Here is a 55,701-nt window from a genome sequence, read left to right as displayed (position 1 = left end):
GAAAGCCGCTGCTCGGTGCGGAAGGGTTCGCCGGCCGCGATCTGCGCGATGCGCGAGGCGTACAGCGCGTCGAGCTCGCTCTCCGGAAAATTGCCGCGCGTCGCGCTGTGCGCGAGCACCTCGCGGTAGCTGGTCCCTTGCCGGACGACGTCTGCCGACAGGTCGAACAGCTCGAGATAACGGTGGTTGAGCAGCACGATCCGGTTGTCGGCGTCATAGACGCAGACGCCCTGCTCCATGCGGTCGAGCGCAAGCTGGCTCAGCACGAGCAGCGCCTCTGCGCCTTGCTCACGGCCTGCACCGGGCTCGATGTTGCGGGTCGACGTCATGGGATCGGCGGCTTCTGGGCGGGCAATACACTTAACGCGACGTAACTGGGACGCCGAGGGTAGCGAACACCCGGGAAAATTCCCTTAAGCGCGGTAGTTTACGGAGGGTGACCGGCGACGCGGAGAATGATCCGGTCGCCCCTGGCGCATCGGCCCGGATGCATCTCGGCCGTTCATCCTTCGAGGCTCGCTACGCGAGCACCTCAGGATGACGGGGCTCAGATGATGAGGCGAGGATATGATGACGTGGAGGCACAATGCTGCCCCAACGTCGTCCTGGCGAAAGCCGAGCCATTACGACCGGCCGATGTTGTTGGAATGATCTTTTGAGCCCAGCCGGCCTCAACAACTGCGCCCTGGGGTTATCGCGACGAGCGCAGGCGCTCGCGCGGAGGTCCTGGCTTTCGTCAGGACGACATTGTGGTGCTAGCGGTGCTAAGCTACGGGCTCCGCGCCCGTACGCCGACGAACGAGGGACCTACTCGTCCTTCTTCGACATGCGCTCGAGGCGCTCCTGCATTTCCTTCATCTGCTGGCGCAGATCGTCGATGTTGTTGTCCTTCGGCGCCTCGGCGCTCGCATCGGGCTCCGGCTCCGCCGCCGGCCGCGCCGACGGCGCGAAGGGCTTGAACATCGAGAAGGTCTGCTGGAACAGCTCCATGTTGCGGCGGACCTGCTCTTCCAACGGAGCAAAAGGAGTGCCGGAGAGGGTGCTGGCGATCTGCTTGCGGAACTTCTCCTGCTCCTGGGTCAGCGTCGCGATCGACTGCTCCAGATATTTCGGCACCACCATCTGCATGCTGTCGCCGTAGAAGCGGATGAGCTGGCGCAGGAAGGTGGTCGGCAGCAGGTTCTGGCCGGCCTTGTTCTCCTGTTCGAAGATGATCTGGGCGAGCACGGAGCGGGTGATGTCGTCGCCGGTCTTGGCGTCGTAGACCAGGAAATCTTCGCCCTCCTTCACCATCGCGGCGAGGTCTTCCAGCGTCACGTAGGTGCTCGTTCCGGTGTTATAGAGCCGGCGGTTCGCGTATTTCTTGATAGTGGTGGGTTGGTCTGATTTCGCCATGGGCTCTCACTTGCAAACGCTGAGAACGGGAACCCGACGGGCTATGCCGCAGGGCGGGAAGAGTACGCAACGCAACAAAATAAGCATTTTCAAAGGGCTCACGCTACCGTTTTGTGCGCCACGGTTAATTGCGGAGCAAAAAGCTGCTTGCGAAATCGCCAAGAACGCTATTTTGAATGCGGTGCGGCATGGATTCGGCGCGCTGCCGATTGACATGCCTCAACGACGTTAACAGGATGCCTAACGAGACTGGCGAGCCGTTTTCTCAAGGCCCCGCCTGCCCCCTTCAAGAACCTCAAGCCTCAGGAGATGCCCATGTCAGACGATGTCGTCATCGTCAGCGCCGCCCGCACCCCGGTCGGAAGCTTCAACGGAGCCTTCGCGACCCTTCCTGCCCATGACCTCGGCGCCGTTGCCATCAAGGCCGCGCTGGAGCGCGGCGGCATCGAGCCCGGCCGAGTCTCCGAAGTCATCATGGGTCAGATCCTGACCGCCGCACAGGGGCAGAACCCGGCTCGCCAGGCTGCGATCTCCGCCGGCATTCCGGTCGAGAGCCCGGCCTGGGGTGTCAACCAGCTCTGCGGCTCGGGCCTGCGCTCCGTCGCACTCGGTTACCAGGCGCTGCTCAACGGCGACTCCGACATCGTGGTCGCCGGCGGTCAGGAGTCCATGAGCATGGCCCCGCACGCCCAGTACCTGCGTGGCGGCGTCAAGATGGGCGCAGTCGAGTTCGTCGACACCATGATCAAGGATGGCCTGTGGGACGCCTTCAACGGCTACCACATGGGCAACACCGCGGAAAACGTCGCGCGCCAGTGGCAGATCACCCGCGCCCAGCAGGACGAGTTCGCGGTCGCCTCGCAGCAGAAGGCCGAGGCCGCGCAGAAGGCCGGCAAGTTCAACGACGAGATCGTCCCCGTCACCATCAAGACCCGCAAGGGCGACGTCGTCGTCAGCGCCGACGAATATCCACGTCACGGCGCAACGCTCGACTCGATGGCGAAGCTCAAGCCGGCCTTCGAGAAGGACGGCACGGTTACCGCCGGCTCGGCCTCCGGCATCAATGACGGCGCCGCCGCGGTGGTGCTGATGACGGCGAAGCAGGCCGCCAAGGAAGGCAAGAAGCCGATCGCGCGCATCGTGTCCTGGGCGCAGGCCGGCGTCGATCCGAAGATCATGGGCTCGGGGCCGATTCCGGCCTCGCGTCTCGCGCTGAAGAAGGCCGGCTGGAACGTCGGCGATCTCGACCTGATCGAGGCCAATGAGGCCTTCGCGGCGCAGGCCTGCGCCGTCAACAAGGACCTCGGCTGGGATACCTCCAAGGTCAACGTCAACGGCGGCGCGATCGCGATCGGCCATCCGATCGGTGCTTCCGGCGCGCGCGTGCTCGTCACGCTGCTGCACGAGATGCAGAAGCGCGATTCGAAGAAGGGCCTCGCCACGCTGTGCATCGGCGGCGGCATGGGCATCGCGATGTGCGTGGCACGCGACTGAAGCGGCCTTACGCGTAACTGACGCGTGCGCTGCACACGTCAGCCGCGTGCGTTGCACGCGATTAAAAAGGCAGCGGTTGCAAATCAAATATTCTTCGCAACCGCGTCCGCCTCGATTAAAGACAAACGCCCGGCTCGACGCCGGGCGTTTTGTTCTTGATGTCCGTCAAACCTACCGCATAATCCGCAGTTAAAAACGATCACTCAGAAAAGTCCAAGAAACCATCTTCAAGAAACCATCCGAGACGAGTCCAAGGGAAGGAAATCGACATGGCACGTGTTGCATTGGTGACGGGCGGAACGCGCGGTATCGGAGCTGCAATCAGCAAGGCCCTGAAGGCGGCCGGCTACAAGGTCGCAGCAAGCTATGCCGGTAATGATGCGGCCGCGGAGAAGTTCAAGGCGGAAACCGGCATTGCCGTCTACAAATGGGACGTCGCGTCGTTCGACGCCTGCGCCGACGGCGTGAAGAAGGTCGAAGCCGATCTCGGTCCGATCGACGTGCTCGTCAACAACGCCGGCATCACCCGCGACACCGCCTTCCACAAGATGACGCTCGAGCAGTGGACTGCCGTGATCAACACCAATCTCGGTTCGCTGTTCAACATGACGCGCCAGGTGATCGAAGGCATGCGCGCCCGCAAGTTCGGCCGCATCATCTCGATCTCCTCGATCAACGGCCAGAAGGGGCAGTTCGGCCAGGTCAATTACTCCGCTGCCAAGGCCGGCGACATCGGCTTCACCAAGGCGCTGGCGCTGGAGAACGCCAAGGGCGGCATCACCGTGAATGCGATCTGCCCGGGCTACATCAACACCGAGATGGTGCAGGCGGTGCCGAAGGACGTGCTGGAGAAGAGCGTCATCCCGCAGATCCCGGTCAACCGGCTCGGCGAGCCTGAGGAGATCGCGCGTGCCGTGGTGTTCCTTGCGGCCGAAGAGGCCGGCTTCATCACCGGCTCGACGCTGAGCATCAACGGCGGCCAGTATCAGGCCTGATATAGCGCGGCGCGCAACAAGAGGGTAATGAAGACGCTGTGCCCGGCCTCGTGCCGGGCATCCGCGTCCTCAGAGCCCTTTGATTGATGACATCACGCACCGCCACGCTGATCGGATTGACCGCGATCCTGATGTGGTCGCTGCTCGCGGTAATGACGGTGGCGACCGGAAAGATTCCCGCGTTCCAGCTCGCGGCGATGACCTTCGCGATCGGCGGTCTTGTTGGTCTCCTCACCTGGATCGGCCGCAGCGAGGCGGCGCTGAGCCTGCGCCAGCCGCCGGCCGTATGGGTGGTCGGCATCGGCGGGTTGTTCGGCTATCACGCGCTCTATTTCCTCGCGCTGCGTTTCGCGCCGCCGGCCGAAGCCGGCTTGCTCAATTATCTCTGGCCACTCCTGATCGTGCTGTTCTCGTCGTTCCTGCCGGGTGAACGCCTTGCCGTGCATCACGTCATCGGCGCCATGCTCGGCCTCGTCGGCACTGTGCTGCTGTTCGCCGGCAATACCTCTGGCTTCGCGCAGGGCCAGTTGCCGGGACTGATCGCCGCCTTCATCGCGGCGTTCGTCTGGGCGGCCTATTCGGTGATGTCGCGCCGGCTGAAAGCGGTGCCGACCGATGCGGTCTCCGGGTTCTGCCTTGCCACAGCCGTGCTGGCGGCGCTGATGCACCTCGCACTTGAAACCACGGTGTGGCCGGAGACCGCACTGCAATGGCTCTCAGTCCTTGCGCTCGGTATCGGGCCGGTCGGGGCCGCGTTCTACGCCTGGGACATCGGCATGAAGCGCGGCGACATTCGCGTGCTCGGGGCCGCGTCCTACGCGACGCCGCTACTGTCGACCGGATTTCTCATCGCCGCCGGCTTTGCGAAGGCCAGCACCAACATCGCCCTCGCAGCGATCCTGATCGCCGGCGGTGGGCTGATCGCGGCAAAGGACATGGTGCTCAGGAAGCGCTGACGTCATTCCGGGGCGCGCGAAGCGCGAGGCCCGGAATCCATTCATCCGCATCAATGGTGGCGAGATCGATTCTATGATGCGCAATTGCGCATCATAGTTCGCCGCTATGCGGCGCCCCGGAATGACGGTTTACCTACGGCTCCCAGCCTTTCGGCGCGAGCTCGAACTTCGCGAATTCGAATGCCGGGGCCACGCTGCAGCCGACCAGCGTCCATTCGCCGGAGCTCTCCGCCATCTGCCAGGCCTGCGCCGGCACGATCGCCTGCGGGCGCTCGCCGCCGACGAGATCCGTGCCGAGCCGCACTTCGTGCTGGGTGCAGCCCTCATGCGCAATGCGCAGCGTCAGCGGGCTGCCGGCGTAATAGTGCCAGACCTCGACCGCATCGATGCGATGCCAGTGCGAGCGCTCGCCGCGCGCGAGCAGGAAATAGATCGAGGTCGAGCGCGACCGTCCGTTGGCGTCCGTGCGCTGGTCGCGGAATGTCTCGCGATAGTGCCCGCCTTCGGGATGAGGTCGGAGTTCAAGGCGCGCGATGATCTCGGCTGCGGTCGGCATCGATCCCCGTCAGGACTTGTTCTTGCGCTCGCGCAATTCGCCGAACACTGCGGCGGCATCCGCGCCCTTCATGTGTAACTTGGCTGCGACCGACGGTTCATCAGCCCGCAGGAACACGTTTGCTCGCTTCTCATCACCAAGCAGTGAGGGAATGGTCGGCTTGTTTTCGGCGCGGAGCTTCGCAACCTCCGCCGCGCGCGCCTGGAGCGCCGGATTGTCGGGCTCGACGGTGAGCGCGAATCTGACGTTGGAGGCAGTGTATTCGTGGCCGCAATAGAGCTTGAAGTCGTCGGGCAGGGCGCGCAGCTTGAGCAGCGAGTCCCACATCATCGGATAGGTGCCTTCGAACACGCGGCCGCAGCCGATCGAGAACAGCGTGTCGGCGGCGAACACCGTCTTCTCGGTGTCGAACACGTAGGAGATGTGATCGAGCGTGTGGCCGGGGGTCTCTATGACGCGCGCCAGCAGGTTGCCGATCTTGACGACGTCGGAATTGGCGACGCGCAGGTCGACATCGGCGATTTTCGTCGTCTTGTCATGCGGCGCGACGACGCGGCAGTTGAATTTCTGCTTGAGTTCGGCGACCCCGCCGACATGATCGCCGTGGTGATGGGTGATCAGGATGTCGGTGAGCTGCCAACCCTCGCGCTCTAACGCTGTCAGGATGGGGCCAGCCTCCGGCGCGTCGATCGACGCCGTCGCCTTGGTTTCCACATCGTGGATCAGATAGCCGAAATTATCATTTAAACAGCTAAAGGTGCGAATTTCGGCGGCCATGATATCTCCATCGCGCTCAGCCCCGTCAGACAGATATGGCGTTAACGTTGCGCAGGCAATGCAATATTCGGCGCGCGCAGGTTGCCGGGCACATGTTACATTGCCGTCATGAGCATCGATGTCGTCGACCTCCGCGAATTCTATTCCCGTCGCCTCGGCATCGTGGCGCGGCAATTGATCAATCGCGGGATTAGGGAGCGCTGGCCGAACGCCGAGGGCCAGCGGGTGCTCGGCATCGGCTATCCGACGCCCTATCTCGGCCTGTTCCGCGAGGATGCCGAGCGCTGTATCGCCTTCATGCCGGCGGCCCAGGGCGTGCTGAAATGGCCGACCGGGCGGCCCGCGCTGGCCTCGCTGATCGATGAGTTCTCGCTGCCCTTACAGGACGCCGCGGTCGACCGCATCCTGCTCGTCCATGCGCTGGAAATGTCGGACGATCCGGCGGCGCTGCTGCGCGAGGTGTGGCGGGTGCTGTCGCCGTCCGGCCGCGTGATAGCGGTGATCCCGAATCGGCGCGGGGTGTGGACCCGTACCGACAACACCCCGTTCGGCCACGGCCGGCCCTATTCGCGCTCGCAGATCACCGACCTGCTGCGCCAGACCTGGTTCACGCCGACCGCCTGGGGCGAGGCGCTGTTCATGCCGCCCTACGCCGGCGGATGGGTGCTGAAATCGGCGCAGATGTGGGAGCGGGTCGGCGCGGCGCTGTCGCTGCCCTTTGCCGGCGTCCACATCGTCGAAGCCACCAAGCAGGTCTATCGCGCGATCCCTGCCACGCGCGAGCGGGCGCGGCTGATTCCGGCGCTGACGAAGCCCGTGCTGGTGCCGTCCTCGACAACGGTGACGCGCGGCTAGAAACAGGCAGCTCAAAAAAATGTCCCGGCGAGGCCGGGACATTGCACTTCAACAAATCCGAGAGAGATTGCGGCTTACTCGCCGGGGGCGAGATCGTCGCTCGATCCCGCTGGAGCGGCCTCGCGCTCGGGGCGCGGGCCATGCGGCCGGCGCCGCCGCCGCGGATAGCGCTCACCGCTGCCGCCCTCGAAGCTGCCACCCTGGCCACCATTCATCTGCGGCTGCGCGCCGGTGATGAAGGACGGCAGCCGATCGACACTGCCCGCATCGGCGACGACCGGCTGCGGCTGATTCTGCGGTTGCGGCTGGGGCTGATACTGCTGCTGCGGGCGATGTTCGCGCTCGCGGTGCTCGCGCGGCTGCTGCTGGTCGCGCTGATAGGGCTGCTGGTTGTCACGTTGATGGTCGCGCTGGCCGTCGCGGTCGCGCTGATAGTGCTGCTGCTGAGGCTGTGGCGCGAAGCCCGGCTCCTGGCCGAAATTCGAGAAATTCTCGCCGTCGTCCTCGCTGTCCTCGCTGACGGTCTCCTCGCCGCGCGGCTGCTGCTGGTTCTGGCGGAACTGCTCCTGGGCCGCCGCGATCATGCGGAAATAGTGCTCGGCATGCTGGTAGTAGTTCTCTGCCGCGACGGGGTCGCCGGAAGAGCGCGCATCGCGCGCGAGCTGAAGGTATTTTTCGGCGATATGCGAGGCCGTGCCGCGGATCTTGATATCGGGTCCGTTGGACTCGTAGACCCGGGTCATCGGGTTCTGGCCGCGCCGGTTGTTGTTATTGTTATTCCGGTTGCGCATCCGCTGCTTGTTCTGACCGTTTCTCATGTCCTGCCTTTAATTCCAGCCCTAAAAGTTGCACGCATTGACTGACTGCTGAGTGACCTGATGGCAGCGGCTCACTTCTCTTGCACGCACCGCGCGCAAGAGCGGCTCAAGCCCTGCCGATGTTCGTCGACCGTCGCGTTCAACAAAGACGCGTTCCCCACTCGCCAGCATCCATCGCCAGCGAACCCATTCATTTCGCCTGCCGAAACAAGCCCTGTTTTCTTGCGTAAGTCTTCAAGCGCAATATCAGGCTTTCGTTCACGTTGCGGTCGGAAAGCTGCGCAGCTCCACGGGCCATCGCGCTAACAGGACCTGCGGCTTGGAACCTTTGATCAGTAAAGCTCTCGCCCTGAGAGCCCGGTCTCGCCCGTAGATCTACGGGGCCGGTACCGATGTGTTGACCGGAACGTAGTCGTTCCCACGGGATATTCCAAGAGCTTTTTACAGTCCAATCGGGCTTTTATGGGGGCATTTTTCGGGCCGAAACGGCCCTCGGAATGCCCGCCAGATCGGCCCTCGCTGGCCTGTCCACCTTTAACGCGGCAGCAGCCATCAAGGTTTCAATGCCCTGGGCCTGGCCCTGTCCGGCCTCGACAATCAAGGCGCCGCCCGCTGCGAGACGCTCCGCCGCTTGCGGAATCAAGGCGCGATAGGCATCGAAGCCGTCATGCCCGCCGTCGAGGGCAAGATGCGGGTCGTGCTCGCGTACCTCCGCACTCAGATTCACGATGTCCGCCGAGGCGATGTAGGGCGGGTTCGACACGATCAGATCGAACGGGCCCGCAAGGGCCGCGGCATAGTAGCAGGCGACGAATCCGGAGCGGTCGGAAAGGCCAAGGGCAGCTGCATTGTCGCGCGCCGTGCCGAGCGCCGTCAGGCTGACGTCGGTGCCGACGCCGAAGGCGTCGGGAATCTCGTGCAGCAATGCGAGCAGGATGGCGCCCGACCCGACACCGATGTCGGCGATCCGCGGGGGGCGTCCCGTTCCCGGGAGCTCGCGAAAAATCTCCAGCGCCAGCTCGACTACGGTTTCGGTGTCCGGTCGCGGCACCAGCGTCGCCTCGGACAATCGAAATGGCAGGCCCCAGAATTCCCGCGTGCCGAGGATGCGTGCGACCGGCTCATGTGCGAGCCGGCGCTGCGCATATTGCTCGAGCCGCGCCGCCTCCTCGACCGTGAGCTGTCGCCCCGCCTGCGCGATCATGCCGGTCAAATCGAGGTCCAGCGCCGCGCCGACCAGCAGGCGCGCGTCCAGTGTGGCCTCCTCGATGCCGGCCGATTGCAGCCGCGCCGCCAGGATGCGCCGCGCGCTCTCGATGCTGTCGCCGAATTTGGAATTTGCCGCCAATGGAGCCACCTACCTAGCCTCGTGGATAGATCGGCGGCCGCGCTTGCGTCAACGGAAAGGAGCGCGTTTGATCGCGCCGGCAACGACGGTGAACCGCATGACGGCATATGACGATCAGAATGTCTTCGCAAAGGTCCTGCGCGGCGAGATTCCCTGCTTCGAGGTCTTCAGGGGCGACCGTACCTTCGCCTTCCTCGACATCATGCCGCGCTCGCCCGGACACACCCTGGTCATCCCCAGGGCGCCTGCGCGCGGCATCCTGGATATCGCCGAGGACGATCTCGCCGCGGTCGCCCGTACCGCCAAACGGATCGCGGTCGCGGCGACGACGGCCTTCGACGCCGAGGGCATCATCATCCAGCAGTTCAGCGAGCCGGCCAGCGGGCAGGTGGTGTTTCACTTGCACATGCATGTCATGCCGGTCAAAGCGGGTGTCGAGCTGCTGCCGCCGCAGACCCGCAAGGAGAATCCGGCCGTGCCGAGCACGCCAGGCGAATGATCGCGGCGATCGGCGGCTGACGAAGGCTAGACGCCGAGATAGCGCTGCAGCAGCTCCGGCTGCGCCTTGAGTTCCTGCGCCGGACCCTCATGCACGATGTGGCCGTTATTGATGATGTAGATCCGCTGCGCCAGCGCCAGCGTCGCCGCGAGGTTCTGCTCGACCAGAACGATGGTCTGGCCGGCGGCCGCAAGCTCCCGGCAGGCCCTGACGAGGTCGTGGACGATGACCGGCGCCAGTCCCTCGAACGGCTCGTCTAGCAGAATGATCTTGGGGTTGCGCACAAGGGCCCGCGCGATTGCCAGCATCTGCTGCTCGCCGCCGGAGAGCTCGGTGCCACGGTTGTTACGCCGCTCCTTCAACCGCGGAAACATCGCGTAGATGCGCTCGAGCGGCCACCGCTTCGGCGCGGTGAAACCGGCGAGCACGATGTTCTCCTCCACCGACAGGCTGCCGAAGATCCGACGCTCCTCGTGCACGAGCTGCATGCCGGCCTGCGCGATCCTGTGGCTCCTGCGGCCGGCGATGTCGATGCCGTCGAACCTTATGGTGCCACTGCGCGGCGTCACCACGCCCATCAGGCTCTTCAGCGTCGTGCTCTTGCCGGCGCCGTTGCGTCCGAGCAGCGCAACCACCTCGTGCCGCTCGACGCGCATGGCGACATCGAACAGGATGTGGGAATCCCCGTAATAGCTGTTCAGGCCGTTGACCTCGATCAGGCTCATGCGGCGATCTCTCCGTTCACGCCGCCGAGATAGGCCTCCTGCACCGCGGCGTTGGTCCTGATTTCCTCCGGCGTGCCGTCGAGCAGCACCCGGCCCTCCTGAAGCACCGTCACGCGCTGGACCAGCTCGAACAGCGAATCCATGTCGTGGTCGATGATGATCATGGTGCGGCCACGCGCGATCGATTTGAGCAGCTTGACGGTCTCGACGCGCTCGCGCGGGCTCATGCCGGCGAGCGGCTCGTCGAGCAGCAGCAGCCGCGGCGAGGTGGCGAGGGCGAGCCCGATCTCGAGCCTGCGCTTCTCGCCATAGGCGAGCTCGGCGACCTGCGTGTCGGCGCGCGCGGTCAGATTGACCAGCGCGAGCGTGTGCTCCACCTGCTCCGACAGGCCCTTCACGTTCGCGAGCTTGCGGAACAGGTCGAGCCGGAACTTTCCGCGCAGCTCGGCCAGCGCGGCGATGGTCAGGTTCTGCCGCACCGTCAGTCCGGTGAAGAGCTGGTTGACCTGGTAGCTCTTGGTGAGCCCGAGCTGACAGACTTCGGTGACCTTCAGTCCCGTGATGTCGCGCCCCTCGAACACGATCTGGCCGGAGGTCGGCGCGATCTCGCAGGTCAGCATCTTGAAGAAGGTCGATTTGCCGGCGCCGTTGGGACCGATGATGCCGCGCAGCTCGCCCTGATCGACGCTGAAATCGACATTGCTGTTGGCGACAAGGCCGCCGTAGCGTTTGGTGAGGCCGGTGGCTTTCAGGATCGGCCCGGAATAGGCGGGATGCGCGACCTCCCTCGCCTGCATCGGCGCAGGCAGGGGCCGCGCAGCCCCGATCTCAGTCTGTTGCTCCGCCTCCTTCCGCGCCCGTTTGCCGGACACGAGGCGATAAAGGTCTGCGAGACCGCCGACGATGCCGCCGCGCAGGAAGCAGACCAGCAGCACGAACACGACGCCGAGCACGAGCTTCCAGGCCGCTCCCAGGTCCAGCGCGGCCTGGAGGAAATCCTGAAGGAACAGCCAGACGGCGGCGCCGACCAGCGGCCCGAACAGCGTGCCCCTGCCGCCGATCGCGGTTTGCATCACGAGCTGGCCCGAAGTGTCGAAAGTGAAGGCGTCGGGCGGCATGAAGGCCTGGAGCACGCCGAGCAGGCCGCCGGCGAAGCCCGCATAAGCCGCGGCGATCACGAAGGCGGTCAGCTTGTAGCCGTGGATGTTGTGGCCGACCGCGGTGGCGCGCAGCGGGTTGTCGCGGATCGCGCTGAAGATGGCGCCGACCGGCGAGCGGACGATCCTGAGCGCGATGATGACGCCGATGAAATAGCACAGGGCAATGAACTGATAGAGCGACCAGCCGTCGGTGAAGTGGATGGTCGTGAAGCCGAGATTGAAGCTCGGCATCGGCACGCCGGGCAGGCCGTTCTCGCCGCCGGTGAAATCCGACAGCGGATTGAACTCGACGAAGTAGAACACCTCGGCGATCGCGACCGTGATCATGGCGAAGTAGATGCCGGTGCGGCGCAGCGCGATCAGGCCGATCACATAGCCGGTCGCGGCGGCCGCGATCATGCCGATGATCAGCGCGACCAGCACATTGCCGAAGCCGGCGCGGGTCAGGAGGTAGGCGGCGACGAAGCCGCCGGTGCCGTAGAAGGCGGACTGGCCGAACGACAACAGGCCGGTGAAGCCGAACAGGATGTCGAAGCCGAGCCCGAACAGGCCCCAGACCAGGATCCGGTTCACGGTGTTCGGTGCGAAGCCGAGATGGGGCAGCACGAAGGGGGCTGCGATCAACCCGATTGCGGTCAGCGTCTCGATCAGGAACGGGCGTTGCTTGAGCATTGCGAAATCACTTACTCGCGGCCCTGGACGCCGAGCAGGCCATGCGGTCGCACCACAAGTACGAGCGTCATGGCCGCAAACAGCATCACATAGGCGTAGCCGGGGTTGAACATGGAGGTGACGCTGATGATCTCGCCGGCGATCAGGCCGCCGAGTATCGCGCCCGGGAACGAGCCGACGCCGCCGATCACGACCACCACGAAGGTCTCGACCAGGATGTCGTCACCGACGCCCGGCGTCAGCGACACCACCGGTGCGTTGACGATGCCGGCAAAGCCGGCCGCCATCGCGCCGATGCCGAACACCACCATGAAGACGCGGTAGACGTTGATGCCGAGCGAATCCACCATCACCGAGTCCTCGATGCCGGCGCGCACGATCATGCCGAGCCGGGTACGGTAGAGCACGAGGAACAGCGCGCCGAGCGCGATCGCAACGATGCCGACCACGGCGAGGCGGTAGGTCGGGTAGTACATGAAGCCGAGATTGGTGATGCCCTGGAACAGCGGTGGCGGCGAAACCACCTGCGACTGGCTCGAGAAGATCAGGCGAACGATCTCGACGAAGCAGATGCCGAGCCCGAAGGTGACGAGCAGCTGATCCTCGTGCGGGCGGTGATAGAAATGGCGGATGATGACGCGTTCCATCAGAACGCCCAGCAGCATCACGAACAGGGAGCCGGCGATGACCGCGACAATGAACGAGCCGGTATACTGATAGGCGACGAAGCCGGCATAGCCGCCGATCATGAACATCGCGCCGTGCGCGAGGTTCAGGACGCCGAGCGTGCCGTAGATGATGGTCAGGCCGGAGCTGATCAGCGCGAGCAGCGCGCCGAGCGCGAGCCCGTTGAAAAGCTGTGAAACGAGGTTGGGCCAACTAATCATGCAACGATCAATGTTGTGGCGTGCAAACGGCGCGCGCAAAAAGGTGACGCCGCAGGAGCGCAAAGCGGCCCGCGGCGTCACAGGGGTTAACGCGGGCTCAGGTGTAGTCGCCGAGATGGCAGCCGAAGGCGTCCGGCTTCTGCATCAGGCCTTCGCCCGGAACGATCTCGACGACGTCGTACCAGTCCTCCTTGTTCTTCATGTCCTTCTGCATCTTGCCCTTGACGATGATAACGGGCCGGACGCACTGATGATCCTCGGCCCGGTAGTGCACGTCGCCGACAAGCGAAGGCAGGGTCTCGCCCTTCTCATAGGCCTTGATCACGTCGGGCGGATTGAAGCTGCCGGCTTCCTCGCACATGCGGGCCCAGTGCGCGAAGCTGACATAGGCGTTCTCCGCGCCCCATTCCGGCTTGTAGCCGTACTTCTTCTCGAAGGCCTCGTTGAACATCTTCGCCAGCGGGAACTTGTCCTCGATCGTCCACCAATAGTCGGTGGCGGCGTAGACACCCTGCATCAGGCCGCCGGTCTCGCGCGCGATGAAAGGCACCTGGTACGGAATGACCAGCTTCATCTTGTCGAGCACGCCGAACTGCTTGGCCTGCTGGGTCGAGAGCACGGCATCGTGCCCCCAATTCACGTTGATGAGCACGTCCGCGCCGGAGTTGGCGACGTTGAGCAGGTATGAGGAGTAATCCGGCGCGCCGAGCGGGGCGACCTGGTTGGTCGCGGTCGTCCAGCCTGCGGTGGCGAGGAAGTCCTGCATCGACTTGGTCACGGTGTGGCCGTAGGTGTAGTCCGGCGTGAGGTACGCCGCCTTCTTGTTCTTGCCGAACTCCCTGACCATCACGGGTCCGATCGCCGCAGCCGCGGTCTGGCCGAAGAAGTCCTGGCGGAAGCCGTAGCGGACGCAATCCTTGCCGGTGGTGTCGTTCGAGCCGGAGATGCCGCATACGAACAGCACGTGCTCGCGCTGGGCGAGCTTGTTGAGCGCGACCGCGACGGCGCTCGACGTGCCGCCGGTGATCATGATCGCCTTGTTCTCGCTGATGAAGCGCTGCTGCGCCTGCACCGCCTCGTTGGGCTTGGCCGCGGAGTCGGCGACGCCGAACTTCAGCTCCTTGCCGAGCACGCCCTTGCTGGTCTTCGGCGAGATCTTCTTGATCAGATCATGGCCGCTGTTGATGTGCTCGATCGCGAGCTGATAGCCCTTGAGCTCGTCCTCGCCCTGCACTGCATAGGTGCCGGTGCGCGGAACCGAGATGCCGATGAAGGCCGTGGAACCCGAGACGGCTGCAGGATAGGTGCCGATCGCCGGCTTGTCCTCGGCAAATGCCGGCATCGCGGGCAGCATCGAGCCGCCAATGAGACCTGCGGTCGTTTGAAGCAGGCTGCGGCGCGAGATGCCGCGGCCGAGGCCACGGCGGATGAGTTTGTCAGTCATATCGCTTCCTCCGAACAACACTCTTGTTTTGCAGGCGCAACGCAACCCGCCCGCTATCCGACCTCGATGGCCGGAACACCGGGCACGTCACATCCACGTGTAGCTCTTCCCGTAAGCATTGCTTGTGAAGACCTTCTGTCAATTTCGCCTTTGGTCGAACGACGAAAATTACCTCGTGAAAACATATCGGGTCACGATATATATTAGTCTTTGTGAGTACGAGACCGGCGAGTTCGGCGAACGAAATGACGCGGCAGACGAGACCGGCGAGTGCCGGGAAGCGGCAATCCTGGCCGCAAGAGGCGGAGCGGCCCGCGGGGGAGGGAATCGACCAGCGCACGCCGCCGCACTCCGGCGATGCATCGCGCACGTCCGAACCGCGCAGCCCGCCCATCGGTCGGAGCGGGCCGGTCGGCGCCGTTCAGGGTAAGCCCGCCCCCGGTCCCATGAAGACGCTGAGCGTGCGCGCTCAGAACGTTCTCAAGGAGCTCGCGGTCGAGCTCACGGGTGAACAGCCGCCGAAGGGGACGTGGTCGCCGTCGCGCGAGCTGCTGCTCGCGCTGACGGCCGAGCGCCTCGTCACCGCGCGCAACTGTGGTCCTCACACGATGCGCGAGATCATCGATTGGGCGCAGGGCTGCGGCGTGACGATCAAGCCGGCGATCAAGGCCGGCGGCTCGCTTTCGGAGATGTGGTCGGGATTGATCGCCAATGGGGCGGCCGGTGCCTTGACCAGCAGCGAGATCGTCAGCGCGCTCCAGCGTTCGATCAGACGGAAAAGTGTCCGCATCCCGATCGCCTTTCAGGTCATCCTGGTGAAGATCCTGCTCTCCAGCTTCGAATAGGCGGCGGGCTTCTCGACTTTCGTGACGCCGATAATTGTGCATCCGCGCTGCCTCGCAGTTGGTCCGGCTTGTCCTTCCTTGCTAATCTCGACCACTGGTCCACGGACGGGTCGAAGAAGGCTGGGATGGTTCAATCGAAGCGGGAAGCAGGCCGCGCGGCGTCTGTGCGACCCTCAAAGAGCGGCGCGATGCGCGAGTCCGACTACGCGGCGCTTGCGCAATTTCGCTATCAGCTGCGAACCTTCCTGGCGTTCAGCGAAGCCGCGGCCCAGCGCGCCGGGCTGACGCCGCAGCAGCACCAGGCACTGCTCGCGATCAAGGGATTTGGCGGCCGCGAGGCCGCGAGCGTCGGTGACGTCGCGCGCTTCCTCCTGATCCGGCACCACACCGCCGTGGAGCTGATGAATCGCATGGTGAAGCTGAAGTTGATCGTGCGGGAAGCCGACCCGCAGGACGCAAGGCGCGTCCTGGTCAAGCTGACAGCCAAGGGCGAGCAGAAGCTGCGATCGCTGTCGCGGATTCATCTGGACGAGCTGGGGGCCGCCACGCCGGCGCTGAGCAAGATCCTGCGATCGTTCCGCACCAAAGCGCGCTGAGGCACGGGACTTACGCCGCGGCGCCTTGCGCTGCGAGCTGGGCGGCCTGGTGCTCGGTGGTCAGCGCGTCGATCAATTCGCCGAGCGCTTCGCCCGCGATCACCTGCGGCAGCTTGTAGAGCGTCAGGTTGATGCGGTGGTCGGTGACGCGTCCTTGCGGGAAATTATAGGTGCGGATGCGCTCGCTGCGGTCGCCGGAGCCGACCTTCTCCTTGCGGTCGGCGGAGCGCGCCGCCTCGAGCCGCTGGCGCTCGGCGTCGTAGATGCGCGAGCGCAGGATGTTCATGGCGGAAGCGCGGTTCTTATGCTGCGAGCGGCTGTCCTGCATCATCACCACGATGCCGGTCGGGATATGGGTGATGCGGATCGCCGATTCGGTCTTGTTGACGTGCTGGCCACCGGCACCTTGCGCGCGCATGGTCTCGATCCGCAGATCCTCGTTCTTGACGTCGACGTCGACGTCCTCGACCTCCGGCAGCACCGCGACGGTGGCGGCAGAGGTGTGGATGCGGCCTTGCGTCTCGGTGTCGGGCACGCGCTGCACGCGGTGCACGCCCGATTCGAATTTCAGCTTCGAGAACGCGCCGCGGCCCTGCACCTCGGCGATGATTTCCTTGTAGCCGCCGACGGTGCCTTCGCTGGCCGAGATCACCTCGACCTTCCAGCCCTGCAGGCTCGCGAAGCGTTCGTACATCCGGAACAGGTCGCCGGCGAACAGCGAAGCCTCGTCGCCGCCGGTGCCGGCGCGAATTTCCAGCACCACGTTGCGGTCGTCCATGGCGTCCTTGGGCAGCAGCGCGACGCGGATTTTTTGGACGAGGTCTTCGATTTTCGGATTGAGCTCGTCGCGCTCGGCTTCCGCCATGCTGCGCATCTCGGAATCCATTGCCGGATCGGCGATCAGCGCCTCGGTGTCGGCGAGTTCTTTCACGGCAGACCGATAGGTCTTCACCGCGTCGATCAGCGGAGTGATCTCGGCGAGCTCGCGCGTGACCTGCACATAGCGATCGGACGCGAGCTGGCCGAGCGATTCGGCCTCGAGCGAGGCGTGGTGCGCGAGCAGGACGTCCAGTTTGGCTTCGGGGAGTGACGACATCGGTTCAGTCTCAAAGAGCGTGCGGAGGGAGGGCGAAAGCGAGGCGGACAGGCCCGCTACAACGCCAGCCCCTCGGCTTCGGCGAATTCCGTCAGCTTCTGCCGGATCGAGACGCTGCCAGTGGGCGCGTCCAGCAACGGGCCGAGCATTGCCTCGGCCTTCTTCGCATCGAGATCGATGACCATCGCCTTGACCGGGCCCAGCGCGGTCGCCGAGAGCGACAGCGAGCGATAGCCCATCGCGATCAGGGCCAGGGCGCCAATCGGCTTGGAGGCCATCTCGCCGCACAGCGAGAGCGACTTCTTCGCGGCATTGGACTTGCGCGCGATCTCGCGCAGCACGCGCAGGATCGGCGCCGACATGGTGTCGAAGCGCTCCGAGACCTTGGCATTGCCGCGATCGACCGCGAACAGGAATTGGAACAGATCGTTGGAGCCAACCGAGATGAAGTCGACTTTCTTAAGGAGCTCGTCGAGCTGGTAGAGCAGCGCCGGCACCTCGACCATGGTGCCGATATCGATGCGTTCCGGCAGCGTGTGGCCGTGCTGGCGCAAGTAAGTCAGCTCGCGCTCGACCAGCGCCTTGGCGGCATCGAATTCGGCGACCTCGGAAATCATCGGGAACATGATGCGCAGCGCGCGGCCGCCGCCGGCGCGAAGCAGCGCGCGGATCTGGCCGCGGAGCAGACCGGGCCGATCGAGCCCGAGCCGGATCGCGCGCCAGCCGAGCGCCGGGTTCTCCTCGATCACGGTCTCCATGTAGGGCAGCGCCTTGTCGCCGCCGATGTCGAGGGTGCGGAAGGTGACCGGTTTATTGCCTGCGGCATCGAGCACGGCGCGGTAGAGCGCGAGCTGGTCGCTGGTGCGCGGCAGGCTCTGGCCGACCATGAATTGCAACTCGGTACGGAACAGTCCGATTCCGGCGCTGCCGGTGTCGTCGATATGGGGCAAGTCGATGGCGAGGCCGGCATTGATCATCAGCTCGACCTTCTCGCCGTCCTTGGTGACGCAGGGCCGGTCGCGCAGCGCCAGATACTGCGCCTGGCGGCGGGCGCGGAAGCGCACACGCTCGGCAAAGGCGGCCTCGATCTCCTGCGAGGGGCGCACATAGATCGAGCCGGATGTACCGTCGACGATGATGGCGTCGCCGGGGTCGGCGATGCCCGGTGCGTTCGGCACCTCGCCGACCGCGGGAATGCCGAGCGCGCGCGCCACGATCGAGACGTGCGAGTTGGCGGTGCCTTCCTCCAGCACGATGCCGCGCAGGCGCTTGCGGTCGTAGTCGAGCAGTGCTGCCGGTCCCATCGCACGCGCGATGACGATGGCGTTGTCGGGCAGATGCTCGCGCGAGGGTGCGTGGTCCTGGCCGACGAGCTGCCGCATCAGGCGGTAGCCGAGGTCTTCCAGGTCGTGCAGACGGTCGCGCAGATAGGGATCGGTCGAGCGCAGCATGCGCGCGCGGGTGTCGGACTGCACGCGCTCGACGGCGGCCTCGGCGGTAAGGCCGGTCGCGACCGCCTCATGCAGCTTGTGCGACCAGCCCTGGTCGTTGGCGAACATGCGGTAGGCTTCGAGCACGTCGCGATGTTCGCCGCCCTCGGCGACGTCGCCGCGCTCCAGCATGCGGTCGAGGTCGGAGCGCAGCTTGGCAAGCGCGGTGTCGAGCCGCTTGATTTCCTTCGGCAGGTCCTCGGCGATGTAGTCCTTGATGACGACGCGCGGCTCGTGCAGCACGACATGGCCGAGCGCGATGCCGTCCGACAGGATGGCGCCGACCTTCTGCGCGGAATGGCGCGCGGCCGGCTCCAGGCCCGGCTGGGCGAGCGCGGACAGTTCGCCGGAGGCGATCAGCTCCGCCAGCACCATGGCGGTGGTCTGCAGCGCCTCGAGCTCCTCCTCGACATAGTTGCGCTTGGCGCGGTTCTGCACCACCAGCACGCCGAGCGTGTTGCCGGCGCGCAGGATCGGCACGCCGAGGAAGGAGTGGTAGATTTCTTCGCCGGTCTCCGGGCGGAACGAGAAGGCGGGATGGGTCTGCGCGTCGCTCAAATTGAGCGGCGTCGCCTCGCTGGCAACCAGGCCGACCAGGCCCTCATGGGCGCTCAGCACGGTATGGTGCACAGCCTCGCGGTTGAGGCCTTCGGTGGCGTAGAGCTCGAGGGTGTTGTCGATGCGCAGCACATAGACCGAGCACACCTCGGCCACCATGTTGGCGGCGATCAGTACCACGATCTTGTCCAGCCGCTCCTGGGCCGAGACCTGCTCCGCCATGGTTTCGCGGAGCCGTCTCAACAAGACGCGGGGACCTCCCGATGCGCTCCGCATGTGCCGTCAATCTCCCTCATCTACCAGGGGCCCGGAGGCCCTCGGCGGTTCGCCCGAAGAATCCAGAAAAACAACAAACTTGCTCATCCGGCGCCGGCCCCAGCATCGCTTGAGCCGAATCGGCACCGCCTAAACTGGGGCACAGTTTGTGGCAGCCCACCCTGTTCGCCGTATAGCGAATTAGGGCTTGTTTTGCCAAGCAAAACGCCTGCCAAACGCGAAGGTGTGTACACCTTCGCGTTTGCTGCGACCGCTAAGAGAAAATTCGTCTAGGCCTGATCGAGGCCGTAGAGCGTATGCAGGGTGCGCACCGCGAGCTCAGTATAGGCGGTGTCGATCAAAACCGAGAACTTGATCTCGGAGGTTGTGATGGCGCGGATGTTGATATTCCGCCCCGCGAGGGCCGAGAACGCCTGGGCGGCGACGCCGGCATGGCTGCGCATGCCGCTGCCGATGACCGATATCTTGGCGACGTCGGTAGCGCTGTCGAGCCGGGCATAGCCGATCTTGTCCTTGGCCGCGGTGATCGTGTCCTTGGCGCGGGCATAGTCGGCCGCCGGTACCGTGAAGGTGAGGTCGGTGGTCTTGCCGTCCTCGGAGACGTTCTGCACGATCATGTCGACGTTGATGTTGGCATCCGCGAGCGGGCCGAAGATCGATGCGGCCACGCCAGGCTTGTCCTCGATCTGGCGCACCGAGATCTGGGCCTCGTCCTTGGAAAAGGCGATTCCTGTGACGACGTGGCTTTCCATGATCTCCTCCTCGCTGCAGATCAGCGTGCCGGGCGGCTGGTTGGCATGCGGGTCGATATCCTCGGGCTTGTCGAAGCTCGAGCGGACGAAGATCGGCATGTTGTGGACCATGCCGAGTTCCACCGAGCGGACCTGGAGCACCTTGGCGCCCTGGGACGCCAGTTCCAGCATGTCTTCGAATGCGATCTTGTCGAGCCGGCGCGCCTTCGGCACGATTCGCGGGTCGGTGGTGTAGACGCCATCGACGTCGGTGTAGATGTCGCAGCGGTCCGCCTTGACGGCGGCGGCGATCGCCACCGCCGAGGTGTCGGAGCCGCCGCGGCCGAGCGTGGTGATGCGGCCCGTCTCCGGGTTGATGCCCTGGAAGCCGGCGATGACCGCGACCTCCTTGCGCTCCTTGAAGCGGGTGATGATCTCGGAGCCGTTAATGTCCTCGATCCGGGCCGAGGCATGGGCGTCGCTGGTCTTGATCGGGATCTGCCAGCCCTGCCAGGAGCGGGCCTGGATGCCCATGCCCTGGAGCACGATGGCCAGGAGGCCTGAGGTGACCTGCTCGCCGGAGGCGACCACGGCGTCGTATTCGCGCGCGTCGTGCATGGGCGAGGCCTCGGTGCACCAGGCCACGAGCTCGTTGGTCTTGCCGGACATCGCGGAGACGACCACGGCCACCTCGTGGCCGGCGTCGACCTCACGCTTCACATGGCGTGCGACGTTGCGGATACGTTCGATGTTGGCGACGGACGTGCCGCCGAATTTCATCACGAGGCGGCTCATGACGACGCGTGCATTCCCTCATAAGGATAAGTATGGTGACCCGCGCGAGGCGATGCTGCGGATGCCCGACCGCGCGTATACAGAGGGGCGGGGCCGGGGGCAAGCGGGTTCCTGCGGGGGCAGGGCGCGGGGACAGGCTGCGGGGGATGGGTTAACGGAGATCATGGCGCGTTATATCGACGAGATCCTCCAGCCCGGCGAGAAGGTGCTGTATTCGACCAATGCGCACTGGATCTTCTACTTCCCGGCCATCCTGGCCTGGATCGTGGCCCTCGTCCTGTTCGTCCTGTCCCGGCAGACCGCCGTCGAAGGCCTCGTGCTGCTCTGTCTCGGCGCGTCCGGCCTCGTGGCGCTGGCGGCCCTGTATTGGATGGTGAAGGGCTGGTTCCATCGCTTCACCACCGAGACCGACGTAACGAACCTGCGCGTCGTGCACAAAACCGGGTTCATCAAGCGCCGCACCTTCGAGATGGCGCTGGACAAGGTCGAGAGCGTCGACGTCGACCAGACTATTCTTGGACGAATTCTCAACTACGGCGACGTGACCATCAAAGGTGTCGGTGAGGGTCGCGAAACCATCAGGACCATCGACTCGCCGCTCGCCTTCCGTAGTTCGATCACCACGCGGTAGGACCGCGCGTTATCATGAGCATGCAGCAAAATACTTCCGAAACCGCATCTGGCCACCCGGGGTCCACCGTCGACGCCGCCGAGATCGCGAAATTCTCAAAGCTCTCGGCGGAGTGGTGGGACCCCAAGGGCAAGATGGCGCCCTTGCACAGGATCAATCCGCTGCGGCTCGGCTACATCCGCGATGCCGCCTGCCGGAAGTTCGAGCGCAACGTGCGCAGCCTCAATTGCCTCGGCGGCCTGCGCGTGCTCGACATCGGCTGCGGCGCCGGCCTGCTCTGCGAGCCGCTGTCGCGGCTGGGCGCCCAGGTCATCGGCATCGATCCCTCGGTGAGCAACATCGCCGCCGCGAGGCTCCACGCCGACAAGGGCCATCTCGCGATCGACTACCGCTGCACCACGGTGGAGGAGATCGATCCGCGCGAGCGCTTCGACGTCGTGCTGGCGATGGAAGTGGTCGAGCACGTCACCGACGTCGGCGTGTTCCTCAATCGCTGCGCCGCGATGCTGAAGCCGAACGGGTTGATGGTGGTCTCGACCTTGAACCGCAATTGGAAGAGCTTTGCGCTCGCCATCGTCGGCGCCGAATACGTCCTGCGTTGGCTGCCGCGTGGCACCCATGAGTGGAACAAGTTCGTCACCCCCGACGAGCTCGCCAAATACCTGCTCGACAACCGCCTCGTCATCACCGAGCAGACGGGCGTCGTCTACAGCCCCTTCGCCGACAAGTGGACCCTCTCCTCCGACATGGACGTGAATTACATGGTCGTTGCGGAAGGGATGGTGTGAGGGGGCGCGACGAGCGCAAGCGCTCGCGCGGGGGTCCTGGATCTGCGCTTCGCTTGTCCAGGACGATGGCGGAGTTTGTGGCGAAAGCATCGCTCCTATGACGTGGGCGTGATTGACCTGCCGGATCGTCAGCGGCAGGTTGGCCGTAAATCCTTTCCCGCCTCAACGCTCCTCACCCATGTTCACCGTCGCCAGCCTCTGGATTCCCTTCACCGTCATTGCCGCGCTCGGGCAGGTCGCGCGCAATGCGATGCAGCGGTCGCTGACGAAGCCGCTGGGCACCTGGGGCGCGACCAACATCCGCTTCCTGTTCGGCTTCCCGTTCTCGGTGCTGTTCTTAGGGCTGGTGCTGATCGCCTCCGGCGATCATCTCAGCATGCCGCCGCCCGTGTTCTGGCCATGGCTGCTGCTCGGCGCGCTCAGCCAGATCGTTGCCACCGGCTTGATGCTGCTCGCCATGAACGACCGCTCATTCGTGGTGACGACGGCGTACCTCAAGACCGAGGCGATCCAGACCGCGATCTTCGGCTTCGTCTTCCTCGGCGATCACCTGACCTGGCTGAAGGTGCTTGCGATCGTGATCGCGACCGTCGGCGTCGTCATTACCGCGCTCAGGCCCGGCGGCGAGAAGAGCTTTGCGGAACTGAAGCCGACCATCACCGGCCTCGTCGCCGCTGCGGCGTTCGCCTTGTCCGCGGTCGGCTTTCGCGGCGCGATCATTACGGTGCCGGACGTGTCCTTCGTGACGGCCTCGTCGTTCACGCTGGTGCTCGGCCTGTTCGTGCAGACGCTGGTGCTGACCATCTTCCTGCTCTGGCGCGCGCCGCACGTGCTGCAGGCGATCCTGGGATTGTGGAAGCCGTCCCTGCTCGCAGGCTTCACGGGCGCCTTCGCGTCGCAGTTCTGGTTCCTGTCCTTCGCGCTCACTGCTGCTGCCAACGTCCGCACGCTTGCGCTGATCGAGGTGCTGTTCGCGCAAGCCGTGGCGTACTACTCGTTCAAGCAGCCGGTCTCGCCGCGCGAGATCTTCGGCATCGTGCTGATCGTGGTCGGCGTGGCGCTGCTGGTGGGGGTGTAAGTCTCTCAGCCATCGTCATGCCCGGCCATGACGACGAGCGCGACCGTCAATTCCTGTCTTCCGGCAGCGTCGGCAACTGAGACACCTCGATGCCTTCGTCGATCAGCGACTTGGCCTCCTCGGGCGAGGCCTCGCCATAGATCGGGCGGTGCTCCTTGTCACCGTAATGCATCGCGCGGGCTTCGTTCGCGAAGCGCTCGCCGACATTGTCGGCGTTCTTCACGATGTGATCGCGCAGCTCCTTCAGCTTGGCGCGCAGCTCGCGCTCCTGCGCCATCATCAGCGAAGTCGGTCCGGACTGCGTCGCCTCAGGCGTTGTCGTCGGCGCGGTTGTCGCGGCCGCCTCCGGCGGCGGCGTCGCGCGTCCGCGGCCCTTCTTGCCGACGATGCGCGGCGCCATGATCGCCTTGTCCACCTTGGCCGAGCCGCAGATCGGGCAGGTCACGAGCTTGCGCCGAATTTGCGAATCATAGGCCGACGAGCTCTGGAACCAGCTCTCGAATGCGTGGTGCTGGTCGCAATGGAGCGCGTAGCGGATCATGCCGATCCCCGCACGAGATGTAGATGGTCCGGTCCCGCCTTGGGATCGGCGACGCCGAAGCGGCGGCCGTGCTGGAGCGAGGGAATCGCCCTGCGTGCCGTCTCGACCTTGGCCGGATCGATCCTCGCCATGATGATGCCGGGCTCGACATCGCCCTCGGCGAGGATTTCGCCCCAGGGATCGATGATCAGCGAATGGCCATAGGTCTCGCGCTTGTTCTCGTGCAGGCCGGCCTGCGCCGCGGCAAAGATGAAACAGCCTGTCTCGATCGCGCGAGCGCGCAGCAGGATGTGCCAGTGCGCCTCGCCGGTCTTGCGGGTGAAGGCGGAGGGCACGGTGATGAAATACGCACCGCTCTCGGCGAGCGCGCGATAGAGCGCGGGGAAGCGCACGTCGTAGCAGATCGTCAGCCCGATCCGGCCCCAGGGCAGGTCGGAGATCACCGCGGTCTCGCCCGGCTGATAGTTGGCGGATTCGCGATAGCTCTCGCCGTCCGGCAGCTCGATGTCGAACATATGGATCTTGTCGTAGCTCGCGATCACATTGCCCTCGGGCCCGATCAGGAACGAGCGATTGACCGCCTTCTCCGGCGAGAAGCGCAGCGCCAGCGAGCCGACATGCAGGTGGATCTTCAGTTCGGCCGCGAGCGCGCGATAGGCCCTCAGCGAAATGTCGTCCTCTTCGCTCTGGAGGTGCTCGAACAGCGCCTTGCGGTTCAGCTGCATCATGTTGCTGACTTCGGGCGTCTGCACGTAGTTGGCGCCGTTCGCCGCCGCCTGCCGGATCAGCTTGCTCGCCTGCGCCAGGCTCTGCTCGGGCAGAAGGCCGGTGCGCATCTGCACCATGGCAGCGGTGAAGCTTCGATCTTGAGCTTGAGCTTGATTCTGGCTCATGAGACGGCCTTGACGCTCTCGAGCATGGCGTCGAGCTTGCCCTCGCGGTCGAGCGCGTAGAGCTCGTCGCAGCCACCGACATGGGTGCCGCCGATCCAGATCTGCGGGAAAGTCGCGCCGTCGCCCGCGCGGTCGTACATCTCCCGACGCCACGACGCATCCCTGGCGATGTCGAACTCGGTGAAGGTCGCCTTCTTGCGGGTCAGCAGCGATTTGGCCGCGGAGCAATAGCCGCAGCCCGGCCTCGTGTAGATCTCGACAGCATCAGTCATGTCGTCTGGCGCTTTCATGTCATGAATTCATCGAATTATATGGGACGGGGCCCGCTCTCGACAACCCGGGCGAACACCAGCAGGTCGACCTGGGCGGCCTTGGCGCGGAGCAGGGCCCGCGCGCAGGCGTCGGCGGTCGCGCCGGAGGTCAAGACGTCATCTACGAGGACAATATGCCGGCCCTGGACCGCGGCCTGGAGGTCGGCAGATACCTGGAATGCGCCCTGCACATTTGTCGCGCGCTGGGCCCGCGACAGGCCGATCTGCTGCTCGGTCGCGCGCACCCGGCGCAGCACCTCGCTCCTGACCCTCACGCCGCTCTGCCGCGCGATGATTCGCGCCAGCGCTCCGGACTGATTGTAGCGGCGCCGCCAGGCTCGCCGCCAATGCAGGGGAACGGGCACCAGCATGTCGGCGCCGGTGAGCAGCTCGCTGCCCGCGCGTGCCATCCAGCGGCCCATGGCGGGGGCGAGATCGGTACGGTCCTGGTACTTCAGCGCGTGCACCAGCGTGCGGGCGACGTCGTCATAGCGCACGGCCGCGCGGGCCCGCTGATAGGCCGGCGGGCTCGCGATCGCCTCCATCGACAGCATGTCGGGGCCGGGATCGTAGACGAAGGGAATGCCGAGCCGCGGGCAATAGGGCGGGGCGATGAACGACAATTTTGCCCAACAGGCCGCGCACACGCCCTCACCATCGACCGGCTCGCGGCAGGACACGCACAGGGTCGGCAGCGCAATGTCGAGCGCGAGCCGCGCCGCACGCGACAGCGCGTGGCGGCCAGCCGACCATGCGGCCCGCAGCGGCGCGGCGATGGAACGGGAGGGGGCGCTTTCGGCTTCCATGGGGGAAGGCTAGCGCCGCACGCACCGGATTGCCAGAACCGTCGAGATCGGCGTAACCAGCGGCATGGTTCAGAACCCGCAGAATCCACCCGCCTTGTTCGATCGCGCATTGCTGCATGCCCGCCAACGTCGCGCGCAGGCGCAGGGGCCGGTGCGCTTCCTGCTCGATCGGGTGGATGAGGACCTGTCCGACCGGCTCGCCGCTGTGATGCGCGAGTTTGGTGCGGCCGCCGATCTCTGGACGCCGGGCGAAGGTCTGATGGCAGCGCGTACGCGGCTGCCTTCCCTCGAACGGGTCGCTCTCGATGCGACGGGGGCGGAGAAGCTGCCTTTCGCGTCCGAAAGCCTCGATCTCGTCGTCTCCGCGCTGGCAATGCAATTCGTCAACGACCTTCCGGGTGTGCTCGCGCAGATCCGGCGTGCGCTGAAGCCGGACGGCCTGCTGCTGGCAGCGATGATCGGCGGCGATTCGCTGACCGAACTGCGCCAGGCCTTTGCCGCGGCGGAAGCCGAATGCGAGGGCGGCGTGTCGCCGCGCGTGGCGCCGTTCGCCGACTTGCGCGACATCGGCGCGCTGCTGCAGCGGGCGGGCTTTGCGCTGCCGGTCACTGATGTCGATCGCGTCGTGGTGCGCTATGCCAATGCGTTCGCGCTGATGCAGGATCTGCGGCGCATGGGCGCAACCAACGTGCTGATCGAGCGGCGGCGCAAGCCGGCGCGGCGCGCCACGCTGCTGCGCATGGCCGAGATTTATGTCGAGCGCTTCGCCGATGCGGATGGTCGTGTCCGCGCGACGTTCGACATCATCTGGCTCTCCGGCTGGGCGCCGCATGCGAGCCAGCAACAGCCCTTGAAGCCCGGCTCGGCGAAGGCGAGCCTGGCGGAGGCGGTGAAGAAGGCGGGGAAGGCGTGAGTTGCCTCCTCCGTCATGGCCGGGCTTGACCCGGCCATCCACGTCTCTCAGTGTGGTACGAAGATCGTGGCCCGGGACAAGCCCGGGCATGACGTGGAGAGCGTGGCGACGGCTTCAACCTCACATCAGCAAATCAATCAGATGCGGGATCAGCGGGATGTCCGCCGGCGGCATCGGGTAGTCGCGCAGCTTGTTGGCGCGGACCCAGGCGAGGGTCTGGCCTTCGCGCGCCGTCACGAGGCCTTCCCAGCGGCGGCAGATGTAAAGCGGCATCAACAGGTGGAAGGTCTCGTAGGCGTAGCTCGCAAACGTCAGCGGCGCGAGGCACGGTTCGGCGACGGTGATGCCGAGCTCTTCGTGCAGCTCGCGGATCAGGCTTTGCTCCGGCCGCTCGCCGGGCTCGAGCTTGCCGCCGGGAAATTCCCAGAGGCCCGCGAGCGCCTTGCCTTCGGGGCGCTGCGCGATCAGGACGCGCTTGTCGGCGTCGATCAGGGCGCAGGCCACCACCAGTGTCAGTTTGAGATCGGCCATGCTTGTTCTGTCAGGAGGATAGGTTCGTGGGTGCTGGGACGACGTAACGGGCTGTTAACCCATTTCGGTTCCCGCTCTACGGTCTCTATAAGTCATATTTAATCGGCAGTTCCTAGAATGGAAACGCAAAACCATTCCGGACCCGACCCATGCGCGCCGCGTTTCGTAACGTCATTCGTCGCTTTGCCTGCGACCAGCGCGGCAACATCGCCGTGATCTTCGCAATTGCCTGCGTCCCGCTGATCACGGCGGTCGGCTGCGCGATCGACTATTCCCGCGCGACGCAGGTCCGCGCCAAGCTGCAGGCTGCGGCGGACGCGGCCAGCGTCGGCTCGCTCGCCAAGGCCTCGCCGGCCTTCGCTGCGGCGGGTTCGATGACCTCCGATGGACCGATTCCCGTCGGCGTCACCGATGCACAGAACATCTTCGACGCCAACCGCGCCAATCTGACCGACTACACGCTCGTCAACGTCACCCCGACCGTGGTCAAGAGCGGCTCGACCATCACCACAACGGTCTCGTTCAGTGCCAACATCAACACCATGTTTCTCGGCTTGATCGGCAAGAGTGCGCTGAATGTCACGGGCACGTCGACCTCGACGGCCAACATGCCGCTCTATATCGATTTCTACCTGCTGCTCGACAATTCGCCGTCGATGGGCGTGGCGGCGACGCCGGACGACGTCACCAAGCTGGTCAACGCGACAGCCTCATTCCCGACCAGCAAGCAGAATTGCGCGTTCGCCTGCCACGATTACAACGACTCGAACAGCACCTATAATCTGGCGAAGAACATCGGCGTGACCACGCGAATCGATGTGCTGCGCACCGCGACCCAGTCGCTGATGGACACCGCCACAAACACCGAGACCTACCCCAACCAGTTCCGCATGGCGATCTACGATTTCGGCGCCGCGTCGAAGACGATCGGCCTGCGCGCGCTGTTCTCGTTGTCGGCGAGCCTGTCGAGTGCCAAGACGGCGGCCGGCGCCATCGACCTGATGGGCGTCTACGGCAACAACGACGCTTATACGGCCGACAAAGACACGCAGTTCAGCAAGATATTTCCGGCGATCACCAGTTTGATTCCCGCATCGGGAACCGGCACCTCGTCAGCACCGCTGAAGTATCTCTTCTTTGTCTCGGATGGCGTCGCCGACGAGAGCAATACGTCTTGCTCCAAGACGATGTACAATAGCCACTGGGGCAACATTTCGCCACGCTGCCAGTCGCCGCTCGATGCGACGCTTTGCGACGCGCTGAAGAGGAACAACGTCAAGATCGCCGTGCTCTACACGACCTATCTGCAACTAAAAGACAACCAGTGGTACATGGATTGGATTGATCCCTTCAACAAGGGGCCGTTCGGGCCCTCGCCGAACAGCGAGATCGCCAAGAACATGCAGAGCTGCGCTTCGCCCGGACTCTACTTCGAGGTCAGTCCCACGCAGGGCATTTCGGATGCGATGAACGCGCTGTTCAGGAAGGCCGTCGCCGACGCACGGATTGCGGGGTGACTTAGATCCCCTCTCCCCGCAAGCAGGGAGAGGGAGCAGTGAGCCCTACGACCGATAGTCTCCGTTGATCGCGACATATTCCTTGGTGAGGTCGCAGGTCATGACGCGGTCGCGGCCCTTGCCGAGGCCGAGGGAGACCTTGATCGCGATTTCCGGGGCCTTCATCGCCTCGGACACCTGCGCCTCGTCGTAGTCGGGATCGCGCGCGCCGCTCTTGGCGACGCGGATGCCGTTGAAGGAGATCGAGAGCTTGTCACGATCGGCGGGCTCGCCGGCCTTGCCGACCGCCATCACCACGCGGCCCCAATTGGCGTCCTCGCCGGCAATCGCAGTCTTGACCAGCGGCGAGTTGGCGATCGACATCGCGATCTTGCGTGCCGAGGCCTTGGTCTTGGCACCCTCCACGGTGATCTCGACCAGCTTGCGCGCGCCCTCGCCGTCGCGGGCGACCTGTTCGGCGAGATTGGCGAGCACGCCGTTGAAGGCCTTGACGAAGGCCTTCAGCCGCGGGTCGCTGGCGCGGCTGATCTTGGGCGCGCCGTGCGCGGCCGCAGCGCCCGTGGCGAACGCTAGCAGCGTGTCCGAGGTCGAGGTGTCGCCGTCGATGGTCACGGCGTTGAACGTGTCCTCGACCCCGCTCTTGAGCAGGGCCTGCAGCGCCGCCGGCGCGATCGGCGCGTCGGTGAAGATGAAGGACAGCATCGTCGCCATATCAGGCGCGATCATGCCGGCGCCCTTGGCCATGCCGTTGATGGTGACCTTGGCCTTGCCGAGCTTCACCGTCGCGGTCGCGACCTTCGGGAAGGTGTCGGTGGTCATGATCGCCTTGGCCGCGCCGAGCCAATCGGCAGGTTCGGCAGCCTCGGCGAGGCGTCCGAGCACGCCGTCGAACTTGGTCGCATCCAGCGGCTCTCCGATCACACCGGTCGAGGCCAGGAAGATCTCGCTCTCGCTGCAGCCGACCGCCTTGGCCGCGATCTTGGCGGTGAGCGCGGTGGATGCCCGGCCGGTCTTGCCGGTGAAGGCATTGGCGTTGCCGGAATTGACCACGAGCGCACGCGCCTTGCCGCCCTTGAGCTTGGCGCGGCACCATTCCACCGGTGCGGAGGGGCACTTCGACTTGGTGAAGACGCCGGCGACCGCCGTGCCCTTGTCCATCAGTGCGAGCAGCACGTCGGTGCGGTTCTTGTAGCGGATGCCGGCCTCGGCCGTCGCGAGACGGATGCCCGCGATCACGGGCATGTCGGGAACGTGCTTCGGGGCGAGCGGGGAGACGGAGGAGGACATCGCGGGGCGCCTTGGTGGATCTTGATAAGCAGATGCCCGGCACGAGGCCGGGCATCACGATGCTTAGATACTATTGGCGTCAGCGAAGTGACAGCGAATTCTTACTTCTTCGCCGGTGGCGCCATCTTGCTGTCGGAGGGCTTGGCCGCATCGGCCGGCTTGGCGTCCTTGGACGCGTCCGCCGCCGGCTGGTCCAGCCGCTCGACCTTGGCTTCAGCGCGGAGCTTGGAGACGTAATCGGCCTGGGCCTTGCGGGTGACGTAGTTCTCGATCTGGGCCTTGACCTGGTCGAAGTCCGGCGCCTTGCGGTTACGCTTCTCCTCGACCTTGATGATGTGCCAGCCGAACTGCGACTTCACGGGGTCGGAGATCTTGCCCGGCTCGAGCGCGAAGGCGACCGCGGAGAATTCCGGCACCATCTGCTCCTTGGTGAAGAAGCCGAGATCGCCGCCGTCGGCGGAGCCCGGATCCTTGGACTTCTTCTTGGCGAGCTCGGCGAAATCGGCGCCCTTGTCGAGCTCGGCCTTCACCGCCTTGGCCTCGTCCTCGGTCTCGACCAGGATGTGGCGGGCGCGCACCTCCTGCTCGCCGGTGATCTGCTTGGAGGCCTCCTCATAGACCTTCTTCATGGCGTCGGGCGTGGTCGCGGCCTTGCCTTCCTGGGCGAGCAGGCTGTCCATCAGGAGGCGATTGCGGGCGAACGCCATCCGCTTCTTGAACTCGTCGCTGTCGGCGATCTTCTTGTCCTCGGCGGCCTTGGCGACGATCTTCATGTCGATCAGGAAGGCGAGCACGTTCTCGTCCTTGGTCGCGGGGTCCATCTGTGCGAGGCTCGGCCCGAGCTCCTCCTCGGCCATGGCGACATCGCTCTTCTTGATTTCCACGCCGTTGACCTTCGCCAGGACCGGATCGTCGGCGGCCCGCAGCGGGCCCGCGAACGCCAGGGTCAACGCCAAAGCCAGGCCGCTAGCCAGGGCAGACGCATGGCGGAAGCGCTGGCCGGTGGTTACCGGGAACGAGGTGGTCATGGAAAATCCTTATTATGTTGAAGCAGGGGCTGCTTAAGCGGGGCGGACACTCGCCCAATCAGGGGGGCTTGGCAACGCGAAAAGTCTGTCAAAATGATGAATTAGCGGAAACCCGCCCGCCGTTGACAAGGCCCTGACCCGGCCATATCTCTGCGCGGTCGCGTCCATGGCGATGGCGTTTATTTTGCTGCGTTTTTGGCCGTTGAACCCAGACTTGCTCAATTCCCACCCATATGGCGGATGCCCCCGAAAGGCCGGGCACCGGCACCACGAGGCGTCACGGTGAGTTGATAGGCAAGTGGGTGACAACCTCTTGGCTGCAACGCGGTTAAATCGCGAACACAGGAACTAGGCATGATCGGCGCGCTCGCCCGCAAGTTTTTCGGCTCCGCCAACGACCGGCGGGTGAAGGGATACCAGTCCCGCGTCAACGCCATCAACGCGCTGGAACCTGAAGTATCCAAGCTCTCCGACGAGGCGCTGAAGGCGCGCACCGCCGAATTCAAGCAGCAGCTCGCCGAGGGCAAGACGCTCGACGACCTGCTGGTGCCGGCCTTCGCCACGGTGCGCGAGGCGGCCAAGCGCACGCTCGGCCAGCGCCATTTCGACGTCCAGCTCATCGGCGGCATGGTACTGCACGAGGGCGACATCGCCGAGATGAAGACCGGTGAAGGCAAGACGCTGGTGGCAACGCTCGCGGTCTACCTCAACGCGCTCGCCGGCAAGGGCGTCCACGTCGTCACCGTCAACGACTACCTCGCCCGCCGCGACTCCGGCTGGATGGGCCAGATCTACGGCTTCCTCGGCCTCACCACCGGCGTGATCGTCCACGGCCTCGACGATGCCGAGCGCAAGGCGGCCTATGCCTGCGACATCACCTACGGCACCAACAACGAATACGGCTTCGACTACTTACGCGACAACATGAAGTACCGGCTCGAGGACATGGTCCAGCGGCCGCACTTCTTCGCCATCGTCGACGAAGTCGACTCCATCCTGATCGACGAGGCGCGCACGCCGCTGATCATCTCCGGCCCGCTCGACGACCGCTCGGACTTCTACAACACCATCGACACCTTCATGCCGAGCCTCGCGAAGGTGACCGACTACGAGGTCGACGAGAAGCAGCGCACGGTGACGCTGACCGAAGGCGGCATGGAGAGGCTGGAGACGCTGCTGCGCGACGCCGGCCAGCTCAAGGGCGAGTCGCTCTACGACGTCGAGAACGTCTCCGTCGTGCACCACGTCAACCAGGCGCTGCGCGCCCACACCCTGTTCACCCGCGACAAGGACTACATCGTCCGCGACGGCGAGGTCGTGATCATCGACGAGTTCACCGGCCGCATGATGCCGGGCCGCCGCTATTCGGAAGGCCTGCACCAGGCACTCGAAGCCAAGGAGCACGTCGCGGTTCAGCCCGAGAACCAGACGCTCGCCTCGATCACCTTCCAGAACTACTTCCGCATGTACGAGAAGCTGGCGGGCATGACCGGCACGGCGGCGACCGAAGCCGACGAATTGTTCGACATCTACAAGCTCGAGGTCGTGGAGATCCCGACCAACCTGCCGGTGGCGCGCCTCGACGAGGACGACGAGGTCTACCGCACCCAGCAGGAAAAATACGGCGCCATCCTCGCCGAGATCGAGCGCGCCAATGCGCGGCTGCAGCCGGTGCTGGTCGGCACGGCGTCGATCGAGAAGTCGGAAGTGCTGGCCGAATTCCTGAAGAAGAACGGCTACAAGCAGATCGACTTCGGCAAGGAGCACGCGCTCGACAAGCTCTATGCGGCGGCGCGCTCGGGCAAGCCGGCAAAGCTGTTCGCGGTGCTGAACGCGCGCTTCCACGAGCAGGAAGCCTATATCGTCGCCGAAGCCGGCGTGCCGGGCGCGATCACGATCGCGACCAACATGGCCGGCCGCGGCACCGACATCAAGCTCGGCGGCTCGCTCGAGATGCGCGTGCAGCAGGAGACCGCCGGCATCGAGGACGAAGCCGAGAAGGCGAAGAAGATCGAGCAGATCAAGGCCGACATCGAGCATTTCCGCGACATCGTGCTGAAGGCCGAGGAGACCATCGAGATCGAGCCGGCGAAGGGGTCCAAGCCCGCCAAGACCGTGACCAAGCCGGGCGGCCTCTACATCATCGGCTCCGAGCGGCATGAATCCCGCCGCATCGACAACCAGCTCCGCGGCCGTTCCGGCCGTCAGGGCGACCCCGGCCGCTCCAAGTTCTTCCTGTCGCTGGAAGACGATCTGATGCGCATCTTCGGCTCGGATCGCCTCGACAGCATGCTGCAGCGTCTCGGCCTGAAAGAGGGCGAGGCCATCATCCATCCCTGGATCAACAAGGCGCTGGAGAAGGCGCAGCAGAAGGTCGAGGCCCGCAACTTCGACATCCGCAAGAACCTGCTCAAGTTCGACAACGTCCAGAACGACCAGCGCAAGGTGATCTTCGACCAGCGCGTCGAGCTGATGAAGGACGAGAGCGTCGCCGAGACCGTGGCCGACATGCGCCACGCCTTCGTCGACGACCTCGTCGCCAAGCACGTGCCCGAGCATGCCTATGCCGAGCAGTGGGACGTCGCGGGCCTGAAGGAGGAGCTCAAGCGCGTGCTCGATCTCGACCTGCCGGTCGACGACTGGGCCAAGGAAGAGGGCATCGCCGACGAGGAGCTGCTCACGCGCATCGAAAACCGCGCCGACGAGCACATGGCCGCCAAGGTCGCGCAGTGGGGTCCCGACGTGATGCGTTACGTCGAGAAGACCATCCTCCTGCAGACGCTCGACCATCTCTGGCGCGAGCATCTGATCATGCTCGACCATCTGCGCCAGGTCATCGGCCTGCGCGGCTACGGCCAGCGCGATCCGCTGCAGGAGTACAAGACCGAGGCCTTCAACCTCTTCCAGGAGATGAGCGCGCACCTGCGCGAGGCCGTCACCGCCCAGCTCATGCGCGTCGAGATCATCCCGCCGGAGCAGGAAGCCCCCATGCTGCCCGCGATGGAAGCTCACAAGCTCAATCCCGACACCGGCGAAGACGAAATGGCCTTCGCCAACGTCACCCTGGCCCCGCAGGCGAACACCGTCTCCGCCGCCCAGCGCGACCCGAAGAACCCGGCCAGCTGGGGCAAGATCGGCCGCAACGAGGACTGCCCGTGTGGCTCGGGCAAGAAGTTCAAGCACTGCCACGGGCGGTATGGTTAGTAACTAGCCTCGCTGTCGTCGCCCGGCTTGAGCCGGGCGATCCAGTACGCCGCGGCTTATCGATTCAAGCAAAACTGTCTTTGCAATGCTGGATCGCCCGCTTTTCGCGGGCGATGACAGTTCACGTTCTTTAGAGAGTGGAAAGCGCCCGCTACTTCACCGCCCCAAACCGGCTGTCGAACGAATTCGACGACACCACCGGCGCTGCTCCCGACATCTGGCCGCTGCTGCCGGCATCAGCCGAAGCATTCGACACTGACGGCTTGAGCGCCGGCCGCGTCGCGGCGACCTTCGTCTCTGTCGGCTTCGCCGGTTCGGCGGGTTTTGCGGCTGCGACCGGCTTGTCCTTGTCGTGGCCCGGCACGAAGCGCGTCACCGCGGCCTTCAGCCTCGACGTCGCCGTGGCCGGCGTTGTCGAGGTGGTGGCCGGAGCGGCGGACGCGGTGGCTTGCGGCGGCGATGTGGTGGCGGTGGTGTCAGCCGTGCCCATGCCCATCTTGCGGGCGATGCCGGAGAAGAAGCCGCCGCCTGAGGATTTCTCGGCAGGCGCGGCGGCAGCGGGCGCGGTTGCGGCCGGAGTGGCTGCGGCGACGCGGGTGGTCGCGGCGGGCGCGGCAACTGCGACGACCGGCTCTTGGGCCGCGGTCGGCTCGAAATTCGGCTTCGGCGGATTGACGGTGCCTGGGATCGTGCCCGGCGCCTTCGACATCGCCAGCATCTGCAGGGTCGAGCCTTCGGCGCCCTCCGACAGGCCGGTCGAGCCTTCCGGAATCTTGGAAGCGAAGATCTTGTTCATGCCGCCGTCGATGCCGGTGTTCATGCGCGCCACCGGCGTGCCCTTGGAGACGAGCTTGTTGTACTCGGCCTGGTCGCGCTCTTCCTTCTCGCGCACGGCGCTGGCGATGTCCTCGGGGATCACATAGGCCGGGCATTTCGCCGAGGCGTCGAACACCGGATCACGCTTGGCGTCCGCCGGCTTCGCTGCGTCGAAGACGTACTTCTTCTCGCAGAAATCGACCCTCGGCTCCTGCCGCGTCACCTCGAAATGATCGTAGCCTTCCTTGATCATCTTCCAGAAGGCCATGTTCGGATTGGTGCGGTGCTTGGCCATGTTCACCGGCGTCATCTTGAACGGGTAGGCCTGGAGCTGGAACGCCTTCTGGCCGCCGAAGAAGGATTCGCGCCCGAGCGAATAGATCTCCGCGATCTGCTCGTCGGTCATCGCGTAGCAGCCGCGCGAGGAGCAGTCGCCATGCACCATGAGCTGCGAGCCGGTGCGGCCGAGCGCCTTGTCGAACGCGTTCGGATAGCCGGTGTTGAAGGAGAGGTAGTAGGCCGACTGCGGATTCATCTGGCTGGGGTTGATCGAATAGAACCCCTCGGGCGCCTGGCGGTCGCCTTCGCGCACCTTCGGTCCGAGATCGCCGGACCAGCGGCAGATCGGATAGGTCTTGAGCAGCGCGAACTGGCCGCTTCGGGTCTGCTTCCAGACCTCGAGCTCGGCCTCCTGCTTGAACAGACGGACCAGGATCGGCGATTGCAGATCCATGTCCTTCTCGGCCATCGCGGCGACGAGCTTTGGCGGGACCGGCTGGTTGGCCTTGGCATTGGTCGCGAGCGAAACCTGATCGGTATCGCAGCCGGCCAGCAACACGCTGGCCGAGAGCGCAACCGACGCCAAGAGCGCGCGAGCAAGCGAACTGGATTTCAAGATGGACCCCACACCGTGCCGGGCAAGGAGCGCAAACCCCAACTTTGGCGCCTGATCTGCCCGGACCTCCGGAACCCGCTTTCGGCGGGCTTTTTTCAGACCAAGCCCCAGCGCTTATGCCCTGAAGCCATTGATTAAAATTCTAACCTCCGGACGAAGGGGTCGCAACCCGAGCGGGGATCACGAGCCCGTTGGCCGATAGGCATGGTCAACAGAGACTAAACTTGGACGGTACTTGAGACATGACTTGGGACGGAACTTTGGCCGTTCGGCCAAAACGTCACTGAGATCGCTGATTTGGGCAAAAAAAGGGTTAATGGAGCCTTACCGAAGGCGCTGTAGAGTGGGCAAAGGTGCGAAGCGCCGTGCCCACCATGCAGCCATACGTGGCGGAGAGCGGTGGGCACGCTTCGCTTTGCCCACCCTACGGCACCGAAAAGTCGACGAATCAGGCCAATTTCCGGCCGATATCGAGGAATTTCTGCCGCCGCTGCTTGCGGATGCCGTCGGCATCCAGATTGCGCAGCTCGTCGAAAGCCTTGGCGATGGCTTCGCCCGTGGTGGCGATCATGGCGGCGGGGTCGCGGTGGGCGCCGCCGACCGGCTCCTTCAGGATCTGGTCGATCACGCCGAAGCGGAGCATGTCCTGGGCGGTGATCTTCATGTTGTTGGCGGCTTCCTGCGCCTTGGTGCCGTCGCGCCAGAGGATGGAGGAGGCGGCCTCCGGCGAGATCACGCTGTAGATGGCGTGCTCCAGCATCAGGACCTTGTTGGCGGTGGTGATCGCGATCGCGCCGCCCGACATGCCTTCGCCGGTGATGATCGCGACGTTCGGCACGCCCAGCGCGAGGCAGGCGTCGGTCGAGCGCGCGATCGCCTCGGCCTGTCCGCGCTCTTCCGCGCCGATGCCGGGATAGGCGCCGGCGGAATCGGCGAGCGACAGCACGGGCAGGCCGAAACGCTCGGCCATTTCCATCAGCCGCACCGCCTTGCGATACCCTTCCGGCCGCGCCATGCCGAAATTGTGCTTGATGCGGCTGTCGGTGGAATCGCCCTTCTCCTGGCCCATCACGCAGATCGGCTCGCCACGGAAGCGGCCGAAGCCCGCGACCAGTGCCTCGTCCTCGCCGAACTTGCGGTCGCCGGCGAGCGGGGTGAACTCGGTGATCAGGCCTTTGATGAAGTCGGAGAAATGCGGCCGCTGCGGATGGCGCGCGACCAGCGTCTTCTGCCACGGCGTCAGGTTCGTATAGAGGTCGGCCAGCGCCTGCGCCGCCTTGTCCTCGATCCGCCCGATCTCCTCGGCGATATCGGTGCCGGAGGCCGCAAGCGTGCGCAATTCGTCGACCTTGGAGTCGAGCTCGGCGACGGGCTTTTCGAAGTCGAGATAGCTGCGCATCTGGTCTGGCATCAACTCAATATAGGAGGACGGGGCGAAGCGGCGAAGCGGATTTGGCTTGCGGTAAGAAGTTGAGTTTCTTCAATGAGTTGGCTTGTGCGCTCCCGGGAGCCCGCCAAATCACGCGTGAGGCCACGGCTCTTTCTGCGGAGATGTGGCCGAAGTCAAGGCGGATCGTGCAGTCGCCCCGGTTGACTCTGTGTCCCGGACGCGCTGCAGCGCTTCTATAGCGCTGCTGCGCTGAGCCGGGACCCAGCAGGCCCGATGGGCCCCGGCTCAGCAGCGCACCGTTGCACGCTGCGCTGCGTCCGGGGCACGAGACCCTACGTCTCCGCCAGCGGGTGCAGGTCGCGCACCAGGCTCTTCAGGCGTTCCTCGACCACATGGGTGTAGATCTGGGTGGTGGAGATGTCGGTGTGACCGAGCAGGGTCTGCACGATGCGCAAGTCGGCGCCGTTGTGAAGTAAGTGGCTGGCAAAGGCGTGGCGCAGCACGTGGGGGGAGACCAGCCGGGCCTGCAGGCCGGAGGCCACCGCGAGCTCCTTCAGGTCGCGGGCAAAATGCTGCCGCGTCAGATGCCCGCTCTCGCCGAAGGAGGGGAACAGCCATTTCGAAGCCGCGAGGCTGTTCTTCGTCTTCTCGGCTTTATTGTTTTCCTTGGCCGCTTCAGTTGCCGCGAGATAATCGGCCATCGCCTGACGCGAGGCCTCGTTGAGCGGCACCAGGCGTTCCTTGTTGCCCTTGCCGCGCACCACGATCATGCGCGCGTCGCGCTTGGCCGCCGTGCGCGGCAGCGCCACCAATTCGGAGACGCGCAGGCCGGTGGCGTAGAGCACCTCGAGCAGGCAATAGAGTCGCAAGCTGCGCAGCCGCTGCGAGGCTGAGACCTCAGCCGCCTCGCTCATCTCCTTGGCGCGGCGGAGCATGCGGTCGACATCCGATATCGACAGCACCTTTGGCAGGCCGCGGCCGCGCTTCGGGCCGGACAGGATCGCCGCGGGATCCTCGTCGCGAATGCGCTCGTTCAGAAGGAAGCGATAGAGATGCCGCATCGCCGACAGCCGCCGGGCGACGCTGGAGGATTTGAAGCCGCGGGTGTCGAGATCGGCGAGATAATCGCGCAGTGTTTGTGTCTCGGCATCCACAAAAGTATGGCCGACGCGGGCCAGAAACTCCGAGAAATCGGTGAGGTCGCGGCGGTAGGCATCGAGCGTATTGGGGCCGGCGCCTTGTTCCGCCGCGAGCATGTCGAGGAACAGGCCGATGAGCTTGGTATCTGAGGGCTTGTTGGCGCGCATGCCCCGGAGGCTAGCTCCTATTTCTTGAGAAATTTGTCAGGCGGGATCGTCACCGTCATTTCCCGCGACTTCGGGGTGACGAAGTTCGCCAGCGCGAAGACCACGCCATAGACGATGCCGGCGATCACGGCGACGACCGTCAGGAACCGGAACAGGCTGGGCATCGGGCAAGGTCTCGACGAGGGGCTCGAACGGCCAAATTAACCAATGAAATCATCCAACATGTTCGCCGTTTCATAGCAAGAGTCCTCTGGCGAGGGCCGCTTGGGGGGTAGTATAGGTGGCCGGATGTCGCCTGAGGCGGCAGATTTGAGCGAGGAACATGTCCGACGCCGTGTTGCCAGCACTTGGTTCGCCTGAGGCCGACATCCTGTCGGCGCTGGGTGCGCGCTCGCTCGTGCTGGTCGGCATGATGGGGGTGGGCAAATCCACCATCGGCCGGCGCCTCGCGGCGCGGCTGCGGCTGCCCTTCGTCGACGCCGACACCGAGATCGAGGCGGCGGCCGGCATGCCCATACCGGAGATCTTCGAGCGCCATGGCGAGCCGCATTTCCGCGACGGCGAGGCCCGCGTGATCGCGCGGCTGCTCGATGGCGGTCCCCTGGTGCTGGCCACCGGTGGCGGGGCCTTCATGCGGGAGGAGACGCGCGGGCGGATCGCGGCGAAAGCGGTCTCGATCTGGCTCAAGGCGGACCATGACGTCATCATGCGCCGCGTGCGCCGCCGCGCCGACCGCCCGCTGCTGCGGACCGCCGATCCCGAAGGAACCGTCACGCGGCTGCTCACCGAGCGCGAGCCGGTCTACCGCAACGCCGACCTCACCATTGCCTCGCGCGACGTGCCGCACGACAAGATCGTCGAGGAGACGATCGAGACGCTGCACGCGCATCTCTGCGGCAACGGGGCCGATCCTCAAGTCTCTCCTGATGTCGCGAGTGCCGCACGATGACTGCGCCGTTGAAACAGACCGATCCGGTGAAGGTCGACGTCGCGCTCGGCGATCGCGCCTACGACATCATCATCGGCCGTGATGTGCTTGCCTCGCTCGGCGAGCGCGTCGCGGCCTTGCGCCCCGGCGTGCGCACCGCGATCGTCACCGATCGCACCGTCGCAAAGTACTGGTTAGAGCCCACCGAGGCCTCGCTCGCTGCCGCGGGCGTCCCGACCTCGCGCATCGTCGTCGAGGAAGGCGAGATCTCGAAAACCTATGCCGGCCTCGAGAAGGTCAGCGAAGCCCTGATCGCGGCAAAAATCGAGCGCAACGATCTCGTCATTGCGCTCGGCGGCGGTGTGGTCGGCGATCTCGCCGGCTTTGCGGCCGCGATCCTGCGCCGCGGCGTCGATTTCGTGCAGGTGCCGACCTCGCTGCTGGCGCAGGTCGATTCCTCCGTCGGCGGCAAGACGGGCATCAACTCGCCGCAGGGCAAGAATCTGCTCGGCGCCTTCCACCAGCCGGTGCTGGTCATCGCCGACACCGCCGTGCTCGACACGCTGTCGCCGCGGCAATTCCGCGCCGGCTATGCCGAGGTCGCCAAATACGGCGTGCTCGGCGACGAAGCCTTCTTCACGTGGCTGGAGAAGAACCACGCCGACATCTTCAAGGGCGGCTCGGCCCGCGAGCATGCGATCGCGACCTCGTGCCGCGCCAAGGCGGGCGTCGTCTCGCGCGACGAGCGCGAGACCGGCGAGCGCGCGCTGCTCAATCTCGGCCACACCTTTGGCCACGCGCTGGAAGCCGCGACGGGGTTCTCCGACCGTCTGTTCCACGGCGAGGGCGTTTCGATCGGCATGGTGCTGGCGGCGGAGTTTTCGGCGCGGCTCGGCATGATCGGCGCGGCCGATGCCGCGCGCGTCGAACTGCACCTCATTGACGCGGGGCTGCCGACGCGGCTGCAGGACATCGCGGGCTTTTCGCAGGAAGGGCTCGCCGATGCCGACGCGCTGATGGCGCTGATGGCGCAGGACAAGAAGGTCAAGCGCGGCAAGCTCACCTTCATCCTGCTCGAGGCGATCGGTCGCGCGGTCATCGCGAAGGACGTCGAGCCGTCGCTTGTGCGCGATTTCCTCAAAGAGCAGCTCGCGCACAAGGCATGAGGCGCGGCTGAACGGCGCCAAAGCGTTTTCGAGCGAAGTGGGTACCGGTTCGCGTAAAGAAAACGCGTCAAAACAAGAAGCTAGAGTGGTGCATGGACTGGCTCGGACTCTCCATCGTCGTGTTCTGCCTCTTGATCTCGGCGTTCTTCGCCGCGAGCGAGACTGCGCTGACCGGCGCCTCGCGCGCCAGCATGTTGCGGCTGACCAAGCAGGGCAATCACGACGCCGAAATCGTCTCAAAGCTGATCGAGAACCGTGAGCGGCTGATCGGCGCGCTCCTGCTCGGCAACAACATCGCCAATATCGGCGCTTCCGCAATTGCGACCGGCATCTTCACCACCTGGTTCGGCGAGGTTGGCGTGCTCTATGCGACCGGCGTGATGACGGCGCTGGTCGTGATCTTCGCCGAAGTGCTGCCCAAGACCATCGCCATCAACGCGCCCGACCGGCTTGCGCTGGCGGTGGCACGCCCGATGCGGCTCACCGTGTTCATCCTCGGGCCGGTGCTCTCGGTGGTCGAGGCCATCGTGCGGATGCTGATGCGGCTGTTCGGCGTCGCCATCGGCGAGCACCAGGCGATCCTGTCGCCGACCGAACGCCTGCGCGGTGCGGTCGACCTCTTGCATCATGAAGGCAAGGTCGAGAAGCACGACCGCGACATGCTCGGCGGCCTCCTGGACCTGCGCGAGCTCCAGGTCTCCGACGTCATGATCCATCGCACCGAGATGATGATGATCAATGCCGACCTGCCGGCGGAGGAGCTGGTGCGCGAGGTGCTGGCGACCGAATACACCCGCATTCCGCTCTGGCGCGACAAGCCGGAGAACATCATCGGCGTGCTCCACGCCAAGGATCTCTTGCGCGCGATCAGGGCTTCGGACGGCGATACCTCGCGCATCGACGTCTCCACCATCGCGCTGCCGCCCTGGTTCGTGCCGGAGATGCGTCCCGTCTCCGAGCAGCTCAAGGCGTTCCGCCGTCGCAAGACTCATTTCGCGCTCGTTGTCGACGAGTACGGCGAAGTTGAAGGTCTTGTGACGCTGGAAGACATTCTGGAAGAGATCGTCGGCGACATCTCCGACGAGCATGACGTCGTGGTCGCCGGTGTGCGCGCCCAGCCGGACGGCTCGGTCGTGGTCGATGGCTCGGTGCCGATCCGCGATCTCAATCGCGCCATGGATTGGCACCTGCCCGATGAAGAGGCAACGACGGTGGCCGGCCTCGTCATTCACGAGGCGCGCTCGATCCCCGACCGCGGCCAGAGCTTCACCTTCCACGGCTTCCGCTTCCGCGTGCTCCGCCGCGAGCGCAACCGCATCACCGCACTCCGTATTTCACCGGTGCCGCGCGAAGCCGAGGTCGAGGAATCCAAGCCGAGGCGGGCAGGGACGTCGTTCTGACTGATTTGAGCTCTCAACCCTCATGGTGAGGAGGCGCGTAAGCGCCGTCTCGAACCATGAAGGCCGGGATGCAGCGGCGGGGCCTTCATCCTTCGAGACGCGCGCAAGGGTGCGCTCCTCCAGCGACAATGGCTTCGCCATTGCGGGATGAGGGGAAATAGCATGATTTGATGCTCGAATTGGCGAGCTAGGTCCCGCCCTCGCCCGGCGCCTGCGCGTGGATCGCCAATGCATGCACGCCGCCGGAAAGTTCCGCGGCCAGCGCCGAATTAATCATGCGATGGCGCTCGACGCGGCTCTTCCCTTTGAAGGCTGGCGACACGATATAAACGCGGAAGTGCGTCTCGCCGCTCGGCCGATGGCCGGCGTGTCCTTCATGCAAATGTGACTCGTCGACGACCTGCAGGCTTTCCGGCGTGAAAGCTTCCTGCAACTTGTTGCTGATAGTGTCTCTGATAGCCATGTGAGTCATTAAAGAGGGCGATCGCACTCCGTCAATGCCCCGATGGGCCGCGCTTGGCGGCCGTTCTGAAAACGCCGAAGCAAGGCTTTGGCGACCGGTTTTGTCCTAATTGCAATGTCAAGACTTGAAGGTTTTCGCATTGCGTAGTCAAAGTCAGCCATGCCGATCGATTCATCAAAGTTCTTCGACTCCATCCGCGTCAAGCCGCGAGGCAAGCAGGAAGCAAAGCCGCGCGAGACGGTGGTCAAGTGCGAATGGCCGGATTGCCAGAACAAGGGGGCGCACCGTGCGCCCAAGGGACGCGAGAACGCGCGTGAGTATTGGCACTTCTGCCTCGACCACGTGCGCGAGTACAACCAGTCCTACAATTTCTTCTCCGGCATGAATGCTGACGCGGTCGCGCGTTACCAGAAGGACGCACTGACCGGCCACCGTCCGACCTGGAAGATGGGCGCCAATGGCGGCAAGAAGGGATCGGAAGCCGAGATCGACGGCGCCTTCGATCCGTTCAGCATGTTCAGCGAGATCAATGGCCGCGCCAACTGGCGCCGCGGACCGGAGGCCCAGCCCAAGGCCGAGACGCGCAAGGTGATGAACGCCGAGCGCAAGGCGCTCCAGGTGATGGGCCTCGGCCCCGACGCCACGCTCGCCGACGTCAAGACCAAGTACAAGGCGCTGGTGAAGCAGCACCACCCCGACGCCAACGGCGGCGACCGCTCGACCGAAGACCGTCTGATTGAGATCATCAAGGCGTATAATTATCTGAAGACGGTGGTGAAGGAGGCCTGAGCCTCCTACGCAGTCGTCGCCGCGCTCTCTGGCGTCGTCCCGGCGAAGGCCGGGACCATAACTACAGGGAGAAGTTTGGCGAAGACTAGTAGTTACTGGTCCTTCCCGCGGTACTCACGGCTGCGCTCACCGAAAGATCACGCGGTATGCTTCCCGGCCTTCGCCGGGACGACGGCGGAGTTTGTGGCTCCGCCGTTGTGCTTCAGCTACTCGCCGGAAGCCTTCGGCATCGCCCCGACATACGACGAGCTCGGCCGGATCAGCCGTCCTGTGCGGCGATGCTCGAGCGCGTGCGCGGTCCACCCCGCGGCGCGCGCGACCGCGAAGATCGGCGTGAAGGCCTGGCGCGGGATGGCGAGCGCATCGAGCAGGATCGCGGTGAAGAACTCGACATTCGTTTCCAGCGGCCGGTCCGGATTCTTCTTGCGCAAGGCGTCCCGGATATAGGCCTCGACCTCGCTGGCGAAGGGCAGGTTGGCGCCGTCGGCGGAAAGCCGCTCGATCGCGGCCTTGAGCACGTCGGCGCGCGGATCGCGAACGCGATAGACGCGATGGCCGAACCCCATCAGCCGATCGCCGCGCGCCAGCGCCGCATCGACCCACGGCTTGATCCGCTCACGCGAGCCGATCGCATCGAGCATCTCCAGCACCGGCTCCGGCGCGCCGCCATGCAAGGGGCCGGTCAACGCGCAATATCCGGCGGTGACGGCGGCGAACAGATCGGCCTGCGTCGAGGCCACCACGCGCGTGGCGAAGGTCGATGCGTTCATGCCGTGATCGCAGACGGTGACGAGATAGGCATCCAGCGCCGCGACCTCGCGCGGCTCCGGCGCAGTGCCGCGCAACATGCGAAGCGTGTCGGCGGCATGGCCCGCGTTTGCATCCGGCGCGACCGGATCGAACCCCTTGACGCGTCTCACCAGTGCGCCGGCAATCACCGGAAACGCGCCGACGATGGTCGCCTCGTGCTCCAGCCCGTTTTCCGCACGCAGACCTGCGACTGCCGCACGGAACCCGTCGACGATGCCCATGCCGCGGGTCGCCGGCAAAAGGTCCGGCAATCGTGCGAAGGCGCGCTCGCGTGCCAGCCCTAGGCTCGCCCGCACATTTGCCTCGCTCGGCGTGCTCTTGCCCGCGCCGTTCCAGAGCCGGGCGGTGACGCCCTCGAAGCTCGATTCGGCGGCCAGTCGGCCGACATGCTCGCCGGCGATGATGAGCTCGCCGCGCTCGCCGTCGACATGACTCAACACGGTTTCAGCGGCGGGAACGCCGTCCAGTCCGATCTGGCTTTTGGTGAGGTGGATGTTCATGGCCCAAATCTCCTTTCACACCAGGAAAAGTCGACCCTCTCGACAGATTGATCAATCTTGATTACATAAATCAATATGAAAAATTCTCTGGAGCTGTACCTCTCCGCCCGGGAAGCCGCGGCCGAGCTCGCGATTTCGCCGGCCACGCTCTACGCCTATGTCAGCCGCGGCCTGATCCGCTCCGAGCCGACCCCGGATTCGCGCAGGAACCGCTATCGCGCCGAGGACGTCCGCGCCCTCAAGGAGCGCCGTGTCCCCTCGCCGGAGCCGCGGGGCCTCCGCAGCTTCGATGCCGACCTGCCGGTGATGGACACGGAGATCTCCACCATCACCGAGGACGGCGCGATCTATCGCGGCGTAAACTGTGTCGACCTCGCCGAGAACGACACGCTGGAGCACACCGCAACGCTGCTCTGGGATGTCTCCGGCGTCGATCCGTTTTTGCCCGAGAATTGTCCCGCGATCTCCGATGAGATGCGCATCATTGCGCAGGCCGCGCGCCGGGCCGCACCGATCGACCGCGCGATCGCGGTGCTGGCGCTGGCGACCAGCGCCGATCCGCGCGCCTTCACCCGCGCGCCCGACGGCCGCGCCATGGTCGGTGCGCGCATCGTCCGGCTCTTGGTTGCCACCATGCTCAATGCCGAGCCTTCGGCCGAGCCGCTGCACCAGCAGATCGCAAGAGCCTGGGCGCCGGACAACAAGCATGCGGGGGACCTCATTCGCCGGACGCTGGTGCTGCTGGCCGAGCACGAGCTGAATGCATCGACCTTCACCGCGCGCTGTGCGGCCTCGACCGGACTCAATCTCTATGACTGCGTCATCGCCGGCCTTGCCGCGCTGAAGGGACCCAAGCACGGCGGCGCCGGCGTGCTGGCCTCGCAGCTCGTCAAGACGCTGGTGGACCGCGACGTCGAGCCGATGGTGCGCGAGCGCGTCGCGCTCGGTGAGCGATTTGCCGGCTTCGGCCACGGCGTCTACAAGCGCGGCGATCCGCGTGCCCAGTCGCTGCTCAATGCCCTGGCCCGCGCCGGCGCGCCGCGCAAATTCACCCGCGAGGTGCCGGAGCGGATCGCGGAAGCGACCGGCGAGTTCGTCAATATCGACTATGTCCTCGCGGTGCTCGTGCACGCTTTGCGCCTGCCGGCCGGCAGCGAGCTTGCGCTGTTCGCGATGGCGCGCAGCGTCGGCTGGATCGCGCACGCCAGCGAGCAGTTGCAGTTCGGAAAGCTGATCCGCCCGCGGGCGCGCTATGTCGGGCCTGCGCCCGGGCGGAGGACGGGGGCTGCGGATTCCAGGAGCTAATCCTCAAGACCCTCATGGTGAGGAGCGCGGAACGCGCGTCTCCGGACGATGCCTTGCATCGCCGGGCGAACCATGAAGGCCCGCCTCTCGCCCGCGGCCATCCTTCGAGACGCCCGCCTGATGCGGGCTAATCAGGATGAGGGGAGGAGTGCTTGGCGATACAATAGAGCTAACCCCGCGGCTTGGCCGCAGCCACTCCGCTGCCGTGCCGGCGGCGGATGGTCCAGATCGCGAGCCCCATGACGATCGCGACGCCGACGACGGTGAACATCCAGATATGTTTGCCGACGTGCTCATGATGCGGCAGCCCGGCATATTCGTGCAGCGCGGAGACCGCGAGCACGCCGGGCAGCACATGGGCCGGTGCCCAGACCAGGATCGCCGGGATATTGACCAGATAGAAGCGCGCCGGCGCCATGCCGAGTGCGCCGGCCGTGACCGGCACGAAAGCCCGAATTGGAGGGACAAAGCGCGCGAAGAACACCGCCCAGGTGCCGAAGCGGTGGAAGAAGGTCTCGCTCTCCTCGACCACGCGCGGATAGTTGGTCAGGGGCCAGGTGTTGAGGATTTCGCGCTGCCGCCGGTGGCCGATCCAGAAGGCCGAGCCGTCTCCAAGGACCGCACCAAAGGCGGCCGCCAGCAGCACCCAGGGCAGCCTGAGCTCCCCGCCCGGAACCAGGGCGCTCAGCGCCAGGATGATGGTCGAGCCGGGGACCACCGAGCCCACCACCGGAACGGCTTCGAGAAGCGCTGCCAGGAACAGGGTCAGATAGGCCAGCCACGCATGGGCCGAAACGAACGAAATGAAGGGATCAAGGATGGACGTCACGTCGTCTCTGTGTTGGCCACGGGCATTCGGGTTCAGACCCTACATAAGTGGGGAGAGCTGCGAAAAGTGCCATTTGCGCAGGGGGACCAACTTATTCGGGCGAAATTCGAGCATGATTCGCAGGGCAGCCTTCCAAAAATCGCGTTCCTTGCCTATCTAAATGAAAAGACAATGGAACTTTGATTTGCGCGCGGGCTTCTGCCGGCTCGTTGTCTCTGATACGTTCGCAACCGCACCCAGCCGCAGCCAACGTGCAAATAACTGGTCTCGGGACCGCCCGGGGCCTCGGAGGATTGATGACGACCGCCGCCCTGTCCAAAGTTGAGGAAGTTTCCGGTCTGCCCGACATGAAGGTGTCGGTCCGCCAGGTGTTCGGGATCGACAGCGATCTCGAAGTGCCGGCCTATTCCGAAGTCGATCCTCATGTCCCGGAAGTTGACGCCGACTACCGCTTCGACCGCGCCACCACGCTCGCCATTCTCGCCGGCTTCGCCAAGAATCGCCGCGTGATGGTGACCGGCTATCACGGCACCGGCAAATCCACCCACATCGAGCAGGTTGCCGCGCGGCTGAACTGGCCCTGCGTGCGCGTCAACCTCGACAGCCACATCAGCCGTATCGACCTCGTCGGCAAGGATTCGATCGTGGTCAAGGACGGCAAGCAGGTCACCGAATTCCGCGACGGCATTTTGCCCTGGGCGCTGCAGAACAACGTGGCGCTGGTGTTCGACGAATACGACGCCGGCCGCCCGGACGTGATGTTCGTGATCCAGCGCGTGCTGGAGGTCTCCGGCCGCCTGACGCTGCTGGACCAGAACAAGGTGATCAAGCCGCACCCGGCGTTCCGGCTTTTCTCCACCGCCAACACCGTCGGCCTCGGCGATACCTCGGGTCTCTATCACGGCACCCAGCAGATCAACCAGGGCCAGATGGACCGCTGGTCGATCGTCACCACGCTGAACTATCTCAGCCATGACGAGGAAGTGGAGATCGTGCTCGCCAAGGCGAAGCACTATCGCACCCAGGAAGGCCGCGACATCGTCAACAAGATGGTCCGCCTTGCCGATCTCACCCGCAACGCGTTCGCCAACGGCGATCTGTCGACGGTGATGAGCCCGCGCACGGTGATCACCTGGGCGGAAAACTCCGACATCTTCGGCGATATCGGCTTCGCGTTCCGCGTCACCTTCCTCAACAAGTGCGACGAGCTCGAGCGTCCGCTGGTCGCCGAGTTCTATCAGCGCTGCTTCAACGCGGAGCTGCCGGAATCGGCGGTGAACGTGGCGCTCAGCTGATCCATGGCAACCATCACCGTCGAGCGCAGCGTTGGGACAACCAAGAAAGCCGTGCTCGCCGGGCTCATTGGCTACAACAATGAGCGGATGGGGAAGCAGAATTACAAGCGCCTCGCGATTTCCCTGAAAGAGCGCGGCAAGATCGTCGGCGGTATCGTTGGTGAGGTCTGGACGTCGGTTCTGTTCATCCAGCTGTTCTGGATCGAGCAGAAGCTTCGCGGCAGGGACCACGGCACGAAGCTGATCGCGGCGATCGAGGACGAGGCGAGAAAGATCGGGGCAACCCGGTCCTACCTGGACACGATGAGTTTCCAGGCGCCGGGCTTCTACCGCTCCTGCGGTTACAAGGAGTTCGGCGCCATTGACGGCTATCCTGGCGGCGTGACGCGCCATTGGTTTACGAAGTCGCTATGAGCACATCCAACTCCAAATTCCGTACCGGCAGCAAGGAAGCCCCGACCGAGCCGTTCAAGCGCTCGGTGGCGGCGTGCCTGAAGGCGATCGCCAAGACGCCCGAGCTCGATGTCAGCTTCGCCGCCGAACGTCCGGGCTTGGCTCCCGGCAAGGCGCGGCTGCCCGAGCCCGCGCGCAAGATGACCAAGCGCGATGCGGCGGTGGTGCGCGGCCACGCCGATTCCATCGCGCTGAAAATCGCCTGTCACGATCCGAAGCTGCATCGCAAGCTGATGCCCGGCAATCCGCAGGCGCGCGGCGTGTTCGAGGCGGTCGAGCAGGCCCGCGTCGAGGCGATCGGCGCGCGCCGTATGGCGGGCGTTGCGAAGAACCTCACCGCGATGCTCGATGACCACTTCCATCGCGGCAAGTTCGACGAGATCACCGACCGCGCCGATGCGCCGCTGGCCGATGCGCTGGCAATGCTGGTGCGCGAGCGGCTGACCGGCATGGCGCCCCCGGCCGCGGCGAAGAAGATGGTCGATCTCTGGCGGCCGATCCTGGAAGACAAGATCGGCAGGCGGCTCGACCGGCTCGATGGCCTGGTCGAGAACCAGACCAAGTTCGGCGACGCCGTGCACGATCTGCTGACGGCGCTCGATCTCGGCGACGAGCGCAACGCCGACACCGACGACAACGACGACCAGGACGACAACCGCGACGGCGACAACGATCAGTCCGGCGCCGAGGGCTCGCCCGATTCCGACGCCGCCCAGGAGATGAGCGCCGACCAGGCGCAGGCGACGACGGAGGAGATGAGCGAGAGCGCGATGGAAAGCGCGCAGGCCTCGACATCAGACACCTTCGACGATGGCGAGCTCGGCGATGACGAGACGCCGGGCGAGGCGACGCGGCCGAATTCGCGCGGCGCCAACGAGCCGCGCGGGCCGGAATACCACGCCTTCGCGCCGAAATTCGACGAGGTGATCTCGGCCGAAGACCTCTGCGACCATGACGAGCTGGAGCGCCTGCGCGCCTATCTCGACAAGCAGCTCGCGCATCTGCAGGGCATCGTCGCCCGTCTCGCCAACCGGCTGCAGCGCCGGCTGATGGCGCAGCAGAACCGCGCCTGGGAGTTCGACCTCGAAGAGGGCATCCTCGACCCCGCGCGTCTGTCGCGCGTGGTGACCGACCCCTATCACCCGCTGTCCTTCATGCGCGAGAAGGAGGCGACCTTCCGCGACACCGTGGTGACGCTGCTGCTCGACAATTCCGGCTCGATGCGCGGGCGCCCGATCACGGTGGCGGCGACCTGCGCCGACATTCTGGCCCGCACGCTGGAGCGTTGCGGCGTCAAGGTCGAGATCCTCGGCTTCACGACGCGCGCCTGGAAGGGCGGCCAGTCCCGCGAGGCCTGGCTCGCCGCCGGCAAGCCGGCCAATCCCGGACGCCTGAACGATCTGCGCCACATCATCTACAAGTCGGCGGACGCGCCCTGGCGCCGTGCGCGGAAAAACCTCGGCCTGATGATGCGCGAGGGTCTCCTGAAGGAGAACATCGACGGCGAGGCGCTGGACTGGGCGCACAAGCGCCTGCTCGGCCGGACCGAGCAGCGCAAGATCCTGATGATGATCTCGGACGGCGCGCCGGTCGACGATTCCACGCTGTCGGTCAATCCCGGCAATTATCTCGAGCGGCACCTGCGCCACATCATCGAGGAGATCGAGACGCGCTCCCCGGTGGAGCTGATCGCGATCGGCATCGGCCACGACGTGACGCGCTACTACCGCCGTGCGGTGACGATCGTGGACGCGGAGGAACTCGGCGGCGCCATCACCGAGAAGCTCGCCGAGCTCTTCAGCGAGACGCATACCGCCCCCAGCCAGCCGGCCAGCCGCCCGCGCCGCAAACTGCATTCGTGAGCAGGCTTTCATCCCGCCGCAGCTTCCTCGGCCACGCGGCGGCGGGATTTTCCACTCTCGCACTCCCCGCGCTTGCGCGGGCACAGCCTGTCACCGAGCCGCCGCCAAAGGCGGCGCAAATCCCGGGGCAGGTCGAGCACCCCGTCACCGAACCTGCCGCGATCGAGGTCAATGCGCGACCGATCCCGGCATTCCAGCCGCGCGACCGCTCGCGCGTGCGCTTCGGCTCGCTGGAGTATCGCAGCGGCCTGGTGCTGACCTCACCCTATCGCGGTTTTGGCGGACTGTCCGGCATCCGTTTCCTCGACGCGAAAGGCGAGCGCTTCGTCGCGATCTCCGACCAGGGCGCCTGGTTCACCGGCCGCATCCGCTATGAAGGCCGCGCCATGGCCGGGCTCGACGATGTCGAGGCTGCGCCGATGCTCGGCGCGGACGGACGTCCCATCACCGACAAGCGGCTTTGGTACGACACCGAGTCGATCGCGCTCGACGGCTCGCTGGTCTATGTCGGACTGGAGCGCGTCAACCAGCTTATGCGCTTCGATTTCGCCAAGGGCTTTACCCGCGCCCGCGGCGAGGTGCTGCCGCTGCCGCCGGCCGCGCGAAAGCTGCCCTACAACAAGGGGCTCGAGGCGCTGGTCGTTGTCCCGAAGGGCCAGCCGCTCGCGGGCACGCTGATCGCGCTATCCGAGCGCGGGTTGGATGCCGACGGCAATCTGATCGCGTTCCTCGTCGGCGGACCTTCGCCCGGCCAGTTCAGCGTGCGCCGCACGGAAAAATTCGACATCAGCGATGCGGTGATCCTGCCGTCCGGCGAGCTTCTGATCCTCGAGCGCAAATTCTCCTGGTTCACCGGCGTCAACATCCGCATCCGCTCGATTCCCCTGAAGGCAATCGCGCCCGGCGCGCTGGTCGACGGCCCTGCGCTCTTCAACGCCGATCTCGGCCACGAGATCGACAACATGGAAGGCATCGACGCCCACGTCACGAGCGAGGGCGACACCGTGCTGACGCTCGTCTCCGACGACAATTTCTCGCTGCTCCAGCGCACGCTGCTGCTGCAGTTCACGCTGGTGGAATGAACGCAACATGCGTCGTCCCGGCCCTCGCCGGGACGACGTGAGGATTGAACGCGCGCTCCCCCTCCCGCGACAAAGCGTCATGCTGATCCGCCGCACCATCCCCACCCTTGCCCTCACGTTCGCCGCGCTGTCGCCGGCACATGCCACGGCCGAGCACCAGTACGGCAAGCACGAATACGCCATCATCGCCGACGGCCGGGCGCCGAACGGAAAGCTGTCGGTTGCCTCGCATGGCGGAGGCGAATTCGGCGGTGACAATTTCCACGTCTACCTGATGGCCGAGCCCCGCCATCGCCGGCTCGCGGTGCTCGACAACATCAGCGACGAGAACAACCTCGACCACGCGCCGCAGGCCTATTATGCCGCGTGGTCGCCGGATTCGCGCTACGTCGCCATCGCCTTCCGCACCGAGCGCCACATCATGACGCTGAACCTCTACGCGATCGAGGGCCGCCGCGCCCGGCTCATCGAAGTGCCGGACCTGTTCCGGGAGACGACCGGCCGCACCGTCCAGGTCAAGACCGAGGGCGACATGCGCACCTTCGTGCCGACAGTCACCTGGCAGACGCCGCGGCGCTTTCGCCTGACCGACTCCCGCGTATTCGTCGAGGACGACGCTACGCTGGCCGACAAGCTGGGTGCGCTCGGCAAGACCCCGAAGATGGACGACGGCCGCTACTCGATCGAGTTTTCCGCGGAGGCGGACGTCACTCTCTCGCGCGGGGGCCGCTATCGCATCGGCAAGCTGCAGCCGGGGAAATTTCGAGACGGGGAGTGAGGGGCGTTTCGGCGTAGCCTCAAATCTTATCGTCGTCCCGGCTTTCGCCAGGACGACACCGGAATTTGAGGCGACGGCGGAGTTTGGCCTCGCCCTTGCGACCATGTGAGCCCGCAATGCGCCCCGCCACGGGCGGCCATTCCCGCCGCGCTGGTGGTAATTGCGCATCCGCTCACTACACTTCCTCCAAAGCCCTCCATCCTCCCGGAACCTCCCGCATGAGCGCCCTGTTTTCCCCGATCAAGCTGCGCGGCCTGACGTTGAAGAACCGTCTCGTGGTATCGCCGATGTGCCAGTATTCGGCCGACGACGGCGTCGCCACCGACTGGCACTTCAGCCACATCAACAACCTTTCGCTGTCGGGCGCTTCGATGTTCTGCATCGAGGCGACCCATGTGGAGGCGATCGGCCGCATCACGCCGGGCTGCCTCGGGCTCTACAGCGACGCCTGCGAAGCTGCGCTGAAGCAGATCCTCGCCTCCGTGCGCAAGCACTCCTCCACGGCCGTCGGGATGCAGCTCGCCCATGCCGGCCGCAAAGCCTCCAGCGCGCGGCCCTGGGACGGTGGCCAGCTCATTCCGCAATCGCAGGGCGGCTGGCAGCCGGTGGCGCCGAGCGCGGTGCCGCACAAGGAGGGCGAGGCCGCGCCGCTGGCGCTGGATGCAGCGGGCCTGAAGCGCATCCGCGAGGCCTTCGTCGACAGCGCCAAGCGTGCCGCGCGGCTCGGCATCGACGCCATCGAGCTGCACGGCGCGCACGGCTATCTCCTGCATCAATTCCTTTCGCCGATTTCCAACCGCCGCACCGACGAGTACGGCGGTTCGCCCGAAAACCGCATGCGCTTCCCGCTCGAGGTGTTCGACGCGGTGCGCGCGATCTTCCCGTCCGACAAGCCTGTCGGCATGCGGGTGTCGTCGACCGACTGGATCGAGGGCGGCTGGGACCTCGCGCAGACCATCGCATTTGCCAAGGCGCTGAAGGCGCGCGGCGTCGACTGGATCGACGCGTCCTCCGGCGGCGTCTCGCCGTTGCAGAAGATTCCGCTCGGCCCCGGCTACCAGGTGCAGTTCGCCGAAGCCATCAAGCGCGAGACCGGGATTCCCACCATCGCCGTCGGCCTGATCACGGAGGCGAAGCACGCCGAGGAGATCGTGGCATCCGGCAAGGCCGACATGGTCGCGCTCGGTCGCGCCATGCTCTACGACCCCCGCTTCGGCTGGCACGCCGCCGCCGAGCTCGGCGGCGAAGTCGAGGCGCCCCCGCAATACTGGCGCTCGCAACCCTCGACGCAAAAGGCGCTGTTCGGCAAGACCACGTTCGGGGCGAGGTAGCGGCAGCGCGCATCTGGGGCGATAGCCGCGCGATGACGCAATCCTCCGCCGCTAACTCATCCGGACTACTCCATCCGGCCGATGATCGCAGGTTGCATTGCTCACCCCTCCGTGACACCCCTTACCTTTCGCCCTCACCAAAATTGGCCTAACCTTGCCGCACTCAGGCGCAAGCGGGGCCCGCCATGCGTTTTCGTGTCCGGAAGACTGCCCACGTCCTTGAGCGCGTGGGCCTCGCGATGGCGGGGGCGGCGTGCGGGCTGTTCGTCGGCGCCTATGTCGGCTCGGCGATATCGCATCTCACCACGCAGGGCTTTCTGATGGTGATGATGCTGCTCGGCGTCATCGGCTTCTATCTCGGCATCGACACGCCGCAGCTTCCCTTCGACGAAGAGCACAGCCGGATCGACGCCGCGGAGTTCCTGAGCTCCGCCGGCACGCTCTTTGCCACCTTCGCCGCGTTCGCCTCCGTCGCCGTGATCGTGCTGCGGCTCGACCCGCATCTCGCCTGGTCCTGGCTCGTCCTCGTCGCCTGGATCGCCGGCGTCGCCATGCAGATCGTCGCGGGCGCAAAGGCGCGGATGCGGAAGTAGGGGTGGGGAGTTAGGTGCGGGCGGAGCGCTAGAGAGCTGCCACTAAAACACCACGCCCACCCGCGTGCCGCGCTTCCAGGCGATGCGGCAGCGCTTCTTGGTGTTGACGTGCAGCAGCTCGAAGCGGTCGGGGATCTGGACCTGCCCGCCGAGATCGACGCAGGCGCCGCCCGGCGAATAGTCGATCAGCGTGCAGTTGATGACCGGTGCGCGCGGGTCGGTGATGATCTTGGCCTGGCGGGACACCAGCCCGCTCGGCTTCACACGGGTAAATTTGCGCGGATACTGTGGCACGTCTCCTCCAAGTCCGCTCGAGCATCATGCTCGGACAAAAGGTCGCGGTGGTCTTGGCCGATGATGGCGGGGAGATGATGCGATAGGGCTAAGGTCCGCAGGAGAATTTTAAGGAAAAGTAGCGGCGAATTGGGGGGAGGGCAGTAGTTGGCTGCCGAAGTGGCGCTCCGCTCGTGCCTCTTGCTCCGCCGTCGTCCCGGCGAAGGCCGGGACCCCCGCGCGAGCGCCTGCGCTCGCAATGACGAGGTGGCTGCATCCCGCCCCCTTCACACTTTCTCCACCTCCCCCGCCATCTCCGCATGCGGCGGCGTCGGCATCGGCACCGTGACAAACTCCTTCGGCAGGTTCACCGGCCGATATGTCGCCTCCGCTTCCATCCGCTTCATCACGCTCTCATGCACATGCGCGCCTTCGGGGATGACGCGCGGTTCGCAATCGGGGATGTAGAAGCCAGCGACGACCTTCCGCTCCGGCCATTCCTTGTACTTCGCGCTCTTCGGCACATACTCCAGCACGCGCCAGGCCGCCGTCATCGAATTGTGCAATTCGCCCGTCTTCCCCGAATAGCTCGGCCTCACATAGGTGAACGGGCTGTTCTTGCGCTGGATGCCCCAGGCGAGCTGGTTCACGGTGCGCGGGTTGAAGTTCAGTCCCGCGCGTGCCGCCTCGTCGATCATCCACAGCAGCGGATATTTCGACTCCCCGCTCTCGGCTTCCGGATAGCCGCCGCCGACGTCGCAATGCACGCCGGCGAACCACACCTGCAGGATGTCCTGCGGCACCTTCTTGTCGTCGGGCACGAAGCGGTTGCTCCAGTAGTCCTGTGGCTCCTTCCACTCCTTCAGGCGGAACATGCAGCGCCGCTCGTCGATCGCGATCGCCTGCCGGAAGATCTGCACGCTCGGGTTCAGCAGCGTGA

53 protein-coding genes and 1 pseudogene (2 of these 54 cut by a window edge) are annotated in these 55,701 nt (G+C 65.3%); 25 read left to right on the top strand and 29 right to left on the bottom strand.

The features are described from left to right. Both AXW67_RS15965 and phaR read right to left on the bottom strand, forming a co-directional pair. Positions 1-329, bottom strand: the 5' end (the start) of a protein-coding gene (locus AXW67_RS15965) for a PAS-domain containing protein (protein ID WP_063678634.1). It extends 2,539 nt beyond the left edge of the window; only the first 329 of its 2,868 coding nucleotides appear in the window; it begins with the start codon at positions 327-329; its stop codon lies beyond the left edge, outside the window. 478 nt (positions 330-807) lie between these two features. After that, positions 808-1,395, bottom strand: coding sequence for a polyhydroxyalkanoate synthesis repressor PhaR (gene phaR, locus AXW67_RS15960; RefSeq protein ID WP_027553387.1), 588 nt, complete (start codon positions 1,393-1,395; stop codon positions 808-810). A gap of 315 nt (positions 1,396-1,710) precedes the next feature. On the opposite strand from phaR, the gene AXW67_RS15955 reads away from it, so the two are divergent. The 3 genes from AXW67_RS15955 (at position 1,711) to yddG (ending at position 4,840) form a co-directional block, all read left to right on the top strand. Further along, positions 1,711-2,889 (top strand): acetyl-CoA C-acetyltransferase, encoded by a 1,179-nt coding sequence (locus tag AXW67_RS15955; protein ID WP_027553388.1) that lies wholly within the window; start codon positions 1,711-1,713, stop codon positions 2,887-2,889. A gap of 269 nt (positions 2,890-3,158) precedes the next feature. Continuing rightward, positions 3,159-3,884, top strand: a complete 726-nt coding sequence (phbB, locus tag AXW67_RS15950) for an acetoacetyl-CoA reductase (RefSeq protein WP_027553389.1) — start codon at positions 3,159-3,161, stop codon at positions 3,882-3,884. Between the two features lie 86 nt (positions 3,885-3,970). Further along, on the top strand, positions 3,971-4,840 hold the full coding sequence (gene yddG / locus AXW67_RS15945) for an aromatic amino acid exporter YddG (RefSeq protein WP_063678633.1): 870 nt from the start codon (positions 3,971-3,973) through the stop codon (positions 4,838-4,840). Between the two features lie 133 nt (positions 4,841-4,973). Here yddG and AXW67_RS15940 read toward each other — a convergent pair whose 3' ends face one another. Then, a complete protein-coding gene (locus AXW67_RS15940) occupies positions 4,974-5,396 on the bottom strand; it encodes a cupin domain-containing protein (protein ID WP_027553391.1) in 423 nt (140 codons plus the stop codon). A 9-nt stretch (positions 5,397-5,405) separates the two neighbouring features. Continuing rightward, complete coding sequence (gene gloB / locus AXW67_RS15935) at positions 5,406-6,173, bottom strand: hydroxyacylglutathione hydrolase (RefSeq protein WP_063678632.1); 768 nt, start codon at positions 6,171-6,173, stop codon at positions 5,406-5,408. A gap of 108 nt (positions 6,174-6,281) precedes the next feature. Here gloB and AXW67_RS15930 point away from each other — a divergent pair, with 108 nt between their 5' ends. Then, the gene (locus AXW67_RS15930; RefSeq protein WP_027553393.1) at positions 6,282-7,028 is read left to right on the top strand and encodes a class I SAM-dependent methyltransferase; all 747 of its coding nucleotides are present in this window, start codon (positions 6,282-6,284) and stop codon (positions 7,026-7,028) included. Positions 7,029-7,102: 74 nt separating this feature from the next. Here AXW67_RS15930 and AXW67_RS15925 read toward each other — a convergent pair whose 3' ends face one another. Together AXW67_RS15925 and prmC are read right to left on the bottom strand one after the other, a co-directional pair. Then, positions 7,103-7,846: a DUF4167 domain-containing protein gene (locus tag AXW67_RS15925; protein WP_063678631.1), complete on the bottom strand. Its 744-nt coding sequence runs from the start codon at positions 7,844-7,846 to the stop codon at positions 7,103-7,105. A 460-nt stretch (positions 7,847-8,306) separates the two neighbouring features. Beyond that, complete coding sequence (gene prmC / locus AXW67_RS15920) at positions 8,307-9,194, bottom strand: peptide chain release factor N(5)-glutamine methyltransferase (protein ID WP_430648717.1); 888 nt, start codon at positions 9,192-9,194, stop codon at positions 8,307-8,309. Positions 9,195-9,291: 97 nt separating this feature from the next. Here prmC and AXW67_RS15915 point away from each other — a divergent pair. Then, positions 9,292-9,713: pseudogene (locus tag AXW67_RS15915) on the top strand (HIT domain-containing protein). A 6-nt stretch (positions 9,714-9,719) separates the two neighbouring features. Here the strand turns inward: AXW67_RS15915 and AXW67_RS15910 are convergent. The 4 genes from AXW67_RS15910 to AXW67_RS15895 all read right to left on the bottom strand — a co-directional run bounded on the left by AXW67_RS15910 (position 9,720) and on the right by AXW67_RS15895 (position 14,581). After that, the gene (locus AXW67_RS15910) at positions 9,720-10,418 is read right to left on the bottom strand and encodes an ABC transporter ATP-binding protein (RefSeq protein ID WP_063678629.1); all 699 of its coding nucleotides are present in this window, start codon (positions 10,416-10,418) and stop codon (positions 9,720-9,722) included. Beyond that, complete coding sequence (locus AXW67_RS15905) at positions 10,415-12,250, bottom strand: branched-chain amino acid ABC transporter ATP-binding protein/permease (protein ID WP_063678628.1); 1,836 nt, start codon at positions 12,248-12,250, stop codon at positions 10,415-10,417. The genes AXW67_RS15910 and AXW67_RS15905 overlap by 4 nt, the downstream gene beginning before the upstream one ends. 11 nt (positions 12,251-12,261) lie before the next feature. Continuing rightward, the gene (locus AXW67_RS15900) at positions 12,262-13,137 is read right to left on the bottom strand and encodes a branched-chain amino acid ABC transporter permease (protein WP_027553399.1); all 876 of its coding nucleotides are present in this window, start codon (positions 13,135-13,137) and stop codon (positions 12,262-12,264) included. 97 nt (positions 13,138-13,234) lie between these two features. Continuing rightward, complete coding sequence (locus AXW67_RS15895; protein ID WP_063678627.1) at positions 13,235-14,581, bottom strand: substrate-binding protein; 1,347 nt, start codon at positions 14,579-14,581, stop codon at positions 13,235-13,237. 245 nt (positions 14,582-14,826) lie between these two features. On the opposite strand from AXW67_RS15895, the gene AXW67_RS15890 reads away from it, so the two are divergent. Together AXW67_RS15890 and AXW67_RS15885 are read left to right on the top strand one after the other, a co-directional pair. Beyond that, a complete protein-coding gene (locus tag AXW67_RS15890; RefSeq protein WP_201723674.1) occupies positions 14,827-15,426 on the top strand; it encodes a hypothetical protein in 600 nt (199 codons plus the stop codon). 125 nt (positions 15,427-15,551) lie between these two features. After that, positions 15,552-16,022 carry a MarR family winged helix-turn-helix transcriptional regulator gene (locus AXW67_RS15885; RefSeq protein ID WP_063678626.1) on the top strand — a complete coding sequence of 157 codons (471 nt, stop codon included), beginning with the start codon at positions 15,552-15,554 and terminating at the stop codon, positions 16,020-16,022. A 10-nt stretch (positions 16,023-16,032) separates the two neighbouring features. Here the strand turns inward: AXW67_RS15885 and prfA are convergent, their stop codons facing one another. The 3 genes from prfA to AXW67_RS15870 all read right to left on the bottom strand — a co-directional run bounded on the left by prfA (position 16,033) and on the right by AXW67_RS15870 (position 20,968). Further along, positions 16,033-17,118 carry a peptide chain release factor 1 gene (gene prfA, locus AXW67_RS15880; protein WP_027553403.1) on the bottom strand — a complete coding sequence of 362 codons (1,086 nt, stop codon included), beginning with the start codon at positions 17,116-17,118 and terminating at the stop codon, positions 16,033-16,035. Between the two features lie 56 nt (positions 17,119-17,174). Next, complete coding sequence (gene ptsP, locus AXW67_RS15875) at positions 17,175-19,442, bottom strand: phosphoenolpyruvate--protein phosphotransferase (RefSeq protein WP_027553404.1); 2,268 nt, start codon at positions 19,440-19,442, stop codon at positions 17,175-17,177. A 269-nt stretch (positions 19,443-19,711) separates the two neighbouring features. Then, positions 19,712-20,968 (bottom strand): aspartate kinase, encoded by a 1,257-nt coding sequence (locus AXW67_RS15870; protein ID WP_063678625.1) that lies wholly within the window; start codon positions 20,966-20,968, stop codon positions 19,712-19,714. A 163-nt stretch (positions 20,969-21,131) separates the two neighbouring features. Here AXW67_RS15870 and AXW67_RS15865 point away from each other — a divergent pair, with 163 nt between their 5' ends. The 3 genes from AXW67_RS15865 (at position 21,132) to AXW67_RS15855 (ending at position 23,465) form a co-directional block, all read left to right on the top strand. After that, the gene (locus AXW67_RS15865) at positions 21,132-21,599 is read left to right on the top strand and encodes a PH domain-containing protein (RefSeq protein ID WP_027553406.1); all 468 of its coding nucleotides are present in this window, start codon (positions 21,132-21,134) and stop codon (positions 21,597-21,599) included. 14 nt (positions 21,600-21,613) lie between these two features. Next, positions 21,614-22,387: a bifunctional 2-polyprenyl-6-hydroxyphenol methylase/3-demethylubiquinol 3-O-methyltransferase UbiG gene (gene ubiG / locus AXW67_RS15860; RefSeq protein WP_063678624.1), complete on the top strand. Its 774-nt coding sequence runs from the start codon at positions 21,614-21,616 to the stop codon at positions 22,385-22,387. A 178-nt stretch (positions 22,388-22,565) separates the two neighbouring features. Further along, the gene (locus tag AXW67_RS15855) at positions 22,566-23,465 is read left to right on the top strand and encodes an EamA family transporter (protein ID WP_027553408.1); all 900 of its coding nucleotides are present in this window, start codon (positions 22,566-22,568) and stop codon (positions 23,463-23,465) included. Positions 23,466-23,511: 46 nt separating this feature from the next. Here the strand turns inward: AXW67_RS15855 and AXW67_RS15850 are convergent, their stop codons facing one another. The 4 genes from AXW67_RS15850 to AXW67_RS15835 are packed head-to-tail and all read right to left on the bottom strand — an operon-like array spanning position 23,512 to position 26,016. Then, on the bottom strand, positions 23,512-24,006 hold the full coding sequence (locus AXW67_RS15850) for a DUF1178 family protein (RefSeq protein ID WP_063678623.1): 495 nt from the start codon (positions 24,004-24,006) through the stop codon (positions 23,512-23,514). Then, positions 24,003-24,899, bottom strand: coding sequence for a carbon-nitrogen hydrolase family protein (locus AXW67_RS15845; protein WP_063678622.1), 897 nt, complete (start codon positions 24,897-24,899; stop codon positions 24,003-24,005). Before AXW67_RS15845 ends, AXW67_RS15850 begins: the two co-directional genes overlap by 4 nt. Beyond that, positions 24,896-25,171: a glutaredoxin 3 gene (grxC, locus tag AXW67_RS15840; RefSeq protein WP_063678670.1), complete on the bottom strand. Its 276-nt coding sequence runs from the start codon at positions 25,169-25,171 to the stop codon at positions 24,896-24,898. Before grxC ends, AXW67_RS15845 begins: the two co-directional genes overlap by 4 nt. A 35-nt stretch (positions 25,172-25,206) precedes the next feature. Then, positions 25,207-26,016: a ComF family protein gene (locus AXW67_RS15835; protein ID WP_063678621.1), complete on the bottom strand. Its 810-nt coding sequence runs from the start codon at positions 26,014-26,016 to the stop codon at positions 25,207-25,209. A 64-nt stretch (positions 26,017-26,080) separates the two neighbouring features. On the opposite strand from AXW67_RS15835, the gene AXW67_RS15830 reads away from it, so the two are divergent. Continuing rightward, entirely contained in the window at positions 26,081-26,929 is an 849-nt protein-coding gene (locus AXW67_RS15830) for a methyltransferase domain-containing protein (protein WP_063678620.1), read from the top strand. Between the two features lie 120 nt (positions 26,930-27,049). On the opposite strand, the gene mutT is transcribed toward AXW67_RS15830, so the two are convergent. Further along, positions 27,050-27,460 (bottom strand): 8-oxo-dGTP diphosphatase MutT, encoded by a 411-nt coding sequence (mutT, locus tag AXW67_RS15825; RefSeq protein ID WP_063678619.1) that lies wholly within the window; start codon positions 27,458-27,460, stop codon positions 27,050-27,052. A 149-nt stretch (positions 27,461-27,609) separates the two neighbouring features. Between mutT and AXW67_RS15820 the strand changes: the two genes are divergently transcribed. Beyond that, positions 27,610-28,977, top strand: a complete 1,368-nt coding sequence (locus tag AXW67_RS15820) for a TadE/TadG family type IV pilus assembly protein (RefSeq protein WP_063678618.1) — start codon at positions 27,610-27,612, stop codon at positions 28,975-28,977. Between the two features lie 45 nt (positions 28,978-29,022). Here the strand turns inward: AXW67_RS15820 and argJ are convergent, their stop codons facing one another. Next, positions 29,023-30,264 (bottom strand): bifunctional glutamate N-acetyltransferase/amino-acid acetyltransferase ArgJ, encoded by a 1,242-nt coding sequence (gene argJ, locus AXW67_RS15815; protein ID WP_027553416.1) that lies wholly within the window; start codon positions 30,262-30,264, stop codon positions 29,023-29,025. 101 nt (positions 30,265-30,365) lie between these two features. Next, positions 30,366-31,292, bottom strand: a complete 927-nt coding sequence (locus AXW67_RS15810; protein ID WP_027553417.1) for a peptidylprolyl isomerase — start codon at positions 31,290-31,292, stop codon at positions 30,366-30,368. 354 nt (positions 31,293-31,646) lie between these two features. On the opposite strand from AXW67_RS15810, the gene secA reads away from it, so the two are divergent. Then, positions 31,647-34,496, top strand: coding sequence for a preprotein translocase subunit SecA (gene secA, locus AXW67_RS15805; RefSeq protein WP_063678617.1), 2,850 nt, complete (start codon positions 31,647-31,649; stop codon positions 34,494-34,496). Between the two features lie 151 nt (positions 34,497-34,647). Here secA and AXW67_RS15800 read toward each other — a convergent pair whose 3' ends face one another. The 4 genes from AXW67_RS15800 to AXW67_RS15785 form a co-directional block, all read right to left on the bottom strand. Next, positions 34,648-36,207, bottom strand: coding sequence for a L,D-transpeptidase family protein (locus AXW67_RS15800; RefSeq protein ID WP_430648716.1), 1,560 nt, complete (start codon positions 36,205-36,207; stop codon positions 34,648-34,650). A 448-nt stretch (positions 36,208-36,655) separates the two neighbouring features. Further along, a complete protein-coding gene (locus AXW67_RS15795; RefSeq protein ID WP_063678615.1) occupies positions 36,656-37,618 on the bottom strand; it encodes an acetyl-CoA carboxylase carboxyltransferase subunit alpha in 963 nt (320 codons plus the stop codon). 311 nt (positions 37,619-37,929) lie between these two features. After that, positions 37,930-38,904, bottom strand: a complete 975-nt coding sequence (xerD, locus tag AXW67_RS15790) for a site-specific tyrosine recombinase XerD (RefSeq protein ID WP_027553421.1) — start codon at positions 38,902-38,904, stop codon at positions 37,930-37,932. Between the two features lie 17 nt (positions 38,905-38,921). Next, a complete protein-coding gene (locus tag AXW67_RS15785; protein ID WP_035685402.1) occupies positions 38,922-39,068 on the bottom strand; it encodes a hypothetical protein in 147 nt (48 codons plus the stop codon). A gap of 158 nt (positions 39,069-39,226) precedes the next feature. On the opposite strand from AXW67_RS15785, the gene AXW67_RS15780 reads away from it, so the two are divergent. From AXW67_RS15780 to AXW67_RS15770, 3 genes are all read left to right on the top strand, one after another. Then, complete coding sequence (locus AXW67_RS15780) at positions 39,227-39,853, top strand: shikimate kinase (protein ID WP_063678614.1); 627 nt, start codon at positions 39,227-39,229, stop codon at positions 39,851-39,853. Next, the gene (gene aroB, locus AXW67_RS15775; protein ID WP_063678613.1) at positions 39,850-40,998 is read left to right on the top strand and encodes a 3-dehydroquinate synthase; all 1,149 of its coding nucleotides are present in this window, start codon (positions 39,850-39,852) and stop codon (positions 40,996-40,998) included. Before AXW67_RS15780 ends, aroB begins: the two co-directional genes overlap by 4 nt. Before the next feature lie 92 nt (positions 40,999-41,090). Beyond that, positions 41,091-42,398, top strand: coding sequence for an HlyC/CorC family transporter (locus AXW67_RS15770; RefSeq protein WP_027553424.1), 1,308 nt, complete (start codon positions 41,091-41,093; stop codon positions 42,396-42,398). A 187-nt stretch (positions 42,399-42,585) separates the two neighbouring features. Here the strand turns inward: AXW67_RS15770 and AXW67_RS15765 are convergent, their stop codons facing one another. After that, on the bottom strand, positions 42,586-42,861 hold the full coding sequence (locus tag AXW67_RS15765) for a BolA family protein (RefSeq protein WP_051310719.1): 276 nt from the start codon (positions 42,859-42,861) through the stop codon (positions 42,586-42,588). 159 nt (positions 42,862-43,020) lie between these two features. Here AXW67_RS15765 and AXW67_RS15760 point away from each other — a divergent pair, with 159 nt between their 5' ends. Continuing rightward, entirely contained in the window at positions 43,021-43,650 is a 630-nt protein-coding gene (locus tag AXW67_RS15760; protein WP_063678612.1) for a J domain-containing protein, read from the top strand. A 206-nt stretch (positions 43,651-43,856) separates the two neighbouring features. Here the strand turns inward: AXW67_RS15760 and AXW67_RS15755 are convergent, their stop codons facing one another. Further along, positions 43,857-44,960, bottom strand: coding sequence for a citrate synthase/methylcitrate synthase (locus AXW67_RS15755; protein ID WP_063678611.1), 1,104 nt, complete (start codon positions 44,958-44,960; stop codon positions 43,857-43,859). A gap of 75 nt (positions 44,961-45,035) precedes the next feature. On the opposite strand from AXW67_RS15755, the gene AXW67_RS15750 reads away from it, so the two are divergent. Beyond that, complete coding sequence (locus tag AXW67_RS15750; protein ID WP_063678610.1) at positions 45,036-46,265, top strand: citrate/2-methylcitrate synthase; 1,230 nt, start codon at positions 45,036-45,038, stop codon at positions 46,263-46,265. Positions 46,266-46,434: 169 nt separating this feature from the next. Here AXW67_RS15750 and AXW67_RS15745 read toward each other — a convergent pair whose 3' ends face one another. Continuing rightward, positions 46,435-47,094: a DedA family protein gene (locus AXW67_RS15745; RefSeq protein WP_063678609.1), complete on the bottom strand. Its 660-nt coding sequence runs from the start codon at positions 47,092-47,094 to the stop codon at positions 46,435-46,437. 296 nt (positions 47,095-47,390) lie between these two features. Here AXW67_RS15745 and cobS point away from each other — a divergent pair, with 296 nt between their 5' ends. The 7 genes from cobS (at position 47,391) to AXW67_RS15710 (ending at position 54,488) form a co-directional block, all read left to right on the top strand. After that, on the top strand, positions 47,391-48,389 hold the full coding sequence (gene cobS, locus AXW67_RS15740; protein WP_027553430.1) for a cobaltochelatase subunit CobS: 999 nt from the start codon (positions 47,391-47,393) through the stop codon (positions 48,387-48,389). A gap of 3 nt (positions 48,390-48,392) precedes the next feature. Continuing rightward, on the top strand, positions 48,393-48,803 hold the full coding sequence (locus AXW67_RS15735; RefSeq protein ID WP_063678608.1) for a GNAT family N-acetyltransferase: 411 nt from the start codon (positions 48,393-48,395) through the stop codon (positions 48,801-48,803). Then, positions 48,800-50,704, top strand: coding sequence for a cobaltochelatase subunit CobT (gene cobT, locus AXW67_RS15730; protein ID WP_027553432.1), 1,905 nt, complete (start codon positions 48,800-48,802; stop codon positions 50,702-50,704). The genes AXW67_RS15735 and cobT overlap by 4 nt, the downstream gene beginning before the upstream one ends. Then, positions 50,701-51,786: an esterase-like activity of phytase family protein gene (locus AXW67_RS15725; RefSeq protein ID WP_063678607.1), complete on the top strand. Its 1,086-nt coding sequence runs from the start codon at positions 50,701-50,703 to the stop codon at positions 51,784-51,786. The genes cobT and AXW67_RS15725 overlap by 4 nt, the downstream gene beginning before the upstream one ends. A 79-nt stretch (positions 51,787-51,865) precedes the next feature. After that, a complete protein-coding gene (locus AXW67_RS15720) occupies positions 51,866-52,564 on the top strand; it encodes a hypothetical protein (RefSeq protein ID WP_063678606.1) in 699 nt (232 codons plus the stop codon). A 218-nt stretch (positions 52,565-52,782) separates the two neighbouring features. Then, on the top strand, positions 52,783-53,895 hold the full coding sequence (locus AXW67_RS15715; RefSeq protein ID WP_063678605.1) for an NADH:flavin oxidoreductase/NADH oxidase: 1,113 nt from the start codon (positions 52,783-52,785) through the stop codon (positions 53,893-53,895). Positions 53,896-54,080: 185 nt separating this feature from the next. Beyond that, positions 54,081-54,488 (top strand): hypothetical protein, encoded by a 408-nt coding sequence (locus tag AXW67_RS15710; RefSeq protein WP_063678604.1) that lies wholly within the window; start codon positions 54,081-54,083, stop codon positions 54,486-54,488. A 42-nt stretch (positions 54,489-54,530) separates the two neighbouring features. On the opposite strand, the gene AXW67_RS15705 is transcribed toward AXW67_RS15710, so the two are convergent. Together AXW67_RS15705 and AXW67_RS15700 are read right to left on the bottom strand one after the other, a co-directional pair. Then, positions 54,531-54,782, bottom strand: coding sequence for a PilZ domain-containing protein (locus AXW67_RS15705; RefSeq protein ID WP_027553437.1), 252 nt, complete (start codon positions 54,780-54,782; stop codon positions 54,531-54,533). 266 nt (positions 54,783-55,048) lie between these two features. Beyond that, positions 55,049-55,701, bottom strand: the 3' portion of a protein-coding gene (locus AXW67_RS15700) for a T6SS phospholipase effector Tle1-like catalytic domain-containing protein (RefSeq protein WP_063678603.1). Its footprint extends 664 nt past the window's final position; 653 of the gene's 1,317 nt are visible here — the last part of the coding sequence; the start codon falls outside the window, past its right edge; its stop codon occupies positions 55,049-55,051.

This window comes from Bradyrhizobium neotropicale, assembly GCF_001641695.1.
GTDB classification, from domain to species: Bacteria; Pseudomonadota; Alphaproteobacteria; order Rhizobiales; family Xanthobacteraceae; genus Bradyrhizobium; species Bradyrhizobium neotropicale.
This window is presented reverse-complemented; position numbering and strand designations above follow the sequence as displayed.

Excerpts from the sequence above, each read along its gene's own strand:
- phaR (WP_027553387.1), bottom strand. The coding sequence starts at position 1,395 with ATGGCGAAATCAGACCAACCCACCACTATCAAGAAATACGCGAACCGC.
- AXW67_RS15955 (WP_027553388.1), top strand. The coding sequence starts at position 1,711 with ATGTCAGACGATGTCGTCATCGTCAGCGCCGCCCGCACCCCGGTCGGA.
- phbB (WP_027553389.1), top strand. The coding sequence starts at position 3,159 with ATGGCACGTGTTGCATTGGTGACGGGCGGAACGCGCGGTATCGGAGCT.
- yddG (WP_063678633.1), top strand. The coding sequence starts at position 3,971 with ATGACATCACGCACCGCCACGCTGATCGGATTGACCGCGATCCTGATG.
- AXW67_RS15940 (WP_027553391.1), bottom strand. The coding sequence starts at position 5,396 with ATGCCGACCGCAGCCGAGATCATCGCGCGCCTTGAACTCCGACCTCAT.
- gloB (WP_063678632.1), bottom strand. The coding sequence starts at position 6,173 with ATGGCCGCCGAAATTCGCACCTTTAGCTGTTTAAATGATAATTTCGGC.
- AXW67_RS15930 (WP_027553393.1), top strand. The coding sequence starts at position 6,282 with ATGAGCATCGATGTCGTCGACCTCCGCGAATTCTATTCCCGTCGCCTC.
- AXW67_RS15925 (WP_063678631.1), bottom strand. The coding sequence starts at position 7,846 with ATGAGAAACGGTCAGAACAAGCAGCGGATGCGCAACCGGAATAACAAT.
- AXW67_RS15910 (WP_063678629.1), bottom strand. The coding sequence starts at position 10,418 with ATGAGCCTGATCGAGGTCAACGGCCTGAACAGCTATTACGGGGATTCC.
- AXW67_RS15905 (WP_063678628.1), bottom strand. The coding sequence starts at position 12,250 with ATGCTCAAGCAACGCCCGTTCCTGATCGAGACGCTGACCGCAATCGGG.
- AXW67_RS15900 (WP_027553399.1), bottom strand. The coding sequence starts at position 13,137 with ATGATTAGTTGGCCCAACCTCGTTTCACAGCTTTTCAACGGGCTCGCG.
- AXW67_RS15895 (WP_063678627.1), bottom strand. The coding sequence starts at position 14,581 with ATGACTGACAAACTCATCCGCCGTGGCCTCGGCCGCGGCATCTCGCGC.
- AXW67_RS15890 (WP_201723674.1), top strand. The coding sequence starts at position 14,827 with ATGACGCGGCAGACGAGACCGGCGAGTGCCGGGAAGCGGCAATCCTGG.
- AXW67_RS15885 (WP_063678626.1), top strand. The coding sequence starts at position 15,552 with ATGGTTCAATCGAAGCGGGAAGCAGGCCGCGCGGCGTCTGTGCGACCC.
- prfA (WP_027553403.1), bottom strand. The coding sequence starts at position 17,118 with ATGTCGTCACTCCCCGAAGCCAAACTGGACGTCCTGCTCGCGCACCAC.
- ptsP (WP_027553404.1), bottom strand. The coding sequence starts at position 19,442 with ATGCGGAGCGCATCGGGAGGTCCCCGCGTCTTGTTGAGACGGCTCCGC.
- AXW67_RS15870 (WP_063678625.1), bottom strand. The coding sequence starts at position 20,968 with ATGAGCCGCCTCGTGATGAAATTCGGCGGCACGTCCGTCGCCAACATC.
- AXW67_RS15865 (WP_027553406.1), top strand. The coding sequence starts at position 21,132 with ATGGCGCGTTATATCGACGAGATCCTCCAGCCCGGCGAGAAGGTGCTG.
- ubiG (WP_063678624.1), top strand. The coding sequence starts at position 21,614 with ATGAGCATGCAGCAAAATACTTCCGAAACCGCATCTGGCCACCCGGGG.
- AXW67_RS15855 (WP_027553408.1), top strand. The coding sequence starts at position 22,566 with ATGTTCACCGTCGCCAGCCTCTGGATTCCCTTCACCGTCATTGCCGCG.
- AXW67_RS15850 (WP_063678623.1), bottom strand. The coding sequence starts at position 24,006 with ATGATCCGCTACGCGCTCCATTGCGACCAGCACCACGCATTCGAGAGC.
- AXW67_RS15845 (WP_063678622.1), bottom strand. The coding sequence starts at position 24,899 with ATGAGCCAGAATCAAGCTCAAGCTCAAGATCGAAGCTTCACCGCTGCC.
- grxC (WP_063678670.1), bottom strand. The coding sequence starts at position 25,171 with ATGACTGATGCTGTCGAGATCTACACGAGGCCGGGCTGCGGCTATTGC.
- AXW67_RS15835 (WP_063678621.1), bottom strand. The coding sequence starts at position 26,016 with ATGGAAGCCGAAAGCGCCCCCTCCCGTTCCATCGCCGCGCCGCTGCGG.
- AXW67_RS15830 (WP_063678620.1), top strand. The coding sequence starts at position 26,081 with ATGGTTCAGAACCCGCAGAATCCACCCGCCTTGTTCGATCGCGCATTG.
- mutT (WP_063678619.1), bottom strand. The coding sequence starts at position 27,460 with ATGGCCGATCTCAAACTGACACTGGTGGTGGCCTGCGCCCTGATCGAC.
- AXW67_RS15820 (WP_063678618.1), top strand. The coding sequence starts at position 27,610 with ATGCGCGCCGCGTTTCGTAACGTCATTCGTCGCTTTGCCTGCGACCAG.
- argJ (WP_027553416.1), bottom strand. The coding sequence starts at position 30,264 with ATGTCCTCCTCCGTCTCCCCGCTCGCCCCGAAGCACGTTCCCGACATG.
- AXW67_RS15810 (WP_027553417.1), bottom strand. The coding sequence starts at position 31,292 with ATGACCACCTCGTTCCCGGTAACCACCGGCCAGCGCTTCCGCCATGCG.
- secA (WP_063678617.1), top strand. The coding sequence starts at position 31,647 with ATGATCGGCGCGCTCGCCCGCAAGTTTTTCGGCTCCGCCAACGACCGG.
- AXW67_RS15795 (WP_063678615.1), bottom strand. The coding sequence starts at position 37,618 with ATGCCAGACCAGATGCGCAGCTATCTCGACTTCGAAAAGCCCGTCGCC.
- xerD (WP_027553421.1), bottom strand. The coding sequence starts at position 38,904 with ATGCGCGCCAACAAGCCCTCAGATACCAAGCTCATCGGCCTGTTCCTC.
- AXW67_RS15785 (WP_035685402.1), bottom strand. The coding sequence starts at position 39,068 with ATGCCCAGCCTGTTCCGGTTCCTGACGGTCGTCGCCGTGATCGCCGGC.
- AXW67_RS15780 (WP_063678614.1), top strand. The coding sequence starts at position 39,227 with ATGTCCGACGCCGTGTTGCCAGCACTTGGTTCGCCTGAGGCCGACATC.
- aroB (WP_063678613.1), top strand. The coding sequence starts at position 39,850 with ATGACTGCGCCGTTGAAACAGACCGATCCGGTGAAGGTCGACGTCGCG.
- AXW67_RS15770 (WP_027553424.1), top strand. The coding sequence starts at position 41,091 with ATGGACTGGCTCGGACTCTCCATCGTCGTGTTCTGCCTCTTGATCTCG.
- AXW67_RS15765 (WP_051310719.1), bottom strand. The coding sequence starts at position 42,861 with ATGGCTATCAGAGACACTATCAGCAACAAGTTGCAGGAAGCTTTCACG.
- AXW67_RS15760 (WP_063678612.1), top strand. The coding sequence starts at position 43,021 with ATGCCGATCGATTCATCAAAGTTCTTCGACTCCATCCGCGTCAAGCCG.
- AXW67_RS15755 (WP_063678611.1), bottom strand. The coding sequence starts at position 44,960 with ATGAACATCCACCTCACCAAAAGCCAGATCGGACTGGACGGCGTTCCC.
- AXW67_RS15750 (WP_063678610.1), top strand. The coding sequence starts at position 45,036 with ATGAAAAATTCTCTGGAGCTGTACCTCTCCGCCCGGGAAGCCGCGGCC.
- cobS (WP_027553430.1), top strand. The coding sequence starts at position 47,391 with ATGACGACCGCCGCCCTGTCCAAAGTTGAGGAAGTTTCCGGTCTGCCC.
- AXW67_RS15735 (WP_063678608.1), top strand. The coding sequence starts at position 48,393 with ATGGCAACCATCACCGTCGAGCGCAGCGTTGGGACAACCAAGAAAGCC.
- cobT (WP_027553432.1), top strand. The coding sequence starts at position 48,800 with ATGAGCACATCCAACTCCAAATTCCGTACCGGCAGCAAGGAAGCCCCG.
- AXW67_RS15720 (WP_063678606.1), top strand. The coding sequence starts at position 51,866 with ATGCTGATCCGCCGCACCATCCCCACCCTTGCCCTCACGTTCGCCGCG.
- AXW67_RS15715 (WP_063678605.1), top strand. The coding sequence starts at position 52,783 with ATGAGCGCCCTGTTTTCCCCGATCAAGCTGCGCGGCCTGACGTTGAAG.
- AXW67_RS15710 (WP_063678604.1), top strand. The coding sequence starts at position 54,081 with ATGCGTTTTCGTGTCCGGAAGACTGCCCACGTCCTTGAGCGCGTGGGC.